The sequence below is a fragment of the Flavobacterium sp. HTF genome (assembly GCF_003105115.1).
Taxonomy (GTDB): domain Bacteria; phylum Bacteroidota; class Bacteroidia; order Flavobacteriales; family Flavobacteriaceae; genus Flavobacterium.
The window spans coordinates 1-57,671 of the sequence record NZ_QETH01000005.1 but is presented as its reverse complement, the minus strand read 5'-3'; the positions used below and the strand labels follow the sequence as shown (position 1 = coordinate 57,671).

Below are 57,671 nucleotides of genomic sequence, written 5' to 3'. Positions count from 1 at the left end.
CAACAAAAGCGGTATGTTTTGATGTGGACGGGAATGTGATAAAGCAAATTTCACACTCGTATGCTATGCATCATCCTAAACCAAACTGGAGTATTCAGTATCCTCAGGAGATTTTAGATACGGTTCTGAGATGTATTAATGAAATTACAGCAGGAATTAATCCGCAGTTTATTAGTTTTAGTGCGGCCATGCAGAGTATCATTGCAATTGACGAAGCCGGAAAACCGATTACAGATGCTGTTTTATGGGCTGACAGCCGGGCAGATACTATAGTTGAAAATCTTAAGCAAACGAATAAAGCAAACGATTTTTATCAAAAAACAGGAATTCCGGTTCATCCTTTTTCCCCCATGACCAAAATAGCCTGGTGGAAAGAATTTGACAGCGAAATTTTCTTAAAGGCTCATAAATTTATCAGTATAAAGGAATATGTATGGCATTACCTTACGGGAGAATACAGCATTGACAGTTCAATGGCTTCCGGTACCGGGTTGCTGAATATTCATACTTTAAAATGGGATGATGACATTCTTGATTTTTTGCAAATAAAACCACAGCAGCTTTCCGAAATTTACGAAGTAACCCATCAGGCGAAAGGGATTCTGGATGATTTTCTATATATACTGGGCGGGGGAGACGGTCCTCTGGCTAATCTTGGAACCGGAGCGATGAACGAAGGTTTTATGGCCTTAACGATTGGCACAAGCGGAGCAGTCCGCCTGCCGATACGCCAGCCTTATCTGGACAACCAAATGCGAACACAATGTTATCATTTGCACGGAAGCCAGTATCTTTCTCTGGGTGCTGTAAATAATGGCGCTATTGTTTTGCAATGGCTTAAGGAGACGATTTTAACAACGACTGTTTCTTACGAAGAACTTTTTGCCGGAGCAGAAAAAATCCCAGCAGGTTCTGAAGGTTTGCTTTTTGTGCCTTATTTATTGGGAGAAAGAGCCCCGATCTGGGATGCTTCTGCACAAGGTTCTCTTTTGGGAATGCAAATTATTCATACACAGGAACATTTGGTCAGGGCAACTCTGGAAGGGATTTTATTTGGCTTATTTCAAATTACGGAAATTTTACTCCCGGATCCCGATAAGAGAAAAGAAACAATCATTATGGCCAGTGGCGGTTTTGGAAAAAGCCAACTATGGCTGCAAATGGTAGCAGATATTTTTCAGATGAAAGTACAGACCTCACAAACTATTGAAGGTTCTGCATGGGGAGCGGTTTTGACAGGTTTGCAGTCTACAGGAATTGTGGTGAAAAATCAAAATAAAGCTGAAAAGATTTTTTTGCCAAATCCGGCGAATAAAAAAGTATATACAGATTCCTTTGCTAAATTCAGCAAAGTGTATGATTTGCTAAAAGGACTTTAAAAACTGATTTAGTTTAGAGAAACAAAACAAAACATAAACTTAAATACTGTAATCACTATTCAGATAGTGAGTCCATTGCATTTTTGATTTCATCGCGCATTTTCATCATGCTGAAAGGCTTTTGTATAAAGCCATTTGCTCCGAGATTTATGCATTCCTGCCTTGCATCATCATTTCCCGAAGTGCTGTACATGATCACGGGAATTTTGTTGTAGTTTTTGGATTCCTTTATTTTCTTTAAACACTCTATACCGTTCATCACAGGCATATTGATATCCATAAAGATAATATCAGGACTGAATCCTCTAGTACCGAGACGCTCTAAAGCTTCGCATCCATTATTAGAAGAAAAAAATACGACTGATGGATCTACATCAGCCAGTGCTTCCTGAAAAATGAATCTGTCGTCTTCATCATCATCTGCGAGTAATACTATTCTGTTTTTATCCATAATTAATTTGATGTCAGTAATACAATTTAGTGTTTTGGCAGCTGTAGTATTTCTGTACAAATATAGCTAATTAGTTACAAAAGTATTAGTTATCAGTAAAATCCGTTTCGATAAAATGCTGTGATTATTGTCTGTTGACAGGGTTTCTGTTATACCTGAATACTGGTTTTGCTGAAGTTTCCCGGTTTATATTTAACTTTTTGACTCTCATGTCAAATTCTAAATCACTATTTATAATGACTGTTAAAATAATATGACACTATAGTTTTGCAACATAAAATTATAGAAATACTATAGTATTTATAATTTGATAACAGCAAAAGACAGAAAATTATGAAGCAAAATGAATTGCGTATAGATTTATCAAAACAAGAATTCAATTTCTCTGAAATCGGGAATTTAAATGAAGTTACAGAGATCAGATTTGATAATTACAGCGAAAAAATAGCTATTCCTGTTTCTGTAAATGAGTTTCCAAATATTACCAGGCTAAGTTTTTACGGAAAATCAAAAAATGACTTATTTGAAATTCCGGATCATCTGGAAAAGCTTATTCATATCAAACATTTAACGCTTTGGAGTTATTGTGATTTTACCAAAATAAAACCTATGCCACAGCTGGAAGAATTGCATACGGTGGTAAAAAACACAGAAACTGATACCAGAAATATTGTTGCTCTTTTTCCAAATCTAAAAAGTATTGAAATCTGGGGCAGTCATTTAAAAAATCAAAAATTGCCTGATGAAACCGGAAACTTATCGGAGCTGACTTCTATGCACCTGGTTTCCTGTGGTGTCGATGATCTTCCGGATTCGTTGAGTAATTTAAAAAAACTGACCGAACTAAATTTAAGAGGACTCACGATTACCCGATTCCCGGAAGTGATTACAAAACTGGAAAATTTAGAGGTTTTGGAAATTATGCAGCCGTTATCTGAACTGCCGGATAGTTTAGTTAATTTAAAAGCATTAAGAAAACTGAACCTAAAAGGATCTCTTAATGGAGGTGATATGGATGTCGCCAGTGATTTTGAAGAAGACAGAAAAGAGCTCAAACCGATTCCGAATGTGATAGGAAAACTCGAAAACCTGGAAGATCTAAATTTAGATATTTGTGGTGTATTTGATATTGCGCCTCTTTTTTCATTAAAAAAACTGAAGAGACTGAACCTGCAATATTCAGCTTTAACGAATTGTGAAGGTTTTTCAAATTTTCCAGTGCTGGAAGATTTGAATATTGATACCAGTTATGATTTAAAAAATTTAGACGGATTAAAAGGACTTCCCTTAAAAAAACTCAATCTTTCATCTAATTATTTTAAATCAATTGAAGTCATTTCTTCTTTAGAAATTCTGGAAACTTTAGATATAAGCGGCTGCAGTTATATCGAGGATTACTCACCACTTTATCAGCATCCGGCAATTAAAGAACTGGAAGCGGATAATGAAATAGAAAAGAAATGGAAAAAAAAGGAGAAATATAACAACCTGCCTGCTATTGATACCATTATCAGTCAGCTGGAAACGGATAATCTGACTGAGTTTGAAAAAGCACTTTCGGGTTTATCCCAACATGTAGAAGCTAATTTTAACGACGAAAACAATCCTTTGGCGGGTTATTTTGGCATTGAAGTCTATGAAGAAGAAGTTACTGAAATTGAAGTTTTGGATTCCGGTATTCAAAAACATTTAAAGAATCTTTCTGAGGAATCTTTAATTATCATTTTTGAAATGACTTTTAAGTCGGTAGGATCCGATAATTTTATTGCGTGTTTACTGGTACTGGAAGAAATAATCCTTCGCAGAAATATAAAAGCGCAACAAAAGATTATAAAGAAATTCTACAAAGCCTGTAAATTTTATGATGCGGGTCATCGTTATTGGGGATATACAGTTCAAGATCAGTTAATTGATAATTTATTCGCCCGATTTACTTCTGAGGCGCTTTACAAACTGCTCAAAAAAGCTTCCACAGATATGTTATACAGTGAAGGCGGAGATGCTCTTGATGAATTATTTGTTCCTGCTTTTAGAAATACAGAAGACAAAATACTGCAGGAAAAAATATTAAATGTTTTCTTTAAATACCAGGAGGAAGCAACAACATATTATGGAGAGAAATATTTTGATGAGTTATTGCAAAATATCACGGGTGTTGTTTCTCCGAAATAAAAAAATAACGCTGATTATGAGAAATGGCTTTATATTTTAATATTATCATTCCTTTCAAAAGGTTTGTGGATGAACTGCAAGTGCTTATCAATAAGTATGATATCCATCTGTATGTTGAAAAATGGAATGCGGATAAAGGATTTTATTATGAACATATAGAATATGGGCAGGATTTTCTTTTTGTTTCTGACCAGGATTACCGGACATTTTTCTTTTCATCGAAGTTTGTTGCGGTACATCAGGGAAAATTAAGTTCAGGGAATAAAAACAACAAAATTGCTGTACCTAAAGAAAAAAGTTTTTATGATGATAACTTGTCTGATTATTGTATTGAAGGAGAAGGAGGAAGGGAAGACGATAGAAATATTGAAATAATCAGATTGAGAATCATCAGCAAAAAGCCGGATAAGAAAATTGAAAAATTTTACGATGCCTTTCAGAGATTATTAAAAAAGAATGATGAGCTAAAGCGGGGTTTATATTTAGGAAATTATTTTGACGATAAAGTTTATTTCTGTGAAACCACTAAAAATAAGCTGGCTGATTTTAGCAATAAAGAAAGTCAATACCGGAAGTAAAGGATTCTAAAAATCTCTAATAACCGGAATTCTTTTTCTGTTTTTATGAAACTGATTGTATTGAGTACAACTTTATTTTTATTGAGCAGATAAACCCTGAAATACGGAAATTTGATATTCTGGTATACTCCGCAATCCGAAAAATATTGCGGCATTTCTTCATATTTAAATAAAAGCGGTGTCATGCCGGTTGATATTACCGTTTTGCTCTCTTTGTATTTTTGGATCATTTTTAATAAAAAACCTTTGTTGTTTTTTAGAAATTCTTCCCGGTTTTCGGTTTTCCAGAAGGAATCTTTAAACTTGATTTTCTTGTTGAACTGCATGGCTTCGTTAGCATCATACGTTATTTTTTCAAACAAAAAGGAATTGATATTGCTATCGGAAACCTGTTTTAAAAAATTTTGGCGGTACCAGTTTTCAAATTCTTTATCTACATTCAGAAAAGAATAGGTACCTCCGTCAGGGGATAGAAAAGTGATTTCATTCTCATTAGCTTCCGTGCTGTTTTTTTTAACCGAAAACCAATCAATACCATTTAGGCTTTCAGATGGAACATGGTCTGCGACGACTTGGTTTTTATCATTTATAATCTGAATGTTTCCAAACCACGACCAATGTTCGCAGGGCTCTTTTTCCTGTACCTCATCCGCACAGATTCTTTTTCCATCTTTTATTACCACAGAGAAACCGTTATAAAACGGCTGGGCATTGTCATAAACAGCCGGAATTACAATATTTCCGTTTCCGTCAAAAAAACCAACCTTATCTGTTTTGGGGTCCCAAAACCGGATTTTGTTTTCGTTTTCACAGTCTAAGGTCGTATCATAAACATATAAGCTGTCCCTGCCTATTTGTTTTCCGTTTTTAAGGAGGTAATATTGTTTTATTTTAGAATCCTCTCCTTTGAGGTTTGTTTCTTCGAAAACGGGTATTATATTTTTAAAAATTTCAGCATTGGTCAGAAACGTGAATTTTGGTTCTATCCTCACTTCTCCTTTTTGGTCTTTGTACCCTATGAGATAGGTGTCTGCACCTTCAAATTTTATCCAGGTGTCGTTTTCCTGTTGCGAAAACAAGAGATTCAAATGGAAAATCAGACAAAGTAGAATCAGGTTATTTTTCAAAATTTGGCTATTACGATTCGGACAATTTTTATAATCAGGGAAAAAAACATGAGTAGCGGTAAAAAATAACCCGGCAGCAAAAGGATCATGCCGCCATCACCATTATAAGGTTTGCCATAACGCCCGCAGATATAATTCAGGATACACCAGAAGAAAAAATAGGCCAGCGAAGATAAAAACCAATGCAGCATAAAATACCGGTAACTTGGAGTAAAAAAAGTAAGTATGAAGCTTATTATCATTGAGACAGCAAATATAAAAGCGCCATATTCTATTACCACAGGCTCGGAAAGCCTGGAAATAAAAAGGACTAATGTCAGCAAAATACCGGCAAAAAGCATTTGATAATAAACGTAATAATCCTGTGTAAAAAAAGATAAATTAAAATTATTCATAGTCGTTCCAGTTTATGTTTAACCACGGGGAATTTTTGTTTGTCAATAATGAAGTGATATGGTTTTTAAAGCCGGCTAAACTTGCCTCATCATAGTTTTGCCTTCTCCGGTATTGTACACCAATCATAAAGGACAGCCCGAAACTTTCCCAGGAATCAAACTTATTCCTGATATTTTTGCCATTTTCCTCCAGCAAATTCCAGGTCTCTTCTTCTGTAATCAGGTTGTTGTAAAATGAATGTCTTATCATCCATGTGCAAAGTCCGAATTGCCAGCCATAAACGCCATTTTCAGGACCATAATTTCTAACGATGCCGATTACATTTCTGGTTTCTGATCTGTTATTGGCAAAATGCTGTGTTTTGTCTAATTCTTCTTCGCTTAAAAGTCCCCAGCAATGTTGAGTCAGGTCATAATCGACATTATTAGACAGGTAATTTATTCTGTTATATAAATCATCAGAATTGTTTATTTCCCATTCCTGCAGCATGCGTGTTTTGCTTTTTTGCACCAGTTCGGGAGTACTAAAAACATGATGCGGTAAAAGTGTATCATGAAATTCCTTGTGTGATTCGCTAAACATCGCAGACGTTGCAATAAGCCATAACTGTTTTTTGCTAAGGCTTGTCGGGTTTTCGAAGTTTTGATAATAGATAATCTGGCTCATCTTCGGATTTAATTTTTATTGATGAAATGTTTTAAGAAACTGTTCTGCATACTTTATTTCTTCCGTATACACTCCCGGAAACAAGGTTCCGAATTCAAAACAAATTCTGTAATATCGTGAGGCTTCATTTTGTTCTCCATTGGCAGAATAGGCGTTGGCCAGAGTATAGGCCACCCAAATATGATTTGGATTAGGCGTTTTGACAATTTCCAGATACGCTTTTCCGATTGGGATAATAGATTTCTTTACATCAAATTCGAGGCAGGCTGCGAGGTTATTGACAAGATAATTCTCTGCCCACGCTGTATCCGGATTTTCTGCCTGCATGAAACAATAAACACTGGTAAGAGCCCATTTCATTCTGCTTTCATGATCATTTATGGCAAAATAAGCATAGGAGAGATAAAAGGTTGCCTGACTTACCGACACATCATATTGATTTTTTTCAAGCACTTTCAGCACCTGAGGTTCTATTAATTCTATAATTCTGTCGTATTGTTCCAGACCAAGCAGACATTCAGCTAATAACTGAAGACACTTTTCAGTCAGGTTCCAGTTGTGTTCTTTTGTATTTTCGAGAATGCATTGAAGGTATTCAGCACCTTTTTCATAATGACCGATCTGATAGCACAACGTTGCAGCCCAATACATAGAGGTTGAACCATTGTCATTTGTCCAGAAATCATTTGGTTTTGGGTATTGATCATACAATCCGAGCATCTCATTTACATACTGGAGATTATAGTATTTCTCATTATGCTCACTCAGGTATAAAGACAGACTGGCTGTAAAATAAAAGAAATATTTAGCATCACGTTCGTTGTCATTGCAAATACTTAAGAGCCATTTTGTCCCTTCATAAGCATTTTTATATTGTTTAAGTGAATATGCGGCATCACAATATATTTCATTGGCCATGACATCATATGTATTATGCATGAGATAAATACTGACATGAGCCATGGTTTCTTCACTTCTGCCCAGGTAATTGGAACATCGCGCCAGATAAATATAATTCCGGATATTGGAAGGATTGATCTCTTTTGACTTTAGAAAATAAGTATAGGCATTTTCTATCTCATTCAGACCAAAATAAAACAAAGCCATTTTATAATTGGCCACCGCATTAGCTGCATTTTCCTGATAATAGTCACGTATAAATTTATTTTCTTCCTCATAATCAGGCCCGATTATCAGTTCTTTTAAATAGTATTCTTTTATTTTTCGGACTACTTCTTTGTCTGAAGCCAAATCAATAGCTTTAAGTAGTGCTGCCTTGTCCTTTTCTCCTGTCAAAAGAAAAGTTTCAGCATCTTTGGCATAAAGTAGTAATGCCTTTAGATCATTATCTTCTTCTGAAATTTTTGAAGCAAAATGAGGGATTTCTGAAAATAGTTTCTTTTCTGTTAAAAAGTTTATAATATTGATATAGTAGGCTTTATTCTGACTTTTTTGATCTGATACTTTAAAACAGGAATCAATATATTGCCTGGTTGCCAAAGCGGCATTTGTAACATATTCCACATTTAAAGGATGCATTTCCATCAGGTTTTCAAAAATGGTCAAAGCAGTTTTTGAGATACCTAATTTCATGTAACATTTGCCTAATAAAAACAAACATTTAGAATGACCGGGAATGATTTTTAAAGCCGAAATAACCTGTTCCCTGAATTTTTCGGGTGGATTGGATTCAAAAAGGATTTTTATGCGCAGATAAAGAAATTCTTCATGATCCGGAAATTTTTCAAAGGCGTTCTTAATTCTGCTGAGATAAATTTGGGGTACCTCTTCTTTTTTTTCTAAAGAAATAATTTTGTGTAAGATGTTGAATTCACGCTCTACTATAAAAGCCGGTTTTATATCGTCGGCTATTTGCTGATGTAATATTGAAAAAGCCTGGCGGTAGTTTTCATTTCGATACTCAACCGATGAAATCATTAATTGGGTAAACATATAATCCAGTTCCTCAGAAGTAAACTGGCCCGTATTTAAAATATCGGCATACAATTCAAATTCTATATTTTTTGATTGCAATAACCCACATACGAAATTGTACTTTGCCCAAAACGGATTATCCTCTTTGAAGACCTCTGCAGAGAGTGCTTCAAAAGGCAAACTCTCACCAATTAATCGCAAAACTTCAGGTTTTATAAACGATTTTTTGCAGAGAAATTCAACAACCGGAATAACATAATCAAGCCGTTTATTGTAATCGTAAATACTTAGGGAATCAATTGCTGATTTCCAAAGCAGTTTGTGGAAGCGCAGTGAAGGATTATCATAAAGTGACGTAAAATAACCGATTAGTTTTTCGGGAGTGTCAAAACCCTCAATTCCGAAATCCTTTATTATTTCCCGATACTCATCTGTAAGTACAGGATCGTTTTCTACCGTTACAATCTCCTTTTTGGGAACAATTCTTTTGGAGCATTTGATGTAATCAAAAATAGTTTCAATGTCATTTTCGAAGTCTAAATCATGTATTTTCTTAGCTAATGCCTCCTTAATTTCATTTTTGTCCGGAAACTCAGCTACTCCCAAAAATTGATGGTCTGTCATTGTAAAATTTATATTTGTTCTGATTCAATAAAGCTGAACAAATATAATGGCCGGTTTTTTTCTTTTACTCATTACTTATAGTGAAATTTAAGTGTATTCCCGATCTTTTTCTGGTTGTATATCCGGCTAAGAATTAAAGTTTTCTTTTTTGTAACGTTGTAACTCTTTATAAAATTTATCTTCGTTACAAGCTTCAAAATCACGTGCCATTACAAGAAAGTGTTCTGTTTTGGGAAATGATTTGGAAAAATCAAAATGCATGAGGCGTTTGCAAACTTTCAGATAAGTATCAAAAACCTGTTGTTCCCATTTGTTAGTGGCTTCTTCATCTTCCCATGAAATATTTTCTCCGTAAGTATCCGTAGCCAGATAATCCGGCTGAATCGCTATTGGATATAAGTCAATAGGAATAACATCATCTTCATCACCTTCTGAAAAATACTGCATATCCGGCGCATTGTATAACTGGTATAATTCCTGATCCTCAAAGTTGCCTGTTATTTCTGAGGCTGCGCCAAAAGCAATTGTCGGCGGAAATGGTCCCTGCATCGTATATTCAAACAAAATACAATAAACAGGTTCTGTTATTCTAACTTTTTCAATAATCTGGTCGGCTATATTTTCTACCAGAAAATTTTCTAAATCCGCCAGTACTTCTTCAATATCCTTATCAGCAGCCATGGAATCATAAATGATACGAATTCTGCCGTCTGAAGCGGTTTCTGTAATTTGGATTATTTTTCCTTCGTGATCAAATTTCAATTCACCTGTGCAGTAATGATCGTGATTTTGCCATTCTAATTTATAGCTTTTTATAAAATCTTCATCGCAGGTATAAGTTTTTACAGAAATGCCGTATTCCGTACATTCAATAAACCGTTCCGGCATACCATTTTTAAAATACAGGTAGCTGACATTTGTGGCTTTGATGCTTTCTTTATTTTGGTAAATGGTAAAACTTTTATGATACTCTTCTGTATATTCGTAGAGGGTAAAATACCCAACGCGATCACCGTAATGTTGTATTTTTAGTGAAGGTTTCCTGTTTTCGAGACTGATTCTGTATTCAAAAAGATCATCTGTTTCCGGATTAAAATCGTCTGAAGTTTCTATTCGTAATTTGGCATCCGGAGGAATAACCTGATTATTAAGCTGGGCATAATAAGGCTCAATCTCGTGAAGGTTATATTTTGACTGAATTGTTATTAGGCTTTCATCAGATAAAATGAGTTTTTCTTTTTCAATAAATGAATTTGTTATTTCATCAAATTCTTCTTGTATTCTGGCGTATAGTATAGGATTGGTCATTTGTTATTCTTTATTAAACGGAGGTCTGTTTCTAATCGCTTCTTTTCGTTTTTCCCAGTATGCAGTTAGTTCTTCTCCGGACATTGTTCGTAGTTCTTCCATTTTATTTCAGGATCATAGTAATAATTTTCGCTTACTTCCTCCATAAACAATTTTGTTTCTTTTAGAAAATTAAACAATTTGCGGAATTGGCTTTTATTGAAATTTTCCAGCATCTCATTTATTTTATCATCATTACAGGATTCATGCAGAATCAGGCTTTTGGTGAGTTCTGTAATTGCCTGTTGTTCATTGTTCTCAAAAAGAGCAATTCGCATTAGTAATAAATAAGGATAACTCAGAAAACCTTCAGACTGAATTTCTACTTCCTGGGCAATACTTTTCAATTCAGCCAGGGAAGGCTTGGTTATATTTCCCTGATAGACAAAACAATATTCAAGGAACTCTGCATAATGCAAAAGATTAGAAGGAGTATTTGCTCTTATGTTTTCAATATGTTTTTCATAAAATAATCTTGCCTCCTCAATTGTCTCGTCTGCCAGTTGATGGCTTTTATTTTCAAGATAAATTTCGGCAATCTCTTTTTTTAAACTTACGATGTAATAAACTTCTAATGTATCGTTATCGGTAATGCCCATTATACGTTCGTAAAGGGAAATCGTTTTTTCTAAAAAATCAATACGCTTTAATTTTACCCCCGTCTGATAGAAAAACTCGGCACATTCGTAAAGATCAATTCGGGTAAGTCCCTGCGGATTATAGTCTAAACTCTTTTCTGACCATAATAAAGCGGTTTTGTCAGGAAAAATAGTTTCTAATTTTCTCCACTGCAGATATTCCCGTAAATTCTGATAGGCAAGTGCAATTTGATAGGCTATTACAGCTCCTTTCTGTTTTTCAATTTCCCGAACTTCCTCAATAAAACATTCCTGGGCTTCTTGCTGTGCCTTGTTTATTTTTTCATCCTCAGTAAACGGAGTATAGATCAACTCAAAAAACAATGACCACGAAGCTTTTTCGGGAGCAAAATCCAATGCCTTTTTGATTTCCAAAACCGCATTTTGCCAGTATAGCAAAGCGTTTTCCGAATCGGCTGTAATCATCATTCGGTAGGCCTGAGAAGCCATTCGGTGAATATTAATTTTCTCTTCGGGGTGAGAAACGAGATGATTTTCAAAAGCTTCTATAGTATCTTTCAGGATAGAAAACGCATTTTCGGATTCTTCTTCACATGCTTTCTCCAGTAGAATGAGTAAGGCATAACTGCGTTCCATCCATTTTTTTTCATTCAGTAAAAATTCCATGCAATCCACCATTGGCAATAAACAGTGAATTCCTGCATCAGTCAGTTTACTGCAGGCAAAATCATAATTCATCTGCCAGAACAAATCGCTATATCCATTGATGGCCAAATCTTCTTTTTCTAATGTAGAAGCGGCTCTGTTTTTGGTTTCTTCAAACAATTCGTCCAACCCGTCAATATCATAATTATAGGCACATTGTTTAATTTTCTCATGAAAAAGAGAAATTTCATAAGGTTCATCCAAAACTTCATTTGTTACTCCTGTGCCTCTAAGAAAGATCATTTGATTTTCATCAGAGATCTCCTGAAAATATTCTTTATCAATAAGATAATACTTAAAATAAGCATGGTTATCATTGTCAACTTTTTGATATTTAAGCAACGCTGTCTTTTCCCTAAGTTCCTCAACAGAGCAAAATTCAAAATAAGAAGACGAATCAGAATCTGTATTTGCATGCTGAATTACTGCAAACGGAAACGATTCTATATCGGTTTGAAAATAAACCGCATGTGCTTTTGAACTTTCAGACATGTTTTCAAAATAGGCTAAAACCGCTTCTTTATCAGGAGAAATGGCAACAAGCCAGGCTTCATTATTTTTTGTAATTTTTATAACGTACATGCGATTGATATGGCAGATATATTTTTAATTCTATAAATAATTTCTAATACTGATCGTGGTTAAGATCCTCTACGGTTTTGTAAAATTAAACAAATGTTCGTAGGATTTTGGCACCAGACTTTCGAGATTATTACTGCTTTCAACGTATAATTTTTCCATACCAATCATAGACTCAGGCAAAGTTTTGACATCGGTCATCATTAAGCTCAGGTATCTCAACTCTTTTAACTGGTTGATATTTTCGGGTACAGCGGCAATTTTATTGGCACCAACATTTAGTCTGTTTAAGTTTTTAAGTTCTGTAATTACAGACGGAAATTCAGTTAGTTTATTCGAAAAGAGATTTAACTCCTTTAATTCCGTCAGTTTAGTTATTTCAGTTGAAATCTTTTGAATATTACAGTTTTCCAGCGACAAGTGCTGTAATTTGGTAAGTTTTGCTATGCCATCCGGGATTTCATTTATTGGGAGAGTCATTTCTAAATGGGTAAGATTTTTTAATCTTTCTAATTCAGGAATCCATTCCGTTATTTCTTTATCATACAATTTTAAAGACGTTGTTTCATCAGGATGTAATAAGGCTTCCTGTAAAGCTACAGGCAGTGTCTGAAAATGTTTTTCTGTGATATCCGAAGGAATATCGGCAGAAGGATTATTATCTACGGCCGGGCGTACAACAAAAACACCTCCTCCTAAACGATTGTCTCCGCCATTTTGTACAGACTCCATAAATACAAGTGAATTTTTGGTTTCATACTTTTTAGGCAATCGAAAAGAGCGAAGCCCAAGATTATAAGCAGGTATAAGACTTGTCTTTTGAACTTCTAAGACTTTGATTCTAAAAGTTTCTCCTTTTGTTTTAAAACGCACATAAGCTGTTCCTAAAGATTCTCCGAGACGGAAAATCGGCAGTATACCGTAAACGGCAACAGCTTCTAAACCGGAAGAATATTGTGCTTTATATTTTTCAATTTTGAATTCGTGTTTAAAACCAATTCTCCAATACAAAAACGGATTTAGGTTGTTGGTTTCCAAAGGAATCATTTCTACAGATGGTTTAGACTGCGGAAAAGTTTCTCTTTTTGAAACATCGGGTTCGTAAAAATCTTCAAAATTATTAATGCTTCTGTCTTCCTGAAAAGAACGAACCATTCGGCTTTGTCGCAAACCTGCCAGCAGAATTTCAACTTTGCCCTGACGTCTGAAAATAATTCCGGCCTCGTGAATATCGTCATTGGATACGCGGAGATTTATATACTCGACATATTCTGATGAAGTATACAGTTTTATAAAAAGTTTTTCAAAATCCCTGCTTCCAAGATCGAGATTTGCATTATGGATCACATCATAATTATGAATTTCTTTTTTACCGGTTTCTAAGAATGGAATATAAGATGATGGCCCGTAAAAACAGCCGCTTCGGTAAGAAAAACGCAAAGGAGTTTCAAATGTGGTTAAATTGTTTCCTTCTTCATCGAGCATGGCATATGTTTTTCCTTCCGATTTATAATTTCGATCATCATATACTCTAAAAGGTCCAGTTTCATCTAGATCAGAATAAACCAGATATTGTTTTAATGAAGGAATATAAAAATAGCGGGGATAATAAACACGTCCGCGAAGCACCGCAGAAAGCTGGTATTTTTTTGACTTGCTTAGTATTACATTACGAAAAAGATATTTGTATTTTGACGGATTCTGAACTTGTCCGAAAAGATAAAATCCCAACAATAGAATTGGGATTAATATATAATAATTTATCATTTTAATCATTTGATTTTCCTGAGTGTTAGCTCTGTTATTTATCTGCTTCCTTATTACTCAACTGATAGGTTTTTACCAATTTATTATCAATGTATATACTGAATTTGTTTTCGGGCAAAAGGACTATTTTTAGAGGCAAAGTAACTTTCATTTTAAGCCATGAACAAAATCCCATTCTTTTTCCGTCTTTTTCATGGCATAAATTATAATCAAAAGGAAAACTTTGACGAAAACTGCCATTATCCTGAGTATAGCACCAAAAAGATATTGTATCGGTACCTCTCGGAATAACCGTTTGATGCGCTCCTTTTTTATCCAGCTGCAGATTATAAGAAATTCCGGTATCGCTATTTTTAAGGTCTATCTGATTTATAATAGATTCTTCTTTTGAGAGATTTACTATTTCCAGATTGTTACTGCTGAATATTTTTTGATAAAAAGTAGCATTCTCAATATATTGAACAATATACCGGCCCAATGCAAAGACAATAATCAAAGCCAGTAAAACGAATAATACTTTTTTGGGTAAAGGAGTTTTTGTGAGGTATGAAACTAAAAACAAACCAAAGAGCAGGGTAGAAAAAATGGCTAACGCCGGATTTATAAATTCTGACGAATCAGGACCATTGCTGCCTCCGTTTGGTGTGGCATGTTTTAATGATACATACAAAAACGAAATCATAAACGCTATGATAACCGTAGCAATCAAGGCAACAGACCAATGGGTAAAACGCAATAATATCCATTGTATGCCGCCAATAAAAAATAAACAAATGATAAGTAATGTAATAAAGTCTTTAATATCCTGATTCATCCCGATAAAATTATAAAGGGTCAAATTTACAGTGATTGTTATTCCTGTACATCATCATTTATAATGATATCAGCTTAAAATGAATGGCCGGAAATTCAATAAATTCATAAATTATTTCCTATATTTTCTCTTGATTTTTTATTTCTGTATTAAAGTTTATTGTATTGATTTATAATGTTTTAGACTTGTTTTGAAGATGTATTAATCTTGATTTTTAGTAGATATTTTCCTTATTTTTTTTTAAAGGTTTAGTTTCGTTATATCCTCATTGGAGGATACTTTCTAACTTTAAAAAACCACAAATTATGAAAAATCAATTACATGCTGTTTTTTTTACAAAGAACCAATGTTGCCAGATATTATGGCTTTTATTGGTACTCTTTTCCACAGGTTTACATGCCCAGCGGGGCTATTATGATGCTCCTTACAAAAGGTATGAAGCAAATGCCGGACAACTTTCCAACGGTGCTTCGGTTACTTCCAAATCATACATTCAGGCAGATCTGCAATCTGAAGCTTCAGACCAGCAATGTGTAAACCTGTCTGCAACCAACGCCACGGTTCAGTGGACGCTTACGGAAGCAGCAGACGGACTTGTAATCCGATATAGCGTTCCTGACGGGCAAACGGCTACTGTGGGTGTGTATAACGGAAACACCAAAATCACAACCCTGACACTAACCTCAAACTGGTCATGGGAATATTTGTGGAGTAACGGAAATCCAAACAATAACGGAATTACAAATCAGAACCCAAGAATGCGTTTTGATGAAGTACGTTATAAGCTTCCGGCTAAAATTTCGGCATCCGGAACTTTAAAATTAGTAAGAGAGTCAGGGAATGTTCATCTGGATTTTGCTGAAATGGAGCCTGTTCCATCCATCATTACTGCTCCGGCCGGTTCTGTGACTTACACCGGAAACGGAAGTGACCTGCAGACTTTTATTGATGCAAACGGAGGTAAAAAAATATTTGTTCCCGGTGGTGTTTTTAACGTTAACCGCGAATTGTATTTTGGGGTTGCCAATACTTCATTAATTGGAGCCGGAATGTGGTACACTCAGATTAATTTTACCAATACCAGCAGTGGAAACGGGGGATTACGTGCCAATGCGGCAGGAATTTCATTTGCCGATCTTTATTTAACGACAAACTCAGCTTCGAGAAGTAATTCTTATAAAGCTATAAATGGAGTTTTTACAGCGGCTTCGACTATAAAAAATATCTGGGCAGAGCATTTTGAATGCGGTGCCTGGATTGCACAATACAATGTTGGCGGTCCTGCTATTGCCGATGGCTTTACCTTGTCGCATTGCCGTTTTAGAAATAATTATGCTGATGGAATCAATCTTTGCAAAGGAACAGCCAACGCAATTGTAGAGCATTGCAGTTTCAGAAATAACGGTGATGATGACCAGGCAATCTGGTCTGCTAACGGACAGGAATGTATCAACAATACATTTAGATACAATACTTCTGAAAACTGCTGGCGTGCTACTGGTTTGGCGATTTATGGCGGAAAAAATAATAAAGCTTATAATTTGATTATAAAAGACAATCTGGAAGCAGGTATTCGTGTTAGTAATAATTTTGACGGGGCACCATTCAATAATGACGGAAGCCACGAAATACACGATATCACAGTTACGGCTTGCGGAACTTTTAATGATACCTATAACAATCCTGTTGCGGCAATAGATATTTTTAGTGCCAGTAATGCGGGTACTCAGGTTAAAAATGTTCAGTTGTATAATATTGATATTTTAGATTCCAGAAATGACGCTATTTCGATCAGTAAAAGATCAGGAGATGGTATTTATAACCTAACTTTTAAAGACATAACGGTCAACGGAACCGGTAAGGAATTCCCAAACAATAATGCGCTTAACAGAAATTGGGGAAGAGGTTATTTTGTGCTTATAGCGGGTTCTCCAAACGGAAACGGCAAGTATTGCAACATGAATTACTCCAACAGAGGCGGTAATGCTGCTTCTAATGAAGAAATCAGTGCAATTGGGGCATTTTCATGGACACAAAATACAAATTGCTCCAGTTCATCAATATCAGTTACGGGAGTATCGGTTTCACCAACAACAGCCACGTTGAGTGTTGGCGCAACACAGCAATTGACACCAACTGTTGCTCCCGCCAATGCTACAAATAAAACAGTTACGTATAGTTCTAATAATACAGGCGTGGCAACCGTAAATGGATCAGGTTTGATTACAGCCGTTGCATCCGGATCGGCTACTATTACGATAACCACTCAGGATGGTGCTAAAACGGCAACTAGTGTTATTACAGTAAATTCGTCCAATGTAGCGGTAACAAGTGTGAGCCTTAGTCCGACATCAGCAACTTTGAGTATTGGGGCAACGCAACAATTAACACCGACCGTTCTTCCGTCTAATGCTACGAATAAATCGGTTACTTATTCCTCAAACAATACTGCGGTAGCAACAGTTAATAATGCAGGTTTGGTAACAGCAGTTTCCAACGGAACAGCAACCATTACGGTAACAACAGCAGACGGAAACAAAACAGGCACGGCTGCCATTACGGTCAATACTGCAACCGGAAACTATTTTACGATTAAAAACAGATGGACCAATAATTATTTATATGATGCCGGTGCTAATGTAGGCTATGGGCCAACTGTTGCCAATAATAATTATAAATGGCAGAAAGTAGCTGTTGACGGCACTTATTTTATATTAAAAAATGTGGGAACCGGAGATGTAATGCATATTGAAAACCTAACAGGGGTAGTACAATGTACTGCCGGAGATTCTTCCTGGTGGAGCGCTCAATGGTCCAACGAAAATGTTGACGGTACCTGGGTAAGAATTAAAAACAGATGGCAGACCGGAAGTATGATTCATATTGAGAACCTGACAGGTTCAGCTCAATACGCCGGAGCACAAAATAATTGGGAAAGTGCACAATGGCAATTTCAGTCAGCTGCTGCAAAAAATGCCAATACTACAAAAGCCGATGTAAAAGCAGAAAATAATTCTTTGGTTACCCTTTATCCAAATCCGGCAACCAGCAATGAATTTAATATTGTGCTTCCGGAATTAAAAGCAGACGACACGGCGACAATAACAGTTATGGATACAAACGGAAGAAAGGTTTTGGTAAACCAACTCAATGCTTCCGGAAAAATCAATCATAATCTGGCTTCAGGAATATATATTGTTACCATTAGTTCCAAAGCATTTGATATTTCTAAAAAACTAATTGTTAAATAGCGTTGTAAATTCTAATAAGACAATCCAACAAAACCTATTTCATTACGGAATAGGTTTTTTTATATCTTTTTAGATTCACTTTGCAATTCGATTGCATAAAATATTACTTACATTTGTACTAATGAGATGGATATCAACAATATTATTAATATACATTCTGGCGCTTCTTGTAGTGCCATGCAGTGATGTATATAATAATTGCGTAGATACCAATTCAAAATTTCAGGAAGCCAGTCACAGCCATAGTCAGGATAATGATGATCATTGTACCCCTTTTTGTCAATGTTCATGCTGTAGTGTTTCGGTAATAAAATTTCAATTTAAATTACCCGATTTTAATCTTCCCCAACATTCCTATACTGCTAAAAAAGCAGTGATAAAAGACTGCCAGGTTATTTCCCGATACTCAGGAAATATATGGGAACCACCCAAGTTTTTCGCTTAATTTTCTTTTGAATTGTGTTGTAATTCAGAGCGTGATCTTTCTTTATTAAGAATCACCTGTATCATGCTGTAAAATAACTTTTGCAGTTATGCAGCCTGTCAGCACACATTCTTATTTTTTCCAATATTAGACTATTTTCTAAGCGTTAAAATAATCACATTGTGTTAGATACTATAATCAAATTCAGTATAAAAAACAAAATCGTTATTGGTATAATGACTTTGTTGCTTATAATTTGGGGTACCTGGAGTGCTACCAAATTATCCATAGATGCCGTACCTGACATCACAAACAATCAGGTTCAGATTTTTACAAGCTGTCCGACACTGGCAGGTCAGGAAGTGGAGCAGCTGGTCACTTTTCCAATTGAGCAGAGTATCGCAAACGTTCCGAAAATTCAGGAAGTCAGAAGCATTTCACGATTTGGGTTATCAGTGATCACTGTAGTGTTTGATGATGATACAAACATCTATTTTGCCCGGCAGCTTATTAATGAAAAACTAAAAGAAGCCCAGGACCAAATTCCGCAGGGCGCAGGAACACCCGAAATGGCTCCGGTAAGTACAGGACTTGGAGAAGTGTATCAGTATATTATCCATCCCAAAAAAGGAAGCAAAAATAAATATAATGCCAAAGATCTTCGTACCATGCAGGACTGGATTGTGGCCAGACAACTATACGGTACTCCCGGAATTGCAGAGGTAAATAGCTTTGGAGGGGAATTAAAACAATACGAAGTGGCTGTTAATCCGGACAGATTAAAAGCGATGGGAGTAAGCATTCCTGATATTTTTACAGCATTACAAAAAAATAATCAAAACACTGGGGGCGCCTACATTGATAAAAAACCTAATGCTTATTTTATCAGGGGAATAGGTCTTGTTACTTCACTCGATGATGTAAAAAAGATTGTAGTAAAAAATACCGGAGCTGCGCCAATCTATGTTAGCGATGTAGCTGAAGTACGATTTGGAAAAGCGGTCAGATACGGAGCCTTAACTTACAATGGAGAAGTGGATGCTGTTGGAGGAGTAGTCCTGATGCTGAAAGGCGAAAACAGTAATGAAGTTGTAAAACGTATTAAGGAAAAACTGCCAACGATACAGAAATCGCTTCCGGATGATATTACGATTGAGCCTTTTCTGGATCGTACAGATTTAGTCGGAAGAGCAATCAGCACGGTTGAAAAGAATTTGGTGGAAGGAGCTTTGATTGTCATTTTTGTACTGGTTTTATTTTTAGGAAATTTTCGGGCAGGTTTAATTGTTGCCTCAGCCATTCCGCTGGCCATGCTTTTTGCTTTGGGAATGATGAATGTATTTGGTGTAAGTGCCAATTTAATGTCTCTTGGAGCTATTGATTTTGGTCTGATTGTCGATGGAGCTGTCATTGTTGTGGAAGCTACGCTTCATCATTTAGGAATGCGAAAAGCAATAAGGAGTCTTACTCAGGAGGAAATGGACGAAGAAGTTTTCCAGTCTGCTTCTAAAATACGTACAAGTGCGGCATTCGGAGAGATTATCATCCTGATCGTTTATATTCCGATTCTGACTCTTGTGGGCGTAGAAGGAAAAATGTTCCGTCCGATGGCACAGACTGTAGGTTTTGCCATTTTTGGAGCCTTAATATTGTCCCTGACCTATATTCCGATGATGTGTGCTCTATTCTTATCAAAGAAACCAAATCACAAGGAGAATTTTAGCGATAAGATGATGCGTAAGCTTCAGACTATATATCAGCCATTACTTCAAAAGGGTATCAATATTAAATATGCAGTTGTTGGTTTTACAAGCTTTTTATTTGTAATTGCTATTTTCTGCTTTACCAGAATGGGCGGAGAATTTATACCACAGCTTCAGGAAGGGGATTATGCTTTTCATTGTATCCTTCCGCAGGGAAGTTCACTGAATCAAAGTATTGAAACCTCGATGCAGGCTTCCCGTTTAATCAAACAGTTTGACGAGGTTAAAATGGTGGTGGGTAAAACAGGAGCAGCAGAAGTTCCGACAGATCCCATGCCTCCGGAAGCAACTGATTTAATGGTTGTCCTGAAACCGCAAAAAGAATGGAAATCAGGCCGGGATTATAATGAACTGGCTGATGCTATTACAGAAAAACTTGAAGTTATACCGGGTGTTTTCTTTGAAAAAAATCAGCCGATCCAGATGCGTTTTAATGAACTGATGACCGGTATCAGACAAGATGTTGCCGTAAAGATTTTCGGGGAAAATATCGATACACTTTCCGTTTATGCAAAAGAAGTCAGTAATGTTATCAAGAGTGTCGAAGGAGCTACTTCACCGCAGGTGGAAAAGGTAAGCGGTTTACCTCAGATCAATATTGAATACGACAGAACCCGCATTGCGAATTACGGACTGACTATCCAGGATGTAAATGATGTTGTAAGTACAGCCTTTGCAGGAAAAAGCACAGGGCAGGTATATGAAAACGAAAGACGTTTTGATCTGGTGGTTCGTCTGGACAGCATTCACAGAAGTGGAATTGATGATGTCAGCAATTTGATGATTCCGACCAATACAGGAAACCAGATTCCGCTTTCTCAGGTTGCCAGCATCAACTATAAATTAGGACCGGCACAGATAAGCAGGGAAGCAGGAAAACGCCGGATTGTGGTAGGGTTTAATGTGGCGGATCGTGATGTTCAAAGCGTTGTTGAGGATATACAAAAGAAATTATCAGAAAAAGTAAAATTGCCGCCAGGATATTATTTTACTTATGGAGGCCAGTTTGAGAATCTTCAGAAAGCAAGTGCACGTTTAATGATTGCGGTTCCCGTATCGCTTCTTTTGATTTTCACATTGCTGTATTTAACTTTTCGTTCTTTTAAACAGGCCATTTTGATATTCACCGCAATTCCGATGAGTGCCATTGGGGGGATTTTTGCCTTAATGCTTCGTGGAATGCCTTTTAGTATCAGTGCCGGAATTGGGTTTATTGCGCTGTTTGGCGTTGCCGTTCTTAATGGTATTGTTCTGATCGGAACTTTTAACCAACTTGAAAAAGAAGGTATGAAAGATATATTTGAAAGGGTAAAAGAAGGAACAATGACCAGACTTCGTCCCGTATTGATGACCGCAACAGTGGCTTCATTAGGGTTTTTGCCAATGGCAATCAGCAGCAGTGCAGGAGCAGAGGTACAGAAACCATTGGCAACTGTGGTAATCGGAGGACTAATTACCGCCACGTTTCTTACCTTATTTGTGCTGCCCCTGCTGTATATTATTTTTAATTCGAAATTCAATTTTAAAGGAAAATTTAAGATGGGAAATACAATCACTGTAATTCTGCTTTGTCTGGCAGGTTTAGGATCTGCAAATGCACAGGAAAGGATTTCAATGGATAAAGCTATAGAAATAGCGTTGAAGAACAATCAGCAACTGGGCGTAAATGAAGCTGAAATACGAACCGCAGGACTTAACGTAAAGACGGCTGTTGATATACCAAAAACAGGGATATTTGCGGAGAATGAAGACCTTCGTCCGTCAGATAATACAGGAATATTAAAAATTGGTATTTCACAGGCTGTTGCGTGGCCGGGTCTGTATGCTGCAAGGAAAGACTATTTTAAAGAGCAGTTAAAATATGCGGAATTAAACACCGGAGTTTTGAACGCAGTTATAAAAAGAGATGTACGGACAGCATATTATAAACTTTGGTATTTGCAGGACAAACAGGTATTATACAGACGTTTGGACAGTATTTATACCTTGCTTTTCAAAACGGCTGAGGTTCGTTTAAAAGCGGGTGATGTAGCAGCGCTTGACCGAATTGCCGCCGATGCAAAACTTCAGGAACTGAAAGCTTTTTCAGAGCAGAACAAAAAAGACATGACCGTTCAGCAACAGCAGCTGATGATGCTTTTAAATGAGAACCAGTGGATTTTACCCGAAGAAACCCCATTAGGAAAGGCAGCTGTCGTTTTCTCTGAAAATAACGGTATTCATCCTCTGTTAGTTCTTCAGGAACAAAATGTAAAAATAGCAGAATCCAATGTTTCCGTACAGAGAAACAGTAATATGCCGGAATTTTCAGGAAGGGTTTTCAGTCAGAGAATATGGGGAGCCAATGATCCTTATACCGGTTTTTCGGCAACTGCCTCCTTTCCGTTATTCGGTGCCGGATATGCGCGAAACAAAGTAAAAGCAGCTTCTGCAGAGAAAGAAGTACAGGAAAAAAATCTGGCGTATCAGACACAGCAGATACAGACACAGAAAGCTTCATCTGTAGCAGAAATCGAGAAAAATCTCTCACTGCTGAATTTCTATGAAACTACCGGTTTGAAACAGGCCGAAGAAATTATAAAAGCAGCTACATTAAGTTACAGATCGGGAGAAATCAGTTTTGCAGAATTAGGACAGTTTCTGAGCCAGGCGGTTGGAATACGCCAGAATTATCTGGATATCCTGAATCAGTACAACCAGTCTGCTGTTCAGTTTAATTACTTTAATAATAAATAGATATCGGTCATAAGATTTCTGTCGAAAAAACACAAGACAGATTTCATTGAATAATTTTAAAACAGAGCATACATGAAAATCAAAATTAAAATTCTAATTGCTGTTGCCGCTATCTTCTCACTGATGAGTTGCGGACAAAAAAATAACGAGAAGGAAGGTGTTTCTAATGAAACTGAAAAAAACGGCGAAACAAAAGAAGAACAACACGGAGAAGAAGCTACAATTGCTACTTTGACTCAGGATCAGATAAATTCTGTCGGAATCACTCTTGGTACTATTGAGAACAAAAACCTTACGGCTTCAATCAAAGCAAACGGAGCTCTGAGAGTTCCCAATAATAACAAAGCCAATGCTACGTCACTCTATGGGGGAGTTGTTAAATCGCTAAAAGTACAGCTGGGTGACTACGTAAGAAAAGGGCAGGTTATTGCAACAATCGAAAATCCTCAGTTTATACAGCTTCAGGAAGAATACCTGACTATTGGGAGCAAAATAACGTTAGCGGATCAGGAATTAAGACGTCAGCGCGAACTTCAGGAGGGGAATGCAGGGGCATTGAAAAATTTGCAGAGCGCTACAGCTGATATGAATGCTCTTCGCGCACGCAAAGCATCATTGCAAAAACAAATTCAGCTTATGGGAATTAGTCCTGCAGGAATCAATGCTTCTACTTTAAGATCAGCACTTACGGTCACAAGTCCTGTAAGCGGAACGGTAAGCAATGAGTTTGCTAAAATAGGAAGTTATGTAGATGTCTCTTCTCCGGTAGTAGAAATTGTAGACAATAGCCTTATTCATCTCGATCTTCAGATTTTTGAAAAAGATCTTCCGATGGTGAAAGTTGGACAAATAGTGAATTTTACTTTAACCAATAATCCGACCACTTCTTACACGGCAAAAGTATTCAATATCGGTTCTTCATTTGAAAATGAAAGCAAGACAGTTGCGGTTCATTGTGCTGTAACAGGAAATAAAACCGGACTGATAGACGGAATGAATATTACGGCAATGATAAGTATTGGAAATGCTTTAACCACAGCTGTGCCAAATGAAGCTATTGCCGAAGCGGACGGGAAGTATTACATTTTTGCCCAAACAAATAAAAAAGCAGAAGCAGAACATGTCGAAGTGGCCGAATCCGGAGAAAAACACAATGAGGCACAAGAAAAGAAAATAGCGGCCAACAGTATGAATTTTGAAAAAATTGAGGTATCCAAAGGAGTTTCGGAACTGGGCTATACAGCTATTACGCCGGTTAAAGAAATTCCGGAAGGAACTAAAATTGTAACCAAAGGAACGTTTTTCGTCAATGCCAAGCTAAACAATTCAGGAGAACACGAGCATTAATTATATAGAGAAGTATTGAATTATTATAAAAGAATCAGGAAGAGGGGTTAGAAAATTCTTTGTAAATTTACTAAGAGCACTGATATAGAAAACCTTCTGGTTCTGTTTTGTAAAATAAAATTGAAATGAAAAAATCTACAGAAGATGTTTTTACTGCCAAAGATATTCGTTTAACCACAATGCGTATCTTAATTTATGAATATCTGGAAACCGTTACGGCAGCCCTGTCGCTGTCTGAAATCGAAAAGTATTTTCATAAAGCAGATAAAGTGACCATATACCGGACTCTTCAGACATTTCAGGAAAAAGGTCTGGTGCATAAAATTCTGGACGAAAATATGGCCAAGTACAGCATATGCGCAGAAGTCTGTAGTGAGGACAATCATAAAGACAGGCACCTCCATTTTTATTGTAAAAAATGCCATGAGACAACCTGTCGGCAAGAAATTATTTTTCCTGAAAATATGGAGCCCGGCCTGCAAATCGATGAGATTCAGATATTGGCCAAAGGGATATGTGAAAAATGCCTGAAATCAGGATAATATTTGGGTGTAAACAAAATTAATTATCATTTAAAAAGATGAACGAAAAGCAATCAATTGCCTTTTATTATATCAAGATTTATAAAATACCAGATGGAACATAAATATAAAAACGACACAGAACAATTCTGCTGTGGGCATTCTGAAAAAGTTTACGGTAATGCAGCTGTCAAAAAGCAGGCAGAAAAACATTCAGCCGAAGATGGTCATGATCACTCCGGCCACAATCATGATGACGGACATAATCACGGTAATGCAGAAGGAAGCCTTTTTAAAATGTTTCTTCTCCCTATTTTATCGCTGATACTTTTGATTGCCGCAATAATAATGGACAACCGGGTTTCCCAATCCTGGTTTACCGGGACAATCAGGCTGGCCTGGTATCTTGTAGCTTATTTAATTGTAGGTTACGCAGTTATAAAAGATGCAATAGAGAGTATTGTTAAAGGAGAAATTTTTTCAGAGTTTTTGTTAATGTGTATTGCTACAATTGGAGCATTCAGTATCGGCGAATACCCAGAAGGAGTGGCCGTAATGCTTTTTTATGGCGTGGGAGAAGTCTTTCAGACACTTGCTGTTTCGAAAGCCCGTACCAACATTAAGAGCCTGTTGGACCAGAGACCTGATGAGGTTACTATCCTGGCTGAAGGAAAGTCTAAAACCATTAAAGCGGAAGACGCTAATATTGGAGATATAATTCAATTAAAACCGGGTGAAAAACTAGGTCTTGACGGTGAACTCCTGACAGATGGCGCTTCGTTCAATACTGCAGCACTGACCGGAGAAAGCAAACCCGATACAAAAGCAAAAGGAGAAACGGTTCTCGCCGGAATGATTAATCTAAATGTAGTGGCTGAGGTAAAAGTAACTACAGCATATACAGACAGCAAACTCAGTAAGATATTAGAACTGGTACAAAATGCAACTTCGCAAAAAGCACCGACAGAATTATTCATCAGGAAATTTGCAAAAATATATACGCCTATCGTGGTATTTCTGGCTGCCGGTATTTGTTTTTTGCCTTATTTTTTTACAGACACTTATGATTTTAGCAGCTGGTTGTACAGAGCATTGGTATTTTTGGTTATTTCATGTCCATGTGCTTTGGTTATTTCTATTCCGCTTGGTTATTTTGGGGGAATTGGGGCAGCAAGCCGCAATGGAATTTTATTTAAAGGAAGCAACTTTTTGGATGTAATGGCTTCTGTACAGAATGTAGTAATGGATAAAACCGGAACAATGACGGAAGGAGTTTTTAAAGTTCAGGAGACCGTTTTTAAACCCGGCTTTGACAAGGATGAAATATTAAAAATGGTAAATGCTGTTGAGGGCCAAAGTTCACACCCTGTTGCCACTGCCATACATGAATATGTCGGAGCAATAGACAGCTCAATAAAATTGGAAGGCACAGAAGAAATCGCCGGACACGGATTGAAAACGCTTATTGGCGGAAAAGAACTTATAGCAGGTAATTTCAAGCTGATGGATAAATTTGGTATCAGCTACGATGTTGAACCTTCTTCAATTGTCTATACTACCATTGCTGTTGCTTTTGATAAAAAATTTGCAGGTTATATCACCATTGCAGACAGTATTAAGGAAGATTCTAAGCAGACTATTGACCTGCTGCATAAACTAAATATTAAAGTTACAATGCTCAGCGGAGATAAAAGTTCTGTAGTGAAGTTTGTAGCTGATAAATTAGGAATTGACAACTCGTTTGGGGATCTGCTTCCCGAAGACAAAGTAAATAAAGTAAAGGAAATTAAGGCACAAAGTGGTACAGTTGCTTTTGTAGGTGATGGTGTAAATGATGCGCCGGTTGTGGCCCTTAGTGATGCCGGAATCGCCATGGGAGGACTTGGAAGTGATGCTACCATTGAAACTGCAGACGTGGTAATACAGGATGATAAACCATCCAAAATACCAATGGCAATTAATATTGGAAAACAAACCAAAAAAATAGTGTGGCAGAATATAACTTTGGCTTTTGTGGTAAAAGCGGTAGTACTTATTTTGGGCGCGGGCGGACTGGCAACAATGTGGGAAGCTGTTTTTGCAGATGTAGGAGTTTCTCTTTTGGCTATTTTAAATGCAGTGCGAATTCAAAAAATGAAATTCTAGCTTCGGTTGGTTTTCCTGAGTCAGTTTTATATAATCTGACTCAGGAAAAAATCTACCTGAATTCCTTCGCTATTATTACTGGTTCTGACCGTTAAATCTTGCTGCAGCTTCTGTCGTTACAGGTGTAAATAAATTTACAAGATTGCCGTCGGGATCACGAAACAAAAAAGATTTGTTGCCCCACGGCATTACCGTAGGCTTTTGAACTATACTATTTTGAAGGACGTCATCCAGTCTGATATAATCGTTTTCTACATCATCGGCTTTAAATTCTATAATAACACTGCTGTTTTGAGCAGGTTTTGCGACATCATCACCACCAAAAAAAAGCAAGGTTTTGGTACTTCCAATAGCCAAAGTTGTAGTTGAGGTTTTAAGTTCGGCAAAATCCGGGGTATATTGCACAGCAGTTATACCCGTAACGAGCTCATAAAACTTTACTAATTCTTCTAAACGGGCTGTAATAATGCGAATCGATACTAAATTCATATCTTTGATTTTTTAAGTTATATGGCAAAAGTAACCTCGCCCTATGACAGCTGTTTGTCAGGAGTCTTTAGTTTTTTTGATTTTTAATAAGTATTGCTAACCCCTTACAGTTGCCGGCAAATCATGAGGACAGCTCTTAAAGAAATTTGTTATTAACACTTAAAATAAGTGTAAAGGCGATAAAAATAAAATATACATGATAAACGACTATAAAAAACATGATCTGTACGGTAAGACACTGATTCAGAAAATTGAATTAACTCCGCCATTTAAATTTGATTTTCCTGTTACTGAACAGGCTTGTTTTTTATATGTGAAGGGTGGAAATATTGAGTACCAGATTGATGACGAACCGATAAACATTGCGACCCATTATTCATTATTACTAAATTGTATCAATTCCGGAAAACAGATGTACAATTCAGATTCAAAAAGTAATTGTGAGATTGTGATCGTGACCTTTTATCCTGAGATTTTAAAAAAAATATACGACAGGGAACTTCCGTTGCTGCTTCAAACCCCAAAGAACGTAATATCAAATAAATCCAGTGAAAAAATAAACAACGATTTTCTGATCCAGAAGTACATTGAAGGATTGTTGTTTTATTTTGAAAACCCGTCCCTGATCAATGAAGATATCCTGATACTGAAAGTAAAAGAGATAATACTTCTGTTGTCCCAGACACAAAATTCAGAAGCAGTACAGTTAATATTATCGCAGCTTTTTTCTCCAACAACCTATACTTTCAAACAAATAATTGAAGCAAATTTATTTTCACAGCTTACCATTGAAGAACTGGCACAGCAAAACAATCTGAGCGTATCATCATTCAAGCGTGAATTTTCAAAAATATACAACGATACACCTGCCAATTATATTAAAGCCAAAAAACTTGAAAAGGCTGCCGGGTTGTTACAGCTTTCTGATCAGCGTATAACTGAAGTAGCATTTGATTGTGGTTTTAATGACCTTGCAAATTTTACCAAAAGTTTTACCGGTAAATATGGCGTTAGTCCGACAAATTACCGACAGAAACTCAATAATGATCAGTAAAATATAAGTTCTGTTTTAGACACGACTGCCATAACCCCTTTTTGAAAGTTTTAAATATCCTTAAGATTTATTTTTTGTGGACCAAATTGCCAAATAATTGGACTAATTGACAAAACTATTCCCTTTGATCTATCGGAAGTTTGCAATGTATTTTCAAACAAATTTAAATCAAATATAAAATGGGATTATCAGGTTTAGGAATTTTCCACACCATCATCGGTGTTGCTGCAATTATAGCAGCATTAGCAGATTTTATCAAATACGGTAAAATAAATTTGAACGCATTATCCGGTAAAATATATTTTTACGGAACAGTTGTTACTTCACTAACCTCATTAGGTATCTCAAAACATGGCGGTTTTAATCCGGGACATGTTTTTTCTGTCTTTATAATCGTTCTTGTATTGGCAGCCTATTTACTCAATTCAAAAAGAAAAAACAGTGCAAGGGCACGCTATTTTGAAAACTTCTGGCTGTCTTTTAGTTTCTTCCTGTCTCTTGTTCCAACTGTCAATGAAACTTTTACGAGGGTTCCGGTGGGTCATCCGTTGGCCAAGGATATAAGTGATCCGGTAATTGGCAATACGCTTCTCGTTTTATTGCTACTCTTTATTGCCGGTTCAGTTTATCAGTTTAAAAAGCAGAAACTTATTAATAAAACAGCAGGACTTTAAGTCAGGAATAGTTTAAAATCCATGAAAATAAAACATTTCATTTGATCCTTTTGTTTCAGTCATCTTTGTTTTATTTCGATTCGTAATTAACTTCAAACCTTTCAGATTCTAAAGATATAATGGTTACTGCCAATTTTGGCTTATACAATTACCTTCAGCAACAGCTAAATGAGAACGGGTTAAAATATTCATGAATATTTTAACCCGTTTGCTTTTTATATAAACAATACCGGAAAGAAAATAAGAGCAGAACAGTAGCTTTTTTCTTAAATGTGCTCAAGAACACATTTAGTATTGAAATTTGCTATAAGTAAAATAGTACAATATTTGCAATTACCATATATTTTTTGTGTTCGAACACATTTTTTTGAATTTTCGTATTGCTAATTTAATTACATTATTTACATTCGTCTGAAATAAGCTACTTTAATTTTTTGTTTTTGCTAATAGACCGGTTTTTAAATCAATACTTTTATTTTTAATTTTAAAATATAATGGATTGATTTTTAAAGTTATAAAGGCAAAACAGCTTATTCTTTACTATTTGAATATTGCAATATTTAATTATAATTTTTTTAATCCCTAAAGATCAAACTATGAAAATCAAGAAAATTACATTTATTATTTTATTGTGTTTTGTGCAAGGTTTTGCTCAGACTTATGTCTCAACAACCGGTAATGATGCGACAGGTACCGGTACAGCCGCCTTGCCTTTTAAAACGATTGTAAAAGGAGTACAGATGGCCCCGTCAGGAGGCACAGTATTGGTACTCTCAGGAACTTATCCCGTAACAGGACCTATTTTTGTCGGTAAACCTTTGACTATTCAAAAAAGCGGATCAGCTGCTGTGGTAATCAATGCTTCTGGCTGGACAAGCACAGATCCTTATGTATTGGGAATTGTAAATACCAGCAACGTAACCATTGATGGGTTGACCATTGCCAATAAAATTGGTAACGGAAGTAAAGGAATCTGGATTTTGGCCAACTCTGGCGCAACATCAAACCTAAATAACATTACGATTAAAAATTGTATCGTTAGAAACATTGGATGGATTAGTAACAATCTTTCTTCAATTCCCGCAAATAGCGGCATTGTGGCCAATGCTATTAAAGTTGATGCCGGCAATGGTACGTATGCGATTACGAATGTTAAGATTGAAAATAATGAAGTAAATAATTGCGCTACAGGTTGGGGAGAAGCAGTTACGGTAACGGGAAATGTTAATGGTTTCTCGGTATCCGGAAATACGGTGTATGATATCGCTAATATCGGAATTGTAGCGGCAGGAAACTATACATCTACCGGAGCTACAGCTAATAATCAGGCTAGAAACGGTGTTATTGCTTCAAACGAAGTTTTTAATTGTATGAGTGCTGTAGCAAACAGTGCGGGTATTTATGTAGATGGAGCATTAAATTGTAAAATCGAAAGAAATGAAGTTTTTAATTGTGGAGTAGGACTTGCTGTTGGCGCTGAACAAAATACGGCTACAGGCAACGGAGGTCAGTCTACGGGGCATATTGTAAACAATAACTCCGTTTATAACAACGTGGTAACCGGAGCTATTTTTGGAGGTGTTATCGGAAGCGGTTATACAACAAGTGTTGGTAACACGAAAATTTACAATAATACTTTTTACAAAAACAGAACAGGAGCTGTTATCAACGGGGTTACTACAATTGGAGGTATTGCTGTAGGAACCATTGCTGATATTTATGGAGGTGAAGTACATCTTCAAAACAGTTCAGGTATCACTTTCAAAAACAATATTTTATATGCTACAACGGGCAAAAAGGCGCTTTTAGCTTCGTATGGATATACCGTTTCGGGTTTTGTATCCAATTATAATTTATTCTACAGAGAAGGAAATACCGATTTCATTATCGATTTAACCGGAGTAAGTTTCAATGGCAGTTCTGCAACAGGTTCTTACAATCAGGCGCAATTTGCAACTGCTACAGGACAGGACGTAAATTCTGTGGTTGGCGTACCAGGGTTTGTAAACGCTGCTCTATTTGATTTTACTTTAGCAACTGGCGCTTTTGCTGCAGATAAAGGAGATCCGACTTATAATGCAACTTACTCAGGAACATTAGATTTTGATGATGACATTCGTAAAAGAAACGGTCGCATCGATATCGGCTGTTCTGAATTACAAACCGGATCGACAGCCAAAAAGGCTGCTACAGTAGAAGTAACCGAAGAAATTGCCCCAGGCTATGCTGTTTTTCCTAATCCAGCTTCGGATCAAATCAATATCAATTTTGGAAAAGATATTCAGTCGGTGACAGTCTCAGTATTAGATTTAAATGGCCGTGTACTTTTAAGAGAAACATATAATGCAACCAATTCAGCGACAATAAATGTTTCTGATTTGAAAAAATCACAATTTGTAATACTTCACATTGATGCTGATAACAAAATCAGTAACAATAAAATATACCTGAAATAATAATACTTTTAGGGAGCAGAAGAGATTTTCTTTTTTGCTCCCTTTTTTATTTTTTAAAATTCCGTACCTTTTTAGAATGAAAAATTACACTGTAAACCGTATCGAAAAAAACATTTTGCAAATAAATGGTTTGGGAGATAATCCTTTTTGGGAAAAAGCAGAAATTCTAACTGATTTTGTTTCGCCTTGGGATGAGCTAAACCCGGATAAAATTGAGTTTAAAGCTTTATGGGATACTCAGAATATCTATTTTTGTTATAAGGTTCATGATCCATATGTTCACATTGACAGACAGGATGACTCTGTTGACAGCATTGGAGAATCAGACAGGGTGGAGATTTTTTTTAGAACAGATGCAGGGCTAAATCCTTATTACTGTTTAGAAATCGATCCAACACCAAGAATTATGGATTTTAAAGCATCTCCTGCTAAAAAATTTGATTTTGACTGGAATTGGCCTGAAAATGATATTACGGTAAAATCAAATATCAAAGAAAATTATTTTGTTGTCGAAATAGCAATCACTATTCAGTCTTTAAAAAACTTTCACCTAATTAAAGACAACATTATAGAAGCCGGACTTTACAGGGCAAAATATAAGAAACAGAAAAATAATCTTTATGAACCAACATGGATTACATGGGTAAATCCGAATACGGAAACACCTGATTTTCATATTGCCAGTTCTTTTGGGACTTTGACTTTAGTTTAAAATTAGCGGAATGCTGATTTAACCGCAAAGTTCGCTATCCCGAGGTTTCGTGATATGCAAAGCACGCTAAATTATTTCTCGCAAAGTCGCAGAGTCGCAAAGTTTTTCTTTTTTAAGTTTTTCTTTGCGCCTTCGCGACTTTGCGAGATTAAAAAAACTTTGTGTATCCGGAGGCTTCGGGATAGCGAACTTTGCAGTTAATTTACGCTCAATAGTTTATAAAAAATAATCCTTAGCGTTTTCTGTATTGATGATGTCAATTGGCAATAGCTTTTCGGCACTAATTTCTTTTTCGAAAATAAAATGTTCGATCAGGCTTGCCGTTCCTAAATAAGCTTGTCTTTTTGGATTTTGATGGATTAGAAAATCAATGGTTTTATTGTTCAGGTATTCAAGATTATTTTCTAATAAATCATAGCCCACAAGAGCAATTTTCCTTTCCGGATTTTTAGAGATTATTTTTGCCACCTGGTACGCTTTTGACGTAGTTACAAAAAGACCGCTAATATTTGGGTTTGCTTCTAAATATTCTTTAAGTGTCGTTTTAAACTGAGGATGTTTTACTTTGAAAGTCTTGATTTCGAATTTTCCTTTTTCTAAATTATCGAAATAATCCCTGAAGCCTTTTTCTTTCTCCTGCATGTGAACAGCATTCTCATAATCTTCATCAATATGGACAATGGCGATCGTACCTTTCTGAACCAGTAATTCTAATAATCTGGCGGCAATTCTTCCACTTTGAAATAAATCCTGTCCTACGAAACTTTTTATCGCACTGGATTTAAGCTGATTATTAAAAATACCTGAAATAATCCCTTTCGAATTGTAGGTTTCAATAGCATCTATCGCTTCTTTATGGAACAAAGGGACCAGAAGGACTGCATCCGGTGCAGCATTCAGAACAGCTTTGCTGGTTTCGACAAATGATGCTGTACTGGTAGCATCAAACAGAAAAATCTCAACTTTAACATTGAATGACTTGAATTCTTTTTTAGCCTCATTTATACCGTCAATGCATGGCTGCCAATAAGGGTCATTTTTGGAATCGGGAAGTAAAACACATATGGAATAAATCTGTTTCTTTTTTAAACTTCTTGCCATTAAATTGGGCTGATAGTCAATCTTATCAAGAACTTCGTTTACCCTTTCAAGAGCATCCTGAGAGACTTTTCCTCTTTTATGCAAAACACGGTCAACCGTTCCTTTAGAAACACCTGCAAGTTCTGCAATATCCTTAATTGTATAAATTTTTTCCATATAGAAACAAATATATATAAAAATCAAATATCACAAAATAATAAATTACATGTGTTCGAAAACATTTTATTTGTGTTCGAGCACATTTTAACACTATTTTCTTTTTTTATAAAATATTAATATATATTTTAGCCGAATATTAATCATATAGTTTAGGATATTAACTTAAAAACTGTCAGATTAATATTTATTTTCCGTTTTATAAGAGAAGTTTTCAAAATGTAATTACTCATTGTTTTACTTCTTTTTTTAAATCATTGAAAAAGAAAAAAAATCAAAATAATAAACCAATTAATATACTATTTAAATGAGCAAAAGTAAACCTACTCTCGTGATTTTGGCGGCAGGTATTGGAAGTCGGTATGGAGGATTAAAACAGTTAGATACGTTTACTCCGGAAGGAGATACCATTATGGATTTTTCGATATATGATGCATTGCAGGCAGGATTTGGAAAATTTGTCTTTATCATAAGTAAAAACATTGAAGAAGAATGCAAAGAAATTTTTAATAAAAAATTAGAAGGAAAAGCTGAAGTAGGTTATGTGTTTCAGGAAATCGATAATGTTCCCGCAAAATACCGAAATCCTGAAAGAAAGAAACCATGGGGAACCGGACATGCTTTATTAATGGCAAAAGATGAAGTAACCGAAAATTTTGCGATTATAAATGCCGATGATTTCTACGGAAAAGAGGCTTTTGAGATTATGGCAAAGGCACTGACTGAAATGGATAAAGAATCATACCACTTTAATATGATGGCATATCTGCTCAAAAATACAGTATCAGATCATGGTTTTGTTTCCAGAGGCGAATGTCAGGTTGATGAGAATAATTTTTTGACAGATGTTACCGAACGCACGCATATCGAAAAAATAGATGGCAAACTAATGCGTAAAGATGATAACGGAGATTTTATTCCGATTGATGAAAATACTATTGTATCTATGAACTTCTGGGGATTTACGCCAAAATGTTTTGAATTTGGAGGAGCTCTTTTTGAAGAATTCCTAAAAGAAAACGAACATGATTTAAAAGCAGAATTTTTTATAACCTCAGTTGTAAATGAAATATTAAAATCAGAAAATGCATCGCTGGAAGTACTTCAGTCAAATGCCAAATGGTTTGGGGTTACCTACAAAGAAGACAAGGAAATTGTAAAAAAAGAAATTGAAAAATTAAGAGCCCAAAAAGTGTATCCAACTAATCTCTGGTAATATGGTAGCAGAACATTTAAAATTTATATTCGACCAGTTTGACCATATCGAGGTTTTCAAAAATTTTGGAGAATTGGCTTCCGGTCATATTAATGATACGTATTTAGTAACAACTGATAGCCGTAAACGGTTTATTTTGCAGCGAATCAATAATGGTGTTTTCAAAGACGTTCCCGGCCTTATTGCCAATAAAGTGAGTGTGAGCAAGCATTTACTGAAAAAACTGAAACATTTATCTGAAGATGAGCTGAAACGTCGCGTTTTAACTTTTATCGGTACCAAAAAGGGTATTTTTTATTATCATGATAAAGACGGCAATTTTTGGAATATGATGGTTTATATTGAAGGAAGCCTGACTTTTGAAACCGTAAATAATGAAGAAATCGCTTATGAAGGAGGAAAGTTGTTTGGCGAATTTCTAAACCTGACCAGCGATTTTGACGCCAGAAAACTGACAGAAGTTATTCCGAATTTTCATAATATGGCTTTTCGCTATTCTCAGTTTGATACTGCGCTTAAAGAAGCTTCTGAACAAAGAATTGAACAGGCCAGAACCTGTATTAATCTGGTTCATGAACTTAAAGAAGAAATGCATGTTTTGCAAAATTTAAAAGATGCAGGAAAAATAAAACTACGCGTAACGCACAACGATACCAAAATATCAAACGCGCTTTTCGATGCCAATAAAAAAGGGCTTTGTGTAATTGATACAGATACGGTTATGCCCGGTATTATTCATTATGATTTTGGAGATGCCATAAGAACGATTTGCAATACGGCTGCAGAAGATGAAAAAGACCTCGGACTTGTCAACTTCAATTTGCAATACTATAAAGCATATGTGAAAGGTTTTCTTGAGAAAACAAATTCGTCTCTTTCTTTATTGGAAATAAAATACCTGCCGCTTGGTGCCAAAACAATGGTGTTTATTATGGCATTGCGTTTCCTGACTGATTTTCTGAATGATGATGTCTATTACAAAACGGAATATCCGGAACATAATCTGGACCGATCCAAAAATCAGTTTAAACTCATTGAAAGTCTTTCGGCTCAATTTAAGGAAATGGAAGATTACAGTTTAAATTTCGTCGGATCATTAAAATAAGAAAAATGAGAAAATATGTAATTACCGGTGGTGCCGGTTTTATAGGAAGCCACATTGCCGAACATTTATCTAAGGAAGGACATCAGGTTACTATACTTGACAGCCTTAGAACGGGATTTGAACACAACCTGAACGGATTGAATGTTGATTTTGTAAAAGGAGATATTCGTGATGAAAACTTAGTAAACGAAGTCATAAAAGGAGCATCGGGTATTTTTCATCTGGCAGCTTTGGTCAGTGTTCCGGAATCGTTGTTGAAAATTAAAGAATGTATAGAAATTAATACTATCGGAACCATCAATATTCTTGAAGCGGCCAAAAACAATGCAGATTGTAAAGTAGTGCTTTCTACCTCTGCGGCGAATTATGGCAACAATCCGGTTTTGCCAAAAGTTGAAACGATGTTTCCTGAACCGATGACACCTTATGCCATTACAAAATTAGACGGAGAATATTACTTAAAAATGTATCTCGACCAATATCAGGTTCCGACGGCATCTTTGCGATACTTTAATGTTTTCGGCCCACGCCAAAATCCTCAGTCTGCTTATGCGGCTGCAGTTCCTATTTTTATTAATAAAGCACTTCATAATGAACCTATTACCATTTATGGGGATGGCTTGCAAACCAGGGATTTTATATATGTAAAAGATGTGGTAAAGGCAAATATTCTGGCTTCACAAAAAGGAAGTGAAACGTATAATGTAGCGCTTGGGCACAGTACTTCGGTATTAGAACTAGCTGAAAAAATTATTAAAATCACGAATTCAAAATCGCAGATTAAATTTCTGGAAGAAAGACCGGGCGATATCAAACATTCCAAAGCCAATCCTTCAAAATTCAATCAATTGGGTTTTCAGCCGGAATATACAATTGACAGGGCTTTAGAAGAAACCATTCTTTTTTACCATCAGGAATTAGTCACCAAATAAACATTAGAATAATAACTAAAACAAAACCAAAAATATGTCAGAAATCGATATTACCTTAAAAAAGAAACAAAGCAATACTTTGATTCCAATGGTTATTTTAACCTCGTTATTTTTTATTTTTGGATTCGTAACATGGCTAAACGGGCCGCTGATTCCGTTTTTTAAACTGGCTTGTGAGTTAACCGAATCCCAATCGTATTTTGTGACGTTTGCATTTTATATTGCCTATTTTGTAATGGCAATTCCGTCTTCTTTCCTGATTGAAAAAGTAGGGTACAAAAACGGAATTTCATTAGGATTGTTAGTTATTGCCGCTGGTGCACTTTTATTTTATCCAGCCGCCGGCGCCAGGACTTTTGGTTTTTTCTTAATTGCTTTATTTGTAATGGGAACCGGTTTGGCAGTGTTACAAACTGCTGCGAATCCGTACGTTGTTGTGATTGGCCCGCGCGAAAGTGCTGCAGCAAGAATCAGCGTATTAGGAATTGCAAACAAATTGGCAGGATTTCTCGCTCCGTTATTACTGACTTCACTAGTATTGTCCAATATAGGCGATTATTCAGCAGATAAAATTGCTGTTATGACCTCGGTTCAAAAAGAAAGTGCTTTAGATTTACTGGCTTTGCAATTACAAACGCCTTATATCTATATGGCAGCGATCATGTTGGTTCTGGCTGTTTTGGTAAAATTTTCACCGCTTCCTGAAATCAATTTAGATGATGAAGGACAGGTAGCACATTTAAGCCTTCTTAAACAAATAAAAGAAGCTTTTAAGCATCCGCAACTGGTTTTCGGGGTTATTACTTTAATGGTTTATATAGCGGCAGAAGTTTTAGCAGGAGATTCTATCGGAGGCTTTGGAAAACAACTGGGTGTCTATGGAGAAAACGGCTCGTTTTATCTCAAACTGACTTCGTTTACCATGACGGCAATGGTTATAGGCTATATTTTAGGGATTACACTTATTCCTAAATATGTTTCTCAGGTTTTTGCCTTAAAAGTATCAGGATTTTTAGGTCTTATTTTAGTCTCTCTGATTGTTATACTTTCACCTGAAATCATGATTCAGTTGCCAGGGATTCCCGAATTGCCTGTGGTAATTATTCTAGTTGCACTTTTAGGATTAGCCAATGCACTTTGCTGGCCGGCAATTTGGCCAATGGCGCTCCAGGATTTAGGAGGATTTACAAAAATTGGCGGAGCGATCCTGATTATGGGAATTATTGGCGGTGCCGTTTTTCCGTTATTTTACGGTTTGCTGGCCGATACTATTAACAGCTCAAATGAAGCTGCCGGAATTGTTCAGACTGCAAAAAGTGGAAATCAACTGGCTTACTTAATATTATTACCTGCCTATTTAATGATTGTGTTTTTTGCTTTTAAAGGACACACATACAGGAAATGGTAATCGTTTTTTTGTCATCCTGAGGACGAAGGATCACACAAAAGGTGTAGTTTAGATAAATATAACTTTTATTAATTAATCTGATTTTCAGATTTACAATGAAGCACTCAAATACTCATATTTGACTTGCTCCAGCTCAACTTATGCCTTTTTTTATCATAAAGGCAGGCAGACAAAATAAAGAAAACACAATAAATATATTTCAAAATGATAAAAAGTAATATAGATAAAGCAACGGGCTTCGAAAAGCGATTCGAAAACATCAATACGGTTGTTTTTGAAAACTCCGGGGAAGCATCAAAAGCAGTTGCCAAAGAAATTGCCGCATTAATCAAGGAAAAGCAAAAAGAAAACAAACCTTGTATCTTGGGACTGGCAACAGGTTCATCCCCAAAAGGGCTGTATGCAGAACTAGTACGTTTGCACAAAGAAGAAGGTTTGAGTTTCAGAAACGTAATCAGTTTTAACCTGGACGAATACTATCCGATGGAACCCAATTCCATCAACAGCTATGTTCGTTTTATGAAAGAACTGCTGTTTGATCATGTCGATATTTTACCCGAAAACGCCCACGTTCCCGACGGACTTCTGACCAAAGAGCAGATCGCGGATTACTGCCACGAGTATGAAGCCAAAATCGAAGCTTTGGGCGGAATCGATCTTCAGATTCTGGGAATCGGAGGAAACGGACATATTGGTTTTAACGAATCCGGATCCCTGCAAAACTCAAAAACACGATTAGTCGCACTGGACCATATCACAAGAGTCGCAGCAAGTAAAGACTTTTCCGGATTAAGCAACACACCAAGAACAGCGATCACCCTTGGGGTCAAAAAAATCATGGAAGCCAAACAGGTTATCCTAATGGCCTGGGGAGAAGGAAAATCAAATGTGATTAAAAAATCAGTTGAAGACGAAGTAACCAACCAAATTCCAGCCTCATTTTTACAGGAGCATGACAATGCTGTTTTTGTTTTGGACAAGGAAGCATCTTCAAAATTAACCCGAATCAACAGCCCGTGGCTGGTAGAAAAAGTAGTCTGGACAGACCAACTGACCCGAAAAGCAGTTTTAGGCCTGGCCTTAAAACTAAAAAAACCAATCCTAATGCTTACCGATGCCGATTATATCGAAAACGGAATGAGTGATTTACTGGCAGACTCAGGCCCGGCTTACGACATCAATATCAAAATATTCAATAAACTGCAAAATACCATTACAGGATGGCCGGGCGGAAAACCAAATGCAGACGATACCAACCGTCCCGAAAGAGCAGAACCCGCAAGAAAACGAGTACTTATCTTTAGTCCCCACCCCGATGACGATATCATCAGTATGGGCGGAACCTTTATGCGTCTGCAGGAGCAGGGGCATGAAGTACACGTAGCCTACCAGACATCAGGAAACATTGCAGTTGCAGATGACGAGGCACTGCGATTTGCCAGCTTCGTAATTGACTACAATGAAAAATTCGGAATCCAAAGCCCTCAGGCCGATGCGATTTATGAAAAAGCAGTTACTTTCTTAAAAAATAAAAAGAACAGCGAAATTGATATTCCCGAAGTCCGTTACATCAAAGGGCTGATCAGAAAAGGAGAGGCAAGAGCCACCAGTCATTTTGTTGGATTGCCGGACAGCCAGATCCATTTTATGGAACTTCCGTTTTATGAAACCGGAACCATCGAGAAAAAACCAATCGGAGCTGAAGATATCCAATTAACAGTTGATTTAATCGAAAAAATCAAACCCCACCAGATTTATGCAGCCGGAGATTTGGCAGACCCGCACGGAACACATAAAGTTTGTCTGGACGCTATTTTTGAAGCGGTAAAAGAGCTAAAACCAAAACCGTTCATGGAAGATTGCTGGTTGTGGTTGTACCGCGGCGCATGGCAGGAATGGGGAATTGACGAAGTAGAAATGGCCGTACCGATGAGTCCGGATCAGGTTCTGGAAAAACGCCACGGAATCTTCAAACACCAGTCACAAAAAGACGGAGTGGTTTTTCAGGGAACAGACGCCAGGGAGTTCTGGCAAAGAGCCGAAGACAGAAACAGAGAAACGGCTCAGGTTTATCAGCAAATGGGTTTAGCGAGTTATGCTGCGATGGAAGCTTTCGTGAGATGGCATTATTAAAAAAGTTACTAAGGTTCTAAGATGCTAAGATTCTAAGTTTTTTCTACAGATTAAAAGATTCACACAGATTTTGGCTTCTGTTTCTGTCACAAATTGAATGAATTTCAACAAATCAAATTCGTGATAATTCGTGTAATTCGTGGCAAAAAAAACATTTTAATCTGTGGCAAAAAAACAAAAATAACAACAAGTAAAAAATGACATTAATAAAATCAATTTCAGGAATACGGGGCACAATTGGGGGAGTGGTAAATGAAAATTTAACTCCCGTGAATGCCGTAAAATTTGCCGCTGCGTACGGTATGTGGCTGAAAGGACAAAACTCAAATCAATCATTAACCGTAATTATAGGGAGAGACGCCCGAATTTCAGGAGAAATGATTAGCAATTTGGTTGCCAATACGCTTGTTGGCTTAGGAATAAATGTAACAGATATCGGTTTGTCAACAACACCAACGGTTGAAGTAGCAGTAACATTAGACAATGCTGATGGCGGAATTATCATTACGGCAAGCCATAATCCGAAGCAATGGAACGCCTTAAAATTACTGAATGAAAAAGGAGAGTTTCTAAATGCTGTTGAAGGAGAAAAAATCCTTGGAATAGCTGAAGATGAAACTTTTGTTTTTTCAGAAGTAGATGATTTGGGAAAATACGAAAAGAAAGAAGGCTTCATCGACCAACATATTGATGAAGTTTTAAAATTAGCTTTAGTCGATGCAGAAGCTATCAAAAATGCCAACTTTAAAGTTGTGGTTGATGCCGTAAATTCTACGGGAGGAATTGCAATTCCGGCTTTGCTGGAAAAACTTGGAGTAGAATGTATCCGGTTGTACTGTGAGCCAAACGGCCATTTTCCGCATAATCCGGAACCTTTAAAAGAACATCTTACCGATATTTCGGAATTAGTCGTAACGGAAAAAGCCGATTTTGGAATCGTAGTCGATCCTGATGTGGATCGTCTTGCCATTATTTGCGAAGACGGTTCCATGTTTGGCGAAGAATATACGCTGGTAGCCTGTGCAGATTATGTTTTGGGCAGGACAAAAGGAAATACAGTTTCGAACTTATCTTCTTCCAGGGCTCTGAAAGATATTACTTTAAAGCATGGAGGAGTTTATCAGGCAAGTGCGGTTGGAGAAGTAAATGTGGTTGAGTTAATGAAAATCACCAATGCAATTATCGGAGGAGAAGGCAATGGCGGAATTATTTATCCCGCAGCACATTATGGCAGAGATTCACTAGTGGGTGTTGCTTTGTTTTTATCGCATTTGGCACATGCCAAAATTTCGTGCAAAAAGCTTCGTGAAAGTTATCCTGATTATTACATGAGTAAAAGTAAAATTGAATTGACTCCTCAAATTAATGTCGATGAAATTTTAGAAAAAACAGCTCAAAAATTCAGCGATAAAAAACCGAATTGTATCGATGGTGTCAAAATAGATTTTGAAGCTGAATGGGTGCATTTGAGAAAATCAAATACAGAACCCATTATCAGAATTTATACAGAAAGTACAACACAAAAAAAAGCGGACGAATTAGCTCAAAAATTCATAAAAGAAATCAGTGAGTTGATTTAGATATTATCGGTTTAAAATTTATTGGGATCATATAACAGTATGATTTTTAAAATACCGATAAATGACTGATTTGTAAACAGAATGTCGTTTTAATTGTATTTTTTAATTAAACGAAATATTAATTAGATGTTCTTTTTTTTAGAATTAAATGAAATTATTATAATAAAAAACAGCATTCTGTTTTGGTATAATTTCAAAATAAGTAAGAATTTAATAATACTTTTTCTAAAAAATGTGTTCGAAAACACTTTTTTTATGTGCACGAACACATTTTCTTGATTTTAGCATTGTTTATTAAAAAATATTATTTAGTTTAGCCAAAAGGAAGTTGAAAAAGAGCCTTTTTTTATCTCTTTTTTGATGTTAAAAATTAAGTTTCAGAAGTAAAAAAACAGGAAGTTAGAATTTAAAAATTACGAAATTAAATTCCACATAATCAAGCAGAACATAAATTCAGAATAAAGAATAACCAGTAAAAAAAATAACCAGACAAAATGAAAACAAAACAAAAAACAAAAACCAGAAAAATTATGAAACCAAAAAAAACATAACCTGAACTTTTCGCTTTGTGCCAGGATAAAATCCATAACCATTTTTATTCACACAAAGTATGCTTTTCACATTAACCATTAAACTAACCAGAATAATATGAAAAAAAGTAAAAAGTTACTATACAGTAACTATCAGGAATTAAAAAGTAATTTAAAAGCAATAATTACAGTTTTAGTCCTGATAGTATCTGTTTTTAAAGTAAATGCGACTACATCGCTAAATAGTGACAAAAAACCAGAAATTATAAATAAAGTATCAGAAGCTGACATTACCATTAAAGGTGTTGTTTTAGACGAATTGGGTCAGCCTATGATCGGGGTTACGATTATCCCGAAAGGATCAACAAGGGGAACTACAACAGATTTTGACGGAACATTTACAATTGTAGTTCCCGCAAGTACAGAAGCTTTATTGTTTTCCTATGTAGGATATGATAATAAGGAAGTTTTGATAGCGAATCAAACCAATCTTAAAGTGTCTATGGTACCCGCATCAAAAACCTTAAATGAAGTTGTGATTGTTGGTTACGGAACTCAGAAAAAGAAGAACTTACTAGGTGCTATTTCTTCTGTAAAAGGAGAGACACTGACTTTATCTTCTGCACCATCGGTTTTAAATGGTCTTCAGGGAAAAGTGGCAGGTCTGCAAATTACTCAAAATAGTGCCCAGCCAGGCGGAGGATTTAATATTCAGATTCGTGGAGCCGGTTCTATTAATGCAAGTAATCAGCCTTTGGTAGTTGTAGATGGTTTTCCTATTACAGATTTTGGGCAACCCAATACAGGAAATCGATATGATGGTGGAACACAAGGAATTTTAAATTCATTCAACCCAAATGATATCGAATCTATTGAGGTTTTAAAAGACGCCAGTTCTACAGCTATTTATGGAGCAAGAGCTGCAAATGGTGTGATTTTAATTACTACTAAAAAAGGGAAAGAAGGAGAAATTAGAGTAGATTATTCAGGTTCTTATTCGTATCAAAAATATAATGACAGTTATGATGTTCTGGAATTAAAAGAATGGATGCAATTAAGAAATGATGCCGGAAGAGAAAACTGGGAGTTTTTAAACAAAGTATATCCATATTCTTCGAGAACGCTTGAGGAAGCCAATGCAGACCCGGTTAATGGAATTCCGTATAAAAGATATTATTCTGATGAACAAATCAGAAATGCAGGTAAAGGAACTGATTGGTTATCACTGATAACCAGAGACGGAATGGTTCAGCAAAACAATTTATCATTAAGAGGCGGAACGCAGTCTACGAAATATTTCTTATCAGGAAATTTATTTAAGCAGGATGGTGTTATTAAAAATTCCGGCTTAAAAAGAACTTCTTTGCATTTTAGTTTAGATCAAAAAATCAATAATTATATAAGTCTAGGAATGAATCTGACTAAAAGCAGAATCAATAATCAAAACTCACAGTTTGGAGGAAAGTTTGATCCTACAACCGGACAAGAAGTATCTCAATTTGAAAATTCGGGAATTATCAGAGCAGCGATTCAGCAGGGGCCTCAAATTTTGGCTATAGATGAATACGGAAAATATCCAATTAATCCTGATAGTTCACAAGAGCCAAATCCATATTCACTGCTTACCATTTCAGATGAAGGTGTTGTTGACCGAACGCTTACCAATTTTTATGCAGAAATAAAACCAATTGCAGGATTAACAGCCAGATTTCAGGGAGGTTTTGATCAGGGAAATTCAAGCAGAAATACTTATTTGCCGAGAACAACCTTGTATGGAGAGAAAGAAAATGGAAGGGCTTCTATTAATACAGCAAGAAAGAATGATGATCTATTTGACTTCACATTAAATTATACCAAAAAACTGGGATCAGATAATAATTTCAGTTTACTTTTAGGATATTCTCAACAGAAATATCGTATTGAAACTTCTTCTTTAGGCAACAACAATTTTATTACAGACTCTTTTTTGTGGAATAATATGAATGCAGGAGCAGGTACAAAAATAGTAGGATCTACAAAACACGAAAATAACTTTATCTCCTATTTCTCAAGATTTAATTATTCATACAAAGACAAATATATCTTAACCTCTACAATACGTCGTGACGGTGCCAGTGTGTTTGCTAAAAATAATAAATACGGTTTATTTCCATCAATTGCTGTTGGATGGGATGTGTCTCAGGAATCATTTATGAAATCTATTGATGGTTATGTATCACAACTTAAATTCAGATTTGGATATGGACAAACCGGTAATGCCGATATAACCACTACCGAAATTGCAGGAAGTGCTTTTGGAGCTTTTTATGCGCAGCCGGCTTATTTAAATCCTGATGAATCAATTTTAATTGGTGTATTACCTTCAAGACTTGAAAATCCTGATTTGAAATGGGAGACCACTACAGAGAAAAACTTTGGTCTTGACTTTGAAATCTTTAATAGAAGAGTTTCAGGTTCGTTTGAGATTTATGACCGAGTGGTTTCAGATTTATTGAATTTAAAACCTATTAATAGTTACCATGAAGTAAACCAGGTTTGGGCAAATATTGGGAAGACACAAAGCAAAGGTGTTGAACTTACTATAAGTACAGTAAACATTGATCAACCTGATTTTAAGTGGAGAACTACTGTTACTTACTCGCAATTTAAAACAAAATGGAAAGAAAGAGCTCCTGACTGGAAACCTGCCGTATATATGAATTATGATGATCCTGTTCGTGCACAATACAGCCAATTGTCTGATGGTGTTATGCAAATTGGAGAAGTAGTTCCTGCACAACCTGATTTATATCCTGGACAAATAAAAATCAAAGATATTAACGGGTTTGTCAGAGATGGTCTTGGAAATCCTGTAACAGATGAAAATGGAAAATTTCTAAGAACTGGTGCGGCTGATGGCAAAATCGATGAAGCTGACTATGTTTTATTAGGTTCCGCAGATCCGGATTTTGTAGCAGGCTTAGGCAATACTATAACATATAAAAATTTCCAATTGAATTTTCAGTTCAACGGAATGTTTGGTAGAAAAATTGTTGACCAGACAGATTTTGCATATGGTGTAACTGCCGTAGGTGTAGCACAAAACGGAAGAAATGCCACAACCAATATTTTTAACAGATGGACGCCGGATAATCCGACAAATTCACGCCCTGGTTCAAACTTTGGATACTCAAATTACGGATCTGGTGATTTCTTTATGCAGGATGCTTCATTTGTACGTTTACAAAGTGTGTCACTGACTTATAATTTTCCAAAAAAATGGTTTGGAACATATATGCAGGGTGCAGCACTACGATTAGATGGACAAAACCTTTTTACCATAACAAAATATAATGGTGTTGATCCTGAAACAGATGGTTATGCAGCTGCTTATCCAAATGTAAAAACATTCACAGTAGGTATTGATCTTAAGTTTTAATAAAAAAGATATGAAAAATTTAAAAAATTATACAATAGTATTATTAATGCTGATCTTTTCAGGATGTAGTCAAGATTTAGAGTCTATAAATTATGATGAGATTAACCCTGCTATATTTCCAACTTCGGAAGCAGATATTCAGGCCATTGTAGTTTCAGCTTATTATCCTTTAAGAGGTGCTTATGCTAACGGAATTCACTCTACTTCAGAAAATGGACTGATGTTTATTTTAGACGCTACAACAGAAATTCTTCAGGGACCTTATGGGGTTCAGCAAGAAGCCTCATTACACAGTTATAAACCTACATCAGCAAATTTCACCCGTTTTTATGATGTTTTTTATAATAAAATAAGCGGCATGACTTTAAGCATTGACAGAATTGAAAAATCAAATGTGAATGAACTGGTTAAAAAACAAGCCATTGCCGAAATTAAATGTGCGAGAGGATTATTAGCATACGAACTTTTTGATATGTACGGTCCAATTGTAGTTGCACCACTTGAAGTATTACAAAATCCGCTTAAAGAAGAGCCCTTAGCACGACTTTCAAATGCCGAAATGGTGAGCTTTATTGAAAATGATCTCAAAGCTGCTGCAATAGATTTACCGTCACCGGATAAAGCAACATATGGAAGATTTAGTCAGGGTATGGCAAGAATGGTTCTAATAAGATTATATCTTCATGAAAAAAGATGGCAAGAAGTAGAAGAACAGGCTAATGCTATTATGGCTATGAATCATTACGCTCTGGAAGCTGATTATGTTGGATTATGGGGATTAGCAGCACCAATAAAAAGCAAAGAGGTAATTTGGGCTGTTCCGGCAGATTATGCAGGAACCAGTGAAAACCAATGGCAAATGATGGTTTTGCCAAATAATTTTCCGGGAACAACTGGTTATGGAACTATACAAAGTTCCTGGACTTTTTATGATTCTTTTGAAGCAACTGATATTCGTAAAACAGCACTAGTTGCAGAATATACAGGAACAGATGGTGTTACTTACAATAGAGCAAATCCTGCCAATTATATGCAATTAGGACCAATTCCTTTAAAAATAAATCCGGATGCAGCAAGAAAATCGGCTTTAACTACAGTTGATATGATTGTGTATCGTTATGCCGATGTGCTATTATCAAAAGCAGAAGCCCTCGTCAATAAAACTGGAACTCCCACTCAGGAAGCAATTGATTTAGTAAATATTGTTAGAAAAAGGGCTAAAATTAGTGAAATAGAATTAGCAGACTATAATACGCTGGCAAGTTTTAATAATATGATTCTTTTAGAGAGATCTCACGAATACTGGTGTGAAAACGGACAATACCGTTCTGATTTAATCAGACACGGAAAATATACAGAGCATGCACTTTCTTTAAATGGAGCAGCCAGTCAAAGTGCGCCTTATAAAGCTTTATTCCCTTTTTCTTTAGATAGAATAAGTGAAGGGAAAGGTAAATTTATTCAGAATCTGGGATATAATTAATTTCTTTTTGAGAGGAATTTAAAACGATTAATCAGATAATTTAATTATAAAAAACATGAAACATTTATTAATAATATTTTGCCTTTTTCTCAATCTTGCTTCAGGTTGTCAGAGCGATGGGGGAGGAGAAAATAAAGAAGAAGTAAACGACGGACAGGGAAAAGTTACCTATGCCGTTTCTAATGAGGTTTTTACCAATCCGGAACGTGGTTTTATGCATAGCTGGCAGGTGAATTCTGAAGGCGCGGCAATTACTGCTGCCTCTTTGAATAATTTGAAAAAAGAAAATGTGAGCCTTATTTTACGTTTGTATTATCTGGAGAAATTTAAAACAACAGCTTTAAGCCAGGCACAGCTGGATCTTATAAAAACTGATTTTACGCGTTTGAGAGAGTCGGGTTTAAAATGTGTTTTACGTTTTGCTTATACAGATGCTCAGGATGGTTCTGATGCTTCTGTGGCCGTTATTTCAGGACATTTAGACCAGTTAAAACCAATTCTGGAAGAGAACAAAGATGTAATTGCTTTTGTTCAGGCAGGTTTTGTGGGAGCCTGGGGAGAATGGTATTACACCAGCAATCAGCTTACTACACCGGCTAATAAAAAAATAATTCTGGATAAACTTCTCGCGACATTTCCAAAAGAAGTTAAAATTCAGGTTAGAACGCCAAAAATCAAACAGGACTTTATGGCGACTACAACTGCAATGGATGCCACTGTAGGCTATGGAACTTCAAATACAGCCCGATTAGGTTTTCATAATGACTGCTTTATGGCGAGTGTTGATGACTACGGAACGTATATAAATGTTACCGCTGAAAAAACATATATAAGTAATGAAGCCCTTTTTGTCCCAACAGGAGGAGAAACATGTCCGCCAACCGATGTTCCGGTTGCAAGTTGCAGCATTGCCGAAAAAGAAATGACACTTTTAAAATGGACATATCTAAATCTTGATTACTATGGTCCGGTTTTGCAGGAATGGAGAAACAATAATTGTTTTACCGATTTCGAAAGAAAACTGGGATACAGAATTGCTTTAGCGTCTTCAAGTGTAAAAAAAGAGGCGGCATTAAATGGCTCTTTGGAATTTAATGCAATAATAAACAATTCAGGTTTTGCTCCGGTTTACAATCCTAAAAATGCTTATTTGATTTTAAGAGCAACCGCAGGCGGAACAGTTTATAAGAAAAAATTAAACTTTGATGTTAGAAAAGTGGTTCCAAAAACAGCTTTTGATTTAAAAGAAACAGTGAGTTTATCAGGAATTCCGGCTGGTAATTATGAATTATTATTAAAGATCGAAGATAGTTCATCTAAATTAACTGACAGACCTGATTACTGTATTCGCCTTGCAAACACAGGAGTATGGGAAGCCTCTACAGGATTCAATAAATTATCACAAACGGTTATCATTAAATAGTTATAAAAACATTTAAATTAAAAACCATGAAAAAAATAAAACTAACCAAATATATAACAATGCTTTTGACGTTGTTATTGCTAACAGCTTGTTCAAGCGATGGTTCTTCTTCAGATTCCGGAACAAAACCTGTAGCAGACTTTTCGTTTACCAATGACGGAAGTACATTTACTTTTACCAATCTTTCTACAAATGCTACAAAATACAGATGGGATTTTGGAGATTTAAATTTTACGTCAAGCGAAAAAGATCCGGTTTACACTTATCAAATTGGAGGAGAAATAAGAGTTTCGTTAACTGTAACAAACGAAGCCGGCGAAGATGCATTTATAACAAAAGTAATTGCAGCACCACCTATTAAAATCATAGATGTTAAAATAGATGGTGATTTTGGAGAGTGGGCAGATGTTGATATAACAGATCAGAATACATCCGGAAATGGATCTATCCAAATAATTAAAATGTGGGCTAAAGGTGAGAATGTAAGTGTTTATCTGGAAGGTAACAAAACAATGAAACTTGAATTGGTAGACATGTTCATTAATACCGATGGTAATACACAAACTGGTTTTTTGCATAGCAATTGGCCAGATGGTTCAGGAGCAGAAATTTTATTTGAAGGTCCTATGCTAAGTAATGATTGGGGACAGTTTTACACCCACACAGATCCTAATGGCGGATGGGGTTGGTCAGGCATTGCAGGTTCTGGAGTTAATTTAAAAACATCAGGAATTGTAAGTATTTCAGATACAGCAAATGCAATGGAATTTAGTATTCCTAAGTCACAATTAGGAACTTTAAAAGGTTCGATTGGTATAGCAATTACAGAAATGACTTCAGGATGGTCTGCAGTTGCAAACTTTCCGGAAGGTCCTAAATTTTCAACATTAAAATTGTAGTTTGTCATCGATAGCCTGTCAAAATTGCCATTAGAGAAATAGTTTTTTGAAGAGGTCATTTTTTAAATCTAATGGCATGAGCTATCGAGTTATCATAATTTTAGAAGTAATTCCCGATATCGAACTGATATTGGGGATTACTTTATAAGAATTCAAATCATCAAATAAAGATAAAATGAATAAAAGCATAGTTCATAACCGATTAATGTCTGTAGATGTTCTGCGGGGATTCGATTTATTAATGATTATTGTGGCAGATCGTTTTTTTTATAATTTGAATACAGCTGCCAAAACCAATTTTACAAAATCTTTGGCAGATCAGTTTGAGCATCCGGAATGGATTGGTTTTCATTTATATGATGTTATTATGCCTTTGTTTCTGTTTGTTGTTGGTGTTGTTATTCCGTTTTCATTAGGAAAAAGAAGTACAGAAACGGAATCAGATTTCAAATTGTACAAACATATAGAAAGACGATTTGTAATTCTGTTTATTTTGGGATGGATTGTTCAGGGAAATCTATTGTTTCTGGATATTTCAAAATTTCAAATTTTCAGTAATACACTTCAGGCCATTGCCGTAGGTTATTTATTTTCATGTATCGCTTATATCAATTTATCAAAAAAGGGAAGATATATCTTTTTTGCAGGCTGTCTTATTTTGTACGCTGTATTGTTATCAATTCCCAATTTCTTCGGACACAGTTTTGAATTGTTACCCAATAAAAATCTTCCTATATATATCGACCAGTACGTTTTTGGACGTTTTTATGACCAGACGCAATACTCATGGTTGCTAACCGGCTTAGGATTTACAGCAACTACCATGTCAGGATTATTTGCAGGAGAATTACTGCTGTCTTCTTTATCAAGGCAAAAAATCGCCAGCTATTTATTTTTAATTGGAATAACGGGAATCGTTATTTCATTAATTATAGGTTTATGGCATCCGATTATAAAAAAAATATGGACAAGTTCATTTGTAATATTCTCATCAGGAATCAGTTTTGTTTTGCTGGCTTTATTTTATTGGCTTGTAGATGTAAAAGGCTATACCAAATGGGCATATCCGTTTCGTGTTATTGGTCTTAATGCCATTGCAGCTTATGTAGGTTCACATGTTTTTAATTTTTCTTTAATAGCCAGACAAATTTTCTTTGGTTTCGAACAATTTACAGGAGCTTATTACGATGCATTTTGCGATATAGCAGGTTTCGCAATCCTTTATTTCATACTTTGGTACATGCACAAAAACAAGACTTATATAAAAGTCTAAAGCAAATAATTACAAGTAACTCACCTCAATATAGTATCTAAATTTAAAAAAAATGAAAAGTTCAAGTTTAAAATATTTACTGATAGCTTTTTTGCTATTAAGAATTTGCGATATGTCAGCGCAGATTATAAAAACAAAAGCACCTAAAAGAGATAAAGGTCAAACCGATGTTTTGCGTTTGGCAACACCGGCAATCCCAATTGTTCATGTAGCTGTTATTGGTTTAGGAATGCGCGGTACCGGAGCTGTTGACCGTATGACAAATATTCCCGGAGTAGAAATTGTGGCACTTTGCGATATGATGGAAGAAAGAACAAAAGCGGCAAATGACACATTAGTAAAACATGGAATGCCAAAAGCCGAAGTATTTTTTGGAGAAGATTCATGGAAAAAAGTAACAGCACTTAAAAATGTTGATTTGATTTATATCGTAACCGATTGGAAACATCACGCCAGTATTGCCGTGCAAGCCATGAAAGATGGAAAACATGTCGCTGTAGAAGTTCCGGGAGCCTTGACCATAACAGAAATTTGGGATATTATTGATACATCAGAAAAGACCCGTAAACATTGTATGATGCTTGAAAATTGTGTCTATGACTTCTTTGAACTGACCACATTAAATATGGCACAACAAGGATTGTTTGGTGAAATTCTTCATGCTGAAGGTTCTTATATTCATGGATTACAACCTTATTGGGGAAATTACTGGAACAACTGGCGTATGGATTATAACCGTAAACATAGAGGAGATATTTACCCTACTCACGGAATGGGACCAGCATGTTTGGCTTTAAATATTCACAGGGGAGATAAAATGAATTTCTTAGTTTCTATGGATACCAAAGCCGTGGGAAACCCTGCTTTTATTAAAGAAAAAACAGGTGAAGTTGTAACAGATTTCAGAAACGGAGATCACACAATGACTATGATTCGTACTGAAAAAGGCAAAACAATCCAGATTCAGCACGATGTTACAAGTCCAAGACCATACAGCAGAATGTATCAATTATCAGGGACCAAAGGATTTGCTAATAAATACCCGGTTGAAGGTTATGCTATTGACGCCAAAGAAGCAGGAGAAGAGATCTCTAAAAATTATCAAAACCTGAACGCAGAAGAATTTGTATCTGAAGATGTCAAAAAGATATTAATGGAGAAATATAAAAACCCAATAGTAAAAGATATTGAAGAAAAAGCCAAAAAAGTAGGCGGTCATGGTGGTATGGATTTTATTATGGATTACCGTATGTTTTATTGTATACAAAACGGACTTCCTCTGGATATGGATGTTTATGATTTAGCAGAATGGTCTTGTCTGAGCCCGTTAACAGAAATTTCTTTAGACAATAATTCTTCGCCTGTTGAAATTCCTGATTTTACCAGAGGAAGCTGGCAAAAATTAAAAACGGTCGAATTTTCTAAATAATGAATAATGTCTGAATAATTGTTTGCTTGTATTTTGTGACAAGTTCTGTACTAATTGATTCAGATTATTATAAGACATAATTAAATAAACCACCTGTGAAAACATTTTTACAGGTGGTTTTGTTTTATAAGCGCTTTATTTCTCTTGTGACACGGTTTTTACTATAAATTCTCTACAATAACCTTAAGTATTTACTTTCTAATAATGTATTTGCTAATAAATGCCCTTAAATTTAAACTTGAAAATTGGTTTCATTCTGAAATAGCATATTAAGTATGTATTAAATGTCTAATAATACTATTGAATCAGCAAAAACAGCCATCATTAAAACATGAATATTGTGAGAAACACAGCAATAGTAAGAAAATTCTTTTAATTAATATGAAATTATTAAAACCTAAAATTTGGGTTATCAGAAGGTTAGGAAAAAGTTTTAAAAAAGATTAAAATAACTTTGCAAAAAGTGTTGCAAATGTAAATAAAGGGTGTACTTTTGCACCCGCTTTGAAACACAAGCGAAGAAGAAAAGAAATACACGTTCGTAGACATATTGAATTGACAGCCGTTTTAGCAGAGATGCTGGAACAAAAGAATAAGAGTAATAGAATCGTGAGATTCGATAGAACCACTAGAGAACACATCGCAATATAATATTAAAATATACGATGAAGAGTTTGATCCTGGCTCAGGATGAACGCTAGCGGCAGGCTTAACACATGCAAGTCGAGGGGTATAAGTCTTCGGATTTAGAGACCGGCGCACGGGTGCGTAACGCGTATGCAATCTACCTTTTACAGAGGGATAGCCCAGAGAAATTTGGATTAATACCTCATAGTATAGCGACATCGCATGATGATGCTATTAAAGTCACAACGGTAAAAGATGAGCATGCGTCCCATTAGCTAGTTGGTAAGGTAACGGCTTACCAAGGCAACGATGGGTAGGGGTCCTGAGAGGGAGATCCCCCACACTGGTACTGAGACACGGACCAGACTCCTACGGGAGGCAGCAGTGAGGAATATTGGACAATGGGCGCAAGCCTGATCCAGCCATGCCGCGTGCAGGATGACGGTCCTATGGATTGTAAACTGCTTTTGTACGAGAAGAAACACTCCTATGTATAGGAGCTTGACGGTATCGTAAGAATAAGGATCGGCTAACTCCGTGCCAGCAGCCGCGGTAATACGGAGGATCCAAGCGTTATCCGGAATCATTGGGTTTAAAGGGTCCGTAGGCGGTTTGGTAAGTCAGTGGTGAAAGCCCATCGCTCAACGGTGGAACGGCCATTGATACTGCCAGACTTGAATTATTAGGAAGTAACTAGAATATGTAGTGTAGCGGTGAAATGCTTAGAGATTACATGGAATACCAATTGCGAAGGCAGGTTACTACTAATGGATTGACGCTGATGGACGAAAGCGTGGGTAGCGAACAGGATTAGATACCCTGGTAGTCCACGCCGTAAACGATGGATACTAGCTGTTGGAAGCAATTTCAGTGGCTAAGCGAAAGTGATAAGTATCCCACCTGGGGAGTACGTTCGCAAGAATGAAACTCAAAGGAATTGACGGGGGCCCGCACAAGCGGTGGAGCATGTGGTTTAATTCGATGATACGCGAGGAACCTTACCAAGGCTTAAATGTAGATTGACCGTTTTGGAAACAGAACTTTCGCAAGACAATTTACAAGGTGCTGCATGGTTGTCGTCAGCTCGTGCCGTGAGGTGTCAGGTTAAGTCCTATAACGAGCGCAACCCCTGTTGTTAGTTGCCAGCGAGTCATGTCGGGAACTCTAACAAGACTGCCAGTGCAAACTGTGAGGAAGGTGGGGATGACGTCAAATCATCACGGCCCTTACGCCTTGGGCTACACACGTGCTACAATGGCCGGTACAGAGAGCAGCCACTGGGCGACCAGGAGCGAATCTATAAAACCGGTCACAGTTCGGATCGGAGTCTGCAACTCGACTCCGTGAAGCTGGAATCGCTAGTAATCGGATATCAGCCATGATCCGGTGAATACGTTCCCGGGCCTTGTACACACCGCCCGTCAAGCCATGGAAGCTGGGGGTGCCTGAAGTCGGTGACCGCAAGGAGCTGCCTAGGGTAAAACTGGTAACTAGGGCTAAGTCGTAACAAGGTAGCCGTACCGGAAGGTGCGGCTGGAACACCTCCTTTCTAGAGCCCCACTTGTTAGTGCTTGCACACGATGGGGAAAAAAGATGTGTATCTTATGGATCTGGGTTTCAGATTATATTACTCTTGCTGTTAATTTAAAAAAAATGAAAATTAAGTAAAACAGAGTCTCGTAGCTCAGCTGGTTAGAGTACTACACTGATAATGTAGGGGTCGGCAGTTCGAGTCTGCCCGGGACTACTCTTTAACTTAATTGAAGGAAATTTTAGAGGTTGAGACCTTATGAGCACTAATTCATAACTCATAACTAATAACTCATCACTAATAAAATGGGGGATTAGCTCAGCTGGCTAGAGCGCCTGCCTTGCACGCAGGAGGTCAACGGTTCGACTCCGTTATTCTCCACTATTCGAGTGAATAGTAAAGAGTGAAAAGTAATTAGCGTAAGCTAAGAACTAATTACTAAGGACTAATCACTAGAAAAAAGTTCATTGACATATTGAGATAAGAAAATAATAAAAAGTAGAAAGCGTTTTTTACTATTTATAGTAAAAGACAAAAAAAAACGGTCCTAATTGATTTTAGGATTGGTACAATAAGCAAAATAAGGGCGTATGGGGGATGCCTAGGCTCTCAGAGGCGATGAAAGGCGTGATAAGCTGCGAAAAGCTGCGGGGACGGGCACACACCGATTGATCCGCAGATACCTGAATGGGGCAACCCACTATGTTGAAGACATAGTACACCGATAGGTGGGCAAACCCGCTGAACTGAAACATCTAAGTAGGCGGAGGAGAAGAAAACAAAAGTGATTCCGTAAGTAGTGGCGAGCGAACGCGGATTAGCCCAAACCAATGTTGTTACGGCAATGTTGGGGTTGTAGGACCACGACATTTTATGCACAAGGAACCGGAAGTTACTGGAAAGTGACACCATAGAGGGTGATAGTCCCGTATGGGTAACAAGTGTAATAGATAGTGGTATCCTGAGTAGGGCGGGGCACGTGAAACCCTGTCTGAATTTGGCGGGACCATCCGCTAAGGCTAAATACTCCTGAGAGACCGATAGTGAACCAGTACCGTGAGGGAAAGGTGAAAAGAACCGTGAATAACGGAGTGAAATAGATCCTGAAACCATACGCTTACAAGCGGTCGGAGCCCTTTCGTGGGGTGACGGCGTGCCTTTTGCATAATGAGCCTACGAGTTAACGTTGCTGGCAAGGTTAAGTGGTTAAGCCACGGATCCGTAGCGAAAGCGAGTCTGAATAGGGCGCTTTAGTCAGTAGTGTTAGACGCGAAACCGTGTGATCTACCCATGGGCAGGTTGAAGCTGTGGTAACACACAGTGGAGGACCGAACCGGTTGACGTTGAAAAGTCTTCGGATGACCTGTGGGTAGGGGTGAAAGGCCAATCAAACTCGGAAATAGCTCGTACTCCCCGAAATGCATTTAGGTGCAGCGCTGAATTAAGTTATATAGAGGTAGAGCTACTGATTGGATGCGGGGGCTTCACCGCCTACCAATTCCTGACAAACTCCGAATGCTATATAATGTTTCTCAGCAGTGAGGGCTTGGGTGCTAAGGTCCAAGTCCGAGAGGGAAAGAACCCAGACCATCAGCTAAGGTCCCCAAATATACGCTAAGTTGAAAGAACGAGGTTTGTCTGCCCAGACAGCTAGGATGTTGGCTTGGAAGCAGCCATTCATTTAAAGAGTGCGTAACAGCTCACTAGTCGAGCGGACGAGCATGGATAATAATCGGGCATAAGCGTATTACCGAAGCTATGGATTTACAGTTTACTGTAAGTGGTAGGGGAGCATTCCAGCAGGGTTGAAGGTGTATCGTAAGGTATGCTGGACTGGCTGGAAAAGAAAATGTAGGCATAAGTAACGATAATGCGGGCGAGAAACCCGCACACCGAAAAACTAAGGTTTCCACAGCTATGCTAATCAGCTGTGGGTTAGTCTGGTCCTAAGGCGAACCCGAAAGGGACAGTCGATGGCCAACGGGTTAATATTCCCGTACTACTAATTACTGTGATGGGGTGACGGAGTGATGAAAGCGCCGCGAACTGACGGAATAGTTCGTTGAAGTACCTAGCTATAAGATCTGTAGGCAAATCCGCAGATTTTGGTGAAATACGATAGTACTCGGAGTCTTCGGACAAAGAGATAGTGCGCCTAAGGGCTTCCAAGAAAAACCTCTAAACTTCAGGTAATTAGTACCAGTACCGTAAACCGACACAGGTAGTTGAGGAGAGAATCCTAAGGTGCTCGAGAGATTCATGGCTAAGGAATTAGGCAAAATAGACCTGTAACTTCGGGAGAAAGGTCGCCCCCAGCAATGGGGGCCGCAGTGAAGAGGTCCAGGCGACTGTTTATCAAAAACACAGGGCTCTGCAAAATCGTAAGATGAAGTATAGGGCCTGACACCTGCCCGGTGCTGGAAGGTTAAGAGGAGATGTTATCTTCGGAGAAGCATTGAATTGAAGCCCCAGTAAACGGCGGCCGTAACTATAACGGTCCTAAGGTAGCGAAATTCCTTGTCGGGTAAGTTCCGACCTGCACGAATGGTGTAACGATCTGGACACTGTCTCAGCCATGAGCTCGGTGAAATTGTAGTAACGGTGAAGATGCCGTTTACCCGCAGTGGGACGAAAAGACCCTGTGCACCTTTACTATAGCTTAGTATTGACCTTGGATAAATGATGTGTAGGATAGGTTGGAGACTGTGAAGTGGCG

Annotated in this window: 36 protein-coding genes, 2 tRNA genes and 2 rRNA genes (1 of these 40 running past the window's edge); 29 read left to right on the top strand and 11 right to left on the bottom strand. The window is 36.8% G+C overall.

Features of this window, described 5'->3' with window-relative positions; translation table 11 throughout:
* A protein-coding gene (locus DCO46_RS02520) for a gluconokinase (RefSeq protein ID WP_116751023.1) crosses the window boundary here: on the top strand, nucleotides 1–1,379 show its 3' portion. Its footprint begins 55 nt before the window's first position; only the last 1,379 of its 1,434 coding nucleotides appear in the window; the start codon falls outside the window, past its left edge; the stop codon is at nucleotides 1,377–1,379.
* 55 nt (nucleotides 1,380–1,434) lie between these two features.
* Here DCO46_RS02520 and DCO46_RS02515 read toward each other — a convergent pair whose 3' ends face one another.
* Nucleotides 1,435–1,890, bottom strand: coding sequence for a response regulator (locus DCO46_RS02515; protein ID WP_116751022.1), 456 nt, complete (start codon nucleotides 1,888–1,890; stop codon nucleotides 1,435–1,437).
* 273 nt (nucleotides 1,891–2,163) lie between these two features.
* Here DCO46_RS02515 and DCO46_RS02510 point away from each other — a divergent pair, with 273 nt between their 5' ends.
* Together DCO46_RS02510 and DCO46_RS02505 are read left to right on the top strand one after the other, a co-directional pair.
* Nucleotides 2,164–4,002 (top strand): leucine-rich repeat domain-containing protein, encoded by a 1,839-nt coding sequence (locus DCO46_RS02510; protein ID WP_116751021.1) that lies wholly within the window; start codon nucleotides 2,164–2,166, stop codon nucleotides 4,000–4,002.
* A gap of 65 nt (nucleotides 4,003–4,067) precedes the next feature.
* Nucleotides 4,068–4,580, top strand: coding sequence for a hypothetical protein (locus DCO46_RS02505; protein WP_124019539.1), 513 nt, complete (start codon nucleotides 4,068–4,070; stop codon nucleotides 4,578–4,580).
* On the opposite strand, the gene DCO46_RS02500 is transcribed toward DCO46_RS02505, so the two are convergent.
* From DCO46_RS02500 to DCO46_RS02465, 8 genes are all read right to left on the bottom strand, one after another.
* Nucleotides 4,565–5,707, bottom strand: coding sequence for a WG repeat-containing protein (locus tag DCO46_RS02500; protein WP_207784939.1), 1,143 nt, complete (start codon nucleotides 5,705–5,707; stop codon nucleotides 4,565–4,567). The two genes, DCO46_RS02505 and DCO46_RS02500, sit on opposite strands and share 16 nt — an antisense overlap.
* Nucleotides 5,704–6,102, bottom strand: a complete 399-nt coding sequence (locus tag DCO46_RS02495) for a hypothetical protein (RefSeq protein WP_116751018.1) — start codon at nucleotides 6,100–6,102, stop codon at nucleotides 5,704–5,706. Before DCO46_RS02495 ends, DCO46_RS02500 begins: the two co-directional genes overlap by 4 nt.
* Nucleotides 6,095–6,769, bottom strand: coding sequence for a DUF1266 domain-containing protein (locus DCO46_RS02490; RefSeq protein ID WP_116751017.1), 675 nt, complete (start codon nucleotides 6,767–6,769; stop codon nucleotides 6,095–6,097). The genes DCO46_RS02495 and DCO46_RS02490 overlap by 8 nt, the downstream gene beginning before the upstream one ends.
* Before the next feature lie 15 nt (nucleotides 6,770–6,784).
* Nucleotides 6,785–9,328 (bottom strand): tetratricopeptide repeat protein, encoded by a 2,544-nt coding sequence (locus tag DCO46_RS02485; RefSeq protein WP_116751016.1) that lies wholly within the window; start codon nucleotides 9,326–9,328, stop codon nucleotides 6,785–6,787.
* A gap of 126 nt (nucleotides 9,329–9,454) precedes the next feature.
* Nucleotides 9,455–10,636, bottom strand: a complete 1,182-nt coding sequence (locus DCO46_RS02480; RefSeq protein WP_116751015.1) for a hypothetical protein — start codon at nucleotides 10,634–10,636, stop codon at nucleotides 9,455–9,457.
* 65 nt (nucleotides 10,637–10,701) lie between these two features.
* Nucleotides 10,702–12,561, bottom strand: coding sequence for a hypothetical protein (locus DCO46_RS02475; protein WP_116751014.1), 1,860 nt, complete (start codon nucleotides 12,559–12,561; stop codon nucleotides 10,702–10,704).
* A gap of 69 nt (nucleotides 12,562–12,630) precedes the next feature.
* A complete protein-coding gene (locus DCO46_RS02470; protein WP_116751013.1) occupies nucleotides 12,631–14,325 on the bottom strand; it encodes a leucine-rich repeat domain-containing protein in 1,695 nt (564 codons plus the stop codon).
* Between the two features lie 34 nt (nucleotides 14,326–14,359).
* On the bottom strand, nucleotides 14,360–15,139 hold the full coding sequence (locus tag DCO46_RS02465; protein WP_116751012.1) for a hypothetical protein: 780 nt from the start codon (nucleotides 15,137–15,139) through the stop codon (nucleotides 14,360–14,362).
* A 305-nt stretch (nucleotides 15,140–15,444) separates the two neighbouring features.
* On the opposite strand from DCO46_RS02465, the gene DCO46_RS02460 reads away from it, so the two are divergent.
* The 6 genes from DCO46_RS02460 to DCO46_RS02440 all read left to right on the top strand — a co-directional run bounded on the left by DCO46_RS02460 (nucleotide 15,445) and on the right by DCO46_RS02440 (nucleotide 27,326).
* Nucleotides 15,445–18,390, top strand: a complete 2,946-nt coding sequence (locus DCO46_RS02460) for an Ig-like domain-containing protein (RefSeq protein ID WP_116751011.1) — start codon at nucleotides 15,445–15,447, stop codon at nucleotides 18,388–18,390.
* A 121-nt stretch (nucleotides 18,391–18,511) separates the two neighbouring features.
* Nucleotides 18,512–18,835: a DUF6660 family protein gene (locus DCO46_RS22560; RefSeq protein ID WP_124019538.1), complete on the top strand. Its 324-nt coding sequence runs from the start codon at nucleotides 18,512–18,514 to the stop codon at nucleotides 18,833–18,835.
* Between the two features lie 161 nt (nucleotides 18,836–18,996).
* Nucleotides 18,997–23,313: a CusA/CzcA family heavy metal efflux RND transporter gene (locus DCO46_RS02455; RefSeq protein WP_116751010.1), complete on the top strand. Its 4,317-nt coding sequence runs from the start codon at nucleotides 18,997–18,999 to the stop codon at nucleotides 23,311–23,313.
* A 72-nt stretch (nucleotides 23,314–23,385) separates the two neighbouring features.
* On the top strand, nucleotides 23,386–24,660 hold the full coding sequence (locus tag DCO46_RS02450; RefSeq protein WP_116751009.1) for an efflux RND transporter periplasmic adaptor subunit: 1,275 nt from the start codon (nucleotides 23,386–23,388) through the stop codon (nucleotides 24,658–24,660).
* A gap of 125 nt (nucleotides 24,661–24,785) precedes the next feature.
* On the top strand, nucleotides 24,786–25,202 hold the full coding sequence (locus DCO46_RS02445; protein WP_116751008.1) for a Fur family transcriptional regulator: 417 nt from the start codon (nucleotides 24,786–24,788) through the stop codon (nucleotides 25,200–25,202).
* Nucleotides 25,203–25,295: 93 nt separating this feature from the next.
* Nucleotides 25,296–27,326 (top strand): heavy metal translocating P-type ATPase, encoded by a 2,031-nt coding sequence (locus DCO46_RS02440; RefSeq protein ID WP_116751007.1) that lies wholly within the window; start codon nucleotides 25,296–25,298, stop codon nucleotides 27,324–27,326.
* Nucleotides 27,327–27,401: 75 nt separating this feature from the next.
* Here the strand turns inward: DCO46_RS02440 and DCO46_RS02435 are convergent, their stop codons facing one another.
* Nucleotides 27,402–27,815, bottom strand: a complete 414-nt coding sequence (locus DCO46_RS02435) for a VOC family protein (protein ID WP_116751006.1) — start codon at nucleotides 27,813–27,815, stop codon at nucleotides 27,402–27,404.
* Nucleotides 27,816–28,011: 196 nt separating this feature from the next.
* On the opposite strand from DCO46_RS02435, the gene DCO46_RS02430 reads away from it, so the two are divergent.
* From DCO46_RS02430 to DCO46_RS02415, 4 genes are all read left to right on the top strand, one after another.
* Nucleotides 28,012–28,869 (top strand): AraC family transcriptional regulator, encoded by an 858-nt coding sequence (locus DCO46_RS02430; protein WP_116751005.1) that lies wholly within the window; start codon nucleotides 28,012–28,014, stop codon nucleotides 28,867–28,869.
* Nucleotides 28,870–29,048: 179 nt separating this feature from the next.
* Nucleotides 29,049–29,543: a hypothetical protein gene (locus DCO46_RS02425; protein WP_116751004.1), complete on the top strand. Its 495-nt coding sequence runs from the start codon at nucleotides 29,049–29,051 to the stop codon at nucleotides 29,541–29,543.
* Between the two features lie 596 nt (nucleotides 29,544–30,139).
* Nucleotides 30,140–31,999, top strand: coding sequence for a T9SS type A sorting domain-containing protein (locus DCO46_RS02420; RefSeq protein ID WP_116751003.1), 1,860 nt, complete (start codon nucleotides 30,140–30,142; stop codon nucleotides 31,997–31,999).
* A gap of 76 nt (nucleotides 32,000–32,075) precedes the next feature.
* Nucleotides 32,076–32,711, top strand: a complete 636-nt coding sequence (locus tag DCO46_RS02415) for a carbohydrate-binding family 9-like protein (RefSeq protein WP_116751002.1) — start codon at nucleotides 32,076–32,078, stop codon at nucleotides 32,709–32,711.
* Between the two features lie 216 nt (nucleotides 32,712–32,927).
* On the opposite strand, the gene DCO46_RS02410 is transcribed toward DCO46_RS02415, so the two are convergent.
* Entirely contained in the window at nucleotides 32,928–33,968 is a 1,041-nt protein-coding gene (locus tag DCO46_RS02410; RefSeq protein WP_116751001.1) for a substrate-binding domain-containing protein, read from the bottom strand.
* Nucleotides 33,969–34,275: 307 nt separating this feature from the next.
* On the opposite strand from DCO46_RS02410, the gene DCO46_RS02405 reads away from it, so the two are divergent.
* The 16 genes from DCO46_RS02405 to DCO46_RS02330 all read left to right on the top strand — a co-directional run.
* The gene (locus DCO46_RS02405; protein WP_116751000.1) at nucleotides 34,276–35,184 is read left to right on the top strand and encodes a sugar phosphate nucleotidyltransferase; all 909 of its coding nucleotides are present in this window, start codon (nucleotides 34,276–34,278) and stop codon (nucleotides 35,182–35,184) included.
* Between the two features lies 1 nt (nucleotide 35,185).
* Nucleotides 35,186–36,289 carry a phosphotransferase enzyme family protein gene (locus DCO46_RS02400; protein WP_116750999.1) on the top strand — a complete coding sequence of 368 codons (1,104 nt, stop codon included), beginning with the start codon at nucleotides 35,186–35,188 and terminating at the stop codon, nucleotides 36,287–36,289.
* A gap of 5 nt (nucleotides 36,290–36,294) precedes the next feature.
* Nucleotides 36,295–37,221 (top strand): NAD-dependent epimerase/dehydratase family protein, encoded by a 927-nt coding sequence (locus DCO46_RS02395; RefSeq protein ID WP_116750998.1) that lies wholly within the window; start codon nucleotides 36,295–36,297, stop codon nucleotides 37,219–37,221.
* Between the two features lie 34 nt (nucleotides 37,222–37,255).
* A complete protein-coding gene (locus DCO46_RS02390) occupies nucleotides 37,256–38,629 on the top strand; it encodes a sugar MFS transporter (protein WP_243416235.1) in 1,374 nt (457 codons plus the stop codon).
* A gap of 204 nt (nucleotides 38,630–38,833) precedes the next feature.
* Entirely contained in the window at nucleotides 38,834–40,762 is a 1,929-nt protein-coding gene (nagB, locus tag DCO46_RS02385) for a glucosamine-6-phosphate deaminase (protein ID WP_116750997.1), read from the top strand.
* 197 nt (nucleotides 40,763–40,959) lie between these two features.
* The gene (gene glmM, locus DCO46_RS02380; RefSeq protein WP_116750996.1) at nucleotides 40,960–42,342 is read left to right on the top strand and encodes a phosphoglucosamine mutase; all 1,383 of its coding nucleotides are present in this window, start codon (nucleotides 40,960–40,962) and stop codon (nucleotides 42,340–42,342) included.
* Nucleotides 42,343–42,990: 648 nt separating this feature from the next.
* On the top strand, nucleotides 42,991–46,290 hold the full coding sequence (locus DCO46_RS02375) for a SusC/RagA family TonB-linked outer membrane protein (RefSeq protein WP_116750995.1): 3,300 nt from the start codon (nucleotides 42,991–42,993) through the stop codon (nucleotides 46,288–46,290).
* Between the two features lie 10 nt (nucleotides 46,291–46,300).
* On the top strand, nucleotides 46,301–47,773 hold the full coding sequence (locus DCO46_RS02370) for a RagB/SusD family nutrient uptake outer membrane protein (protein ID WP_124019537.1): 1,473 nt from the start codon (nucleotides 46,301–46,303) through the stop codon (nucleotides 47,771–47,773).
* Between the two features lie 55 nt (nucleotides 47,774–47,828).
* Nucleotides 47,829–49,196, top strand: coding sequence for a DUF4832 domain-containing protein (locus tag DCO46_RS02365; protein ID WP_116750993.1), 1,368 nt, complete (start codon nucleotides 47,829–47,831; stop codon nucleotides 49,194–49,196).
* Nucleotides 49,197–49,222: 26 nt separating this feature from the next.
* Nucleotides 49,223–50,095, top strand: a complete 873-nt coding sequence (locus DCO46_RS02360; RefSeq protein WP_116750992.1) for a PKD domain-containing protein — start codon at nucleotides 49,223–49,225, stop codon at nucleotides 50,093–50,095.
* 175 nt (nucleotides 50,096–50,270) lie between these two features.
* A complete protein-coding gene (locus DCO46_RS02355; protein WP_116750991.1) occupies nucleotides 50,271–51,368 on the top strand; it encodes an acyltransferase family protein in 1,098 nt (365 codons plus the stop codon).
* A gap of 112 nt (nucleotides 51,369–51,480) precedes the next feature.
* Nucleotides 51,481–52,797, top strand: coding sequence for a Gfo/Idh/MocA family protein (locus DCO46_RS02350; protein ID WP_243416237.1), 1,317 nt, complete (start codon nucleotides 51,481–51,483; stop codon nucleotides 52,795–52,797).
* A gap of 662 nt (nucleotides 52,798–53,459) precedes the next feature.
* Nucleotides 53,460–54,973: ribosomal RNA gene (locus tag DCO46_RS02345) — 16S ribosomal RNA — on the top strand.
* A gap of 124 nt (nucleotides 54,974–55,097) precedes the next feature.
* A tRNA-Ile gene (locus DCO46_RS02340) sits at nucleotides 55,098–55,171 on the top strand.
* Between the two features lie 91 nt (nucleotides 55,172–55,262).
* Nucleotides 55,263–55,336 (top strand) — tRNA-Ala (locus DCO46_RS02335).
* Between the two features lie 188 nt (nucleotides 55,337–55,524).
* A 23S ribosomal RNA gene (locus DCO46_RS02330) occupies nucleotides 55,525–57,671 on the top strand; the annotation flags it as partial.

Coding starts and splice junctions, on each gene's coding strand:
- DCO46_RS22560 (WP_124019538.1), top strand. CDS start 18,512: ATGAGATGGATATCAACAATATTATTAATATACATTCTGGCGCTTCTT.
- glmM (WP_116750996.1), top strand. CDS start 40,960: ATGACATTAATAAAATCAATTTCAGGAATACGGGGCACAATTGGGGGA.
- DCO46_RS02480 (WP_116751015.1), bottom strand. CDS start 10,636: ATGACCAATCCTATACTATACGCCAGAATACAAGAAGAATTTGATGAA.
- DCO46_RS02490 (WP_116751017.1), bottom strand. CDS start 6,769: ATGAGCCAGATTATCTATTATCAAAACTTCGAAAACCCGACAAGCCTT.
- DCO46_RS02410 (WP_116751001.1), bottom strand. CDS start 33,968: ATGGAAAAAATTTATACAATTAAGGATATTGCAGAACTTGCAGGTGTT.
- DCO46_RS02465 (WP_116751012.1), bottom strand. CDS start 15,139: ATGAATCAGGATATTAAAGACTTTATTACATTACTTATCATTTGTTTA.
- DCO46_RS02405 (WP_116751000.1), top strand. CDS start 34,276: ATGAGCAAAAGTAAACCTACTCTCGTGATTTTGGCGGCAGGTATTGGA.
- DCO46_RS02375 (WP_116750995.1), top strand. CDS start 42,991: ATGAAAAAAAGTAAAAAGTTACTATACAGTAACTATCAGGAATTAAAA.
- DCO46_RS02450 (WP_116751009.1), top strand. CDS start 23,386: ATGAAAATCAAAATTAAAATTCTAATTGCTGTTGCCGCTATCTTCTCA.
- DCO46_RS02485 (WP_116751016.1), bottom strand. CDS start 9,328: ATGACAGACCATCAATTTTTGGGAGTAGCTGAGTTTCCGGACAAAAAT.
- DCO46_RS02475 (WP_116751014.1), bottom strand. CDS start 12,561: ATGTACGTTATAAAAATTACAAAAAATAATGAAGCCTGGCTTGTTGCC.
- DCO46_RS02510 (WP_116751021.1), top strand. CDS start 2,164: ATGAAGCAAAATGAATTGCGTATAGATTTATCAAAACAAGAATTCAAT.
- DCO46_RS02400 (WP_116750999.1), top strand. CDS start 35,186: ATGGTAGCAGAACATTTAAAATTTATATTCGACCAGTTTGACCATATC.
- DCO46_RS02470 (WP_116751013.1), bottom strand. CDS start 14,325: ATGATAAATTATTATATATTAATCCCAATTCTATTGTTGGGATTTTAT.
- DCO46_RS02415 (WP_116751002.1), top strand. CDS start 32,076: ATGAAAAATTACACTGTAAACCGTATCGAAAAAAACATTTTGCAAATA.
- DCO46_RS02370 (WP_124019537.1), top strand. CDS start 46,301: ATGAAAAATTTAAAAAATTATACAATAGTATTATTAATGCTGATCTTT.
- DCO46_RS02445 (WP_116751008.1), top strand. CDS start 24,786: ATGAAAAAATCTACAGAAGATGTTTTTACTGCCAAAGATATTCGTTTA.
- DCO46_RS02435 (WP_116751006.1), bottom strand. CDS start 27,815: ATGAATTTAGTATCGATTCGCATTATTACAGCCCGTTTAGAAGAATTA.
- DCO46_RS02365 (WP_116750993.1), top strand. CDS start 47,829: ATGAAACATTTATTAATAATATTTTGCCTTTTTCTCAATCTTGCTTCA.
- DCO46_RS02350 (WP_243416237.1), top strand. CDS start 51,481: ATGTCAGCGCAGATTATAAAAACAAAAGCACCTAAAAGAGATAAAGGT.
- DCO46_RS02390 (WP_243416235.1), top strand. CDS start 37,256: ATGTCAGAAATCGATATTACCTTAAAAAAGAAACAAAGCAATACTTTG.
- DCO46_RS02495 (WP_116751018.1), bottom strand. CDS start 6,102: ATGAATAATTTTAATTTATCTTTTTTTACACAGGATTATTACGTTTAT.
- nagB (WP_116750997.1), top strand. CDS start 38,834: ATGATAAAAAGTAATATAGATAAAGCAACGGGCTTCGAAAAGCGATTC.
- DCO46_RS02360 (WP_116750992.1), top strand. CDS start 49,223: ATGAAAAAAATAAAACTAACCAAATATATAACAATGCTTTTGACGTTG.
- DCO46_RS02355 (WP_116750991.1), top strand. CDS start 50,271: ATGAATAAAAGCATAGTTCATAACCGATTAATGTCTGTAGATGTTCTG.
- DCO46_RS02420 (WP_116751003.1), top strand. CDS start 30,140: ATGAAAATCAAGAAAATTACATTTATTATTTTATTGTGTTTTGTGCAA.
- DCO46_RS02395 (WP_116750998.1), top strand. CDS start 36,295: ATGAGAAAATATGTAATTACCGGTGGTGCCGGTTTTATAGGAAGCCAC.
- DCO46_RS02425 (WP_116751004.1), top strand. CDS start 29,049: ATGGGATTATCAGGTTTAGGAATTTTCCACACCATCATCGGTGTTGCT.
- DCO46_RS02430 (WP_116751005.1), top strand. CDS start 28,012: ATGATAAACGACTATAAAAAACATGATCTGTACGGTAAGACACTGATT.
- DCO46_RS02460 (WP_116751011.1), top strand. CDS start 15,445: ATGAAAAATCAATTACATGCTGTTTTTTTTACAAAGAACCAATGTTGC.
- DCO46_RS02440 (WP_116751007.1), top strand. CDS start 25,296: ATGGAACATAAATATAAAAACGACACAGAACAATTCTGCTGTGGGCAT.